Source organism: Pseudomonas canadensis, assembly GCF_030980095.1.
Taxonomy (GTDB): domain Bacteria; phylum Pseudomonadota; class Gammaproteobacteria; order Pseudomonadales; family Pseudomonadaceae; genus Aquipseudomonas; species Aquipseudomonas canadensis.
In genome coordinates, this window is sequence record NZ_CP133299.1 from 1 (window position 1) to 54,114 (window position 54,114).

At 51.7% G+C, this 54,114-nt stretch carries 70 protein-coding genes; 14 read left to right on the top strand and 56 right to left on the bottom strand.

The genetic code is table 11. From position 1 onward, the window contains the following. Positions 1–1,097 precede the first annotated feature (1,097 nt). Both RB216_RS29390 and RB216_RS29395 read left to right on the top strand, forming a co-directional pair. Complete coding sequence (locus RB216_RS29390; RefSeq protein ID WP_308908923.1) at positions 1,098–1,268, top strand: hypothetical protein; 171 nt, start codon at positions 1,098–1,100, stop codon at positions 1,266–1,268. A gap of 325 nt (positions 1,269–1,593) precedes the next feature. Further along, complete coding sequence (locus tag RB216_RS29395; protein WP_308908924.1) at positions 1,594–1,881, top strand: hypothetical protein; 288 nt, start codon at positions 1,594–1,596, stop codon at positions 1,879–1,881. Positions 1,882–2,406: 525 nt separating this feature from the next. On the opposite strand, the gene RB216_RS29400 is transcribed toward RB216_RS29395, so the two are convergent. The 18 genes from RB216_RS29400 to RB216_RS29485 form a co-directional block, all read right to left on the bottom strand. Next, a complete protein-coding gene (locus RB216_RS29400) occupies positions 2,407–2,673 on the bottom strand; it encodes a hypothetical protein (protein ID WP_308908925.1) in 267 nt (88 codons plus the stop codon). 1 nt (position 2,674) lies between these two features. Beyond that, the gene (locus RB216_RS29405) at positions 2,675–3,094 is read right to left on the bottom strand and encodes a hypothetical protein (RefSeq protein WP_308908926.1); all 420 of its coding nucleotides are present in this window, start codon (positions 3,092–3,094) and stop codon (positions 2,675–2,677) included. Positions 3,095–3,102: 8 nt separating this feature from the next. Beyond that, entirely contained in the window at positions 3,103–3,501 is a 399-nt protein-coding gene (locus tag RB216_RS29410; RefSeq protein WP_308908927.1) for a hypothetical protein, read from the bottom strand. Next, the gene (locus tag RB216_RS29415) at positions 3,498–4,139 is read right to left on the bottom strand and encodes a recombinase family protein (protein ID WP_308908928.1); all 642 of its coding nucleotides are present in this window, start codon (positions 4,137–4,139) and stop codon (positions 3,498–3,500) included. Before RB216_RS29415 ends, RB216_RS29410 begins: the two co-directional genes overlap by 4 nt. Further along, the gene (locus RB216_RS29420; RefSeq protein ID WP_308908929.1) at positions 4,139–4,576 is read right to left on the bottom strand and encodes a hypothetical protein; all 438 of its coding nucleotides are present in this window, start codon (positions 4,574–4,576) and stop codon (positions 4,139–4,141) included. Before RB216_RS29420 ends, RB216_RS29415 begins: the two co-directional genes overlap by 1 nt. A 164-nt stretch (positions 4,577–4,740) precedes the next feature. Then, positions 4,741–4,953 carry a hypothetical protein gene (locus RB216_RS29425; protein WP_308908930.1) on the bottom strand — a complete coding sequence of 71 codons (213 nt, stop codon included), beginning with the start codon at positions 4,951–4,953 and terminating at the stop codon, positions 4,741–4,743. 14 nt (positions 4,954–4,967) lie between these two features. After that, complete coding sequence (locus RB216_RS29430; RefSeq protein WP_308908931.1) at positions 4,968–5,174, bottom strand: hypothetical protein; 207 nt, start codon at positions 5,172–5,174, stop codon at positions 4,968–4,970. Between the two features lie 418 nt (positions 5,175–5,592). After that, the gene (locus RB216_RS29435; RefSeq protein ID WP_308908932.1) at positions 5,593–5,904 is read right to left on the bottom strand and encodes a hypothetical protein; all 312 of its coding nucleotides are present in this window, start codon (positions 5,902–5,904) and stop codon (positions 5,593–5,595) included. Between the two features lie 84 nt (positions 5,905–5,988). Continuing rightward, on the bottom strand, positions 5,989–6,354 hold the full coding sequence (locus RB216_RS29440; protein WP_308908933.1) for a hypothetical protein: 366 nt from the start codon (positions 6,352–6,354) through the stop codon (positions 5,989–5,991). Positions 6,355–6,356: 2 nt separating this feature from the next. Further along, positions 6,357–6,704 carry a hypothetical protein gene (locus RB216_RS29445; RefSeq protein ID WP_308908934.1) on the bottom strand — a complete coding sequence of 116 codons (348 nt, stop codon included), beginning with the start codon at positions 6,702–6,704 and terminating at the stop codon, positions 6,357–6,359. Positions 6,705–6,726: 22 nt separating this feature from the next. Continuing rightward, positions 6,727–7,179, bottom strand: a complete 453-nt coding sequence (locus RB216_RS29450; protein ID WP_308908935.1) for a hypothetical protein — start codon at positions 7,177–7,179, stop codon at positions 6,727–6,729. Then, on the bottom strand, positions 7,176–7,391 hold the full coding sequence (locus tag RB216_RS29455; protein WP_308908936.1) for a hypothetical protein: 216 nt from the start codon (positions 7,389–7,391) through the stop codon (positions 7,176–7,178). The genes RB216_RS29450 and RB216_RS29455 overlap by 4 nt, the downstream gene beginning before the upstream one ends. Before the next feature lie 21 nt (positions 7,392–7,412). Beyond that, a complete protein-coding gene (locus RB216_RS29460; protein ID WP_170059040.1) occupies positions 7,413–7,832 on the bottom strand; it encodes a hypothetical protein in 420 nt (139 codons plus the stop codon). Positions 7,833–7,842: 10 nt separating this feature from the next. Beyond that, positions 7,843–8,370 carry a hypothetical protein gene (locus tag RB216_RS29465; protein WP_308908937.1) on the bottom strand — a complete coding sequence of 176 codons (528 nt, stop codon included), beginning with the start codon at positions 8,368–8,370 and terminating at the stop codon, positions 7,843–7,845. Between the two features lie 66 nt (positions 8,371–8,436). Further along, positions 8,437–8,724 carry a hypothetical protein gene (locus RB216_RS29470; protein ID WP_308908938.1) on the bottom strand — a complete coding sequence of 96 codons (288 nt, stop codon included), beginning with the start codon at positions 8,722–8,724 and terminating at the stop codon, positions 8,437–8,439. A 296-nt stretch (positions 8,725–9,020) separates the two neighbouring features. Next, positions 9,021–9,305, bottom strand: coding sequence for a hypothetical protein (locus tag RB216_RS29475; RefSeq protein WP_170059038.1), 285 nt, complete (start codon positions 9,303–9,305; stop codon positions 9,021–9,023). A 142-nt stretch (positions 9,306–9,447) separates the two neighbouring features. Then, positions 9,448–10,419 (bottom strand): DNA-binding protein, encoded by a 972-nt coding sequence (locus tag RB216_RS29480; RefSeq protein ID WP_308908939.1) that lies wholly within the window; start codon positions 10,417–10,419, stop codon positions 9,448–9,450. 826 nt (positions 10,420–11,245) lie between these two features. Beyond that, entirely contained in the window at positions 11,246–12,001 is a 756-nt protein-coding gene (locus tag RB216_RS29485) for a hypothetical protein (protein ID WP_308908940.1), read from the bottom strand. A 1,197-nt stretch (positions 12,002–13,198) separates the two neighbouring features. Here RB216_RS29485 and RB216_RS29490 point away from each other — a divergent pair. Further along, positions 13,199–13,903 (top strand): replication initiation protein, encoded by a 705-nt coding sequence (locus RB216_RS29490; RefSeq protein WP_308908941.1) that lies wholly within the window; start codon positions 13,199–13,201, stop codon positions 13,901–13,903. 85 nt (positions 13,904–13,988) lie between these two features. Here RB216_RS29490 and RB216_RS29495 read toward each other — a convergent pair whose 3' ends face one another. The 14 genes from RB216_RS29495 to RB216_RS29565 form a co-directional block, all read right to left on the bottom strand. Next, complete coding sequence (locus RB216_RS29495) at positions 13,989–14,237, bottom strand: hypothetical protein (protein ID WP_170059035.1); 249 nt, start codon at positions 14,235–14,237, stop codon at positions 13,989–13,991. 293 nt (positions 14,238–14,530) lie between these two features. Further along, positions 14,531–14,806 (bottom strand): plasmid replication protein RepB, encoded by a 276-nt coding sequence (locus RB216_RS29500; RefSeq protein WP_170059034.1) that lies wholly within the window; start codon positions 14,804–14,806, stop codon positions 14,531–14,533. 516 nt (positions 14,807–15,322) lie between these two features. Beyond that, positions 15,323–15,616, bottom strand: a complete 294-nt coding sequence (locus tag RB216_RS29510; RefSeq protein ID WP_170059033.1) for a hypothetical protein — start codon at positions 15,614–15,616, stop codon at positions 15,323–15,325. 107 nt (positions 15,617–15,723) lie between these two features. Further along, positions 15,724–16,038, bottom strand: coding sequence for a hypothetical protein (locus RB216_RS29515; RefSeq protein ID WP_170059032.1), 315 nt, complete (start codon positions 16,036–16,038; stop codon positions 15,724–15,726). Continuing rightward, positions 16,038–16,787 (bottom strand): lytic transglycosylase domain-containing protein, encoded by a 750-nt coding sequence (locus RB216_RS29520; RefSeq protein WP_308908942.1) that lies wholly within the window; start codon positions 16,785–16,787, stop codon positions 16,038–16,040. The genes RB216_RS29515 and RB216_RS29520 overlap by 1 nt, the downstream gene beginning before the upstream one ends. Positions 16,788–16,949: 162 nt before the next feature. Continuing rightward, positions 16,950–17,318, bottom strand: a complete 369-nt coding sequence (locus RB216_RS29525; protein WP_308908943.1) for a hypothetical protein — start codon at positions 17,316–17,318, stop codon at positions 16,950–16,952. Further along, positions 17,299–18,726, bottom strand: coding sequence for a TrbI/VirB10 family protein (locus tag RB216_RS29530; protein ID WP_308908944.1), 1,428 nt, complete (start codon positions 18,724–18,726; stop codon positions 17,299–17,301). The genes RB216_RS29525 and RB216_RS29530 overlap by 20 nt, the downstream gene beginning before the upstream one ends. Positions 18,727–18,735: 9 nt before the next feature. Continuing rightward, entirely contained in the window at positions 18,736–19,578 is an 843-nt protein-coding gene (locus RB216_RS29535; RefSeq protein ID WP_170059029.1) for a TrbG/VirB9 family P-type conjugative transfer protein, read from the bottom strand. Positions 19,579–19,580: 2 nt separating this feature from the next. Beyond that, positions 19,581–20,360 carry a hypothetical protein gene (locus RB216_RS29540; protein WP_308908945.1) on the bottom strand — a complete coding sequence of 260 codons (780 nt, stop codon included), beginning with the start codon at positions 20,358–20,360 and terminating at the stop codon, positions 19,581–19,583. A gap of 13 nt (positions 20,361–20,373) precedes the next feature. Then, on the bottom strand, positions 20,374–21,567 hold the full coding sequence (locus tag RB216_RS29545; RefSeq protein WP_308908946.1) for a type IV secretion system protein: 1,194 nt from the start codon (positions 21,565–21,567) through the stop codon (positions 20,374–20,376). Then, positions 21,567–22,055: a hypothetical protein gene (locus RB216_RS29550; protein WP_308908947.1), complete on the bottom strand. Its 489-nt coding sequence runs from the start codon at positions 22,053–22,055 to the stop codon at positions 21,567–21,569. Before RB216_RS29550 ends, RB216_RS29545 begins: the two co-directional genes overlap by 1 nt. Before the next feature lie 10 nt (positions 22,056–22,065). After that, positions 22,066–22,929: a hypothetical protein gene (locus RB216_RS29555; protein WP_170059025.1), complete on the bottom strand. Its 864-nt coding sequence runs from the start codon at positions 22,927–22,929 to the stop codon at positions 22,066–22,068. Positions 22,930–22,933: 4 nt separating this feature from the next. Continuing rightward, positions 22,934–25,537 carry a VirB4 family type IV secretion system protein gene (locus tag RB216_RS29560; RefSeq protein ID WP_308908948.1) on the bottom strand — a complete coding sequence of 868 codons (2,604 nt, stop codon included), beginning with the start codon at positions 25,535–25,537 and terminating at the stop codon, positions 22,934–22,936. 2 nt (positions 25,538–25,539) lie between these two features. Next, positions 25,540–25,857, bottom strand: a complete 318-nt coding sequence (locus tag RB216_RS29565; protein WP_170059023.1) for a hypothetical protein — start codon at positions 25,855–25,857, stop codon at positions 25,540–25,542. 466 nt (positions 25,858–26,323) lie between these two features. Here RB216_RS29565 and RB216_RS29570 point away from each other — a divergent pair, with 466 nt between their 5' ends. Next, positions 26,324–26,578: a hypothetical protein gene (locus tag RB216_RS29570; protein ID WP_170059021.1), complete on the top strand. Its 255-nt coding sequence runs from the start codon at positions 26,324–26,326 to the stop codon at positions 26,576–26,578. 657 nt (positions 26,579–27,235) lie between these two features. Here the strand turns inward: RB216_RS29570 and RB216_RS29575 are convergent. The 5 genes from RB216_RS29575 to RB216_RS29595 all read right to left on the bottom strand — a co-directional run bounded on the left by RB216_RS29575 (position 27,236) and on the right by RB216_RS29595 (position 30,939). Continuing rightward, on the bottom strand, positions 27,236–27,499 hold the full coding sequence (locus RB216_RS29575; RefSeq protein WP_308908913.1) for a hypothetical protein: 264 nt from the start codon (positions 27,497–27,499) through the stop codon (positions 27,236–27,238). Between the two features lie 75 nt (positions 27,500–27,574). Continuing rightward, positions 27,575–27,985 carry an antirestriction protein gene (locus RB216_RS29580; RefSeq protein ID WP_308908914.1) on the bottom strand — a complete coding sequence of 137 codons (411 nt, stop codon included), beginning with the start codon at positions 27,983–27,985 and terminating at the stop codon, positions 27,575–27,577. A gap of 493 nt (positions 27,986–28,478) precedes the next feature. After that, the gene (locus RB216_RS29585; RefSeq protein WP_308908915.1) at positions 28,479–28,928 is read right to left on the bottom strand and encodes a type II toxin-antitoxin system PemK/MazF family toxin; all 450 of its coding nucleotides are present in this window, start codon (positions 28,926–28,928) and stop codon (positions 28,479–28,481) included. 305 nt (positions 28,929–29,233) lie between these two features. Further along, on the bottom strand, positions 29,234–30,262 hold the full coding sequence (locus RB216_RS29590; RefSeq protein ID WP_308908916.1) for an ATPase, T2SS/T4P/T4SS family: 1,029 nt from the start codon (positions 30,260–30,262) through the stop codon (positions 29,234–29,236). Beyond that, complete coding sequence (locus RB216_RS29595; RefSeq protein WP_308908917.1) at positions 30,259–30,939, bottom strand: hypothetical protein; 681 nt, start codon at positions 30,937–30,939, stop codon at positions 30,259–30,261. The genes RB216_RS29590 and RB216_RS29595 overlap by 4 nt, the downstream gene beginning before the upstream one ends. Before the next feature lie 1,600 nt (positions 30,940–32,539). Here RB216_RS29595 and RB216_RS29600 point away from each other — a divergent pair. The 9 genes from RB216_RS29600 to RB216_RS29640 all read left to right on the top strand — a co-directional run bounded on the left by RB216_RS29600 (position 32,540) and on the right by RB216_RS29640 (position 41,439). Then, the gene (locus tag RB216_RS29600; protein ID WP_308908918.1) at positions 32,540–34,693 is read left to right on the top strand and encodes a TraM recognition domain-containing protein; all 2,154 of its coding nucleotides are present in this window, start codon (positions 32,540–32,542) and stop codon (positions 34,691–34,693) included. 2 nt (positions 34,694–34,695) lie between these two features. Continuing rightward, the gene (locus tag RB216_RS29605) at positions 34,696–35,517 is read left to right on the top strand and encodes a ParA family protein (RefSeq protein WP_308908919.1); all 822 of its coding nucleotides are present in this window, start codon (positions 34,696–34,698) and stop codon (positions 35,515–35,517) included. After that, positions 35,517–36,479 (top strand): ParB/RepB/Spo0J family partition protein, encoded by a 963-nt coding sequence (locus RB216_RS29610; protein ID WP_308908920.1) that lies wholly within the window; start codon positions 35,517–35,519, stop codon positions 36,477–36,479. The genes RB216_RS29605 and RB216_RS29610 overlap by 1 nt, the downstream gene beginning before the upstream one ends. Continuing rightward, the gene (locus RB216_RS29615; protein ID WP_170059060.1) at positions 36,479–36,922 is read left to right on the top strand and encodes a hypothetical protein; all 444 of its coding nucleotides are present in this window, start codon (positions 36,479–36,481) and stop codon (positions 36,920–36,922) included. Before RB216_RS29610 ends, RB216_RS29615 begins: the two co-directional genes overlap by 1 nt. Then, positions 36,919–37,503: a hypothetical protein gene (locus tag RB216_RS29620; protein ID WP_170059061.1), complete on the top strand. Its 585-nt coding sequence runs from the start codon at positions 36,919–36,921 to the stop codon at positions 37,501–37,503. Before RB216_RS29615 ends, RB216_RS29620 begins: the two co-directional genes overlap by 4 nt. Before the next feature lie 95 nt (positions 37,504–37,598). Further along, positions 37,599–39,638, top strand: coding sequence for a type I DNA topoisomerase (topA, locus tag RB216_RS29625; RefSeq protein ID WP_308908921.1), 2,040 nt, complete (start codon positions 37,599–37,601; stop codon positions 39,636–39,638). 175 nt (positions 39,639–39,813) lie between these two features. Continuing rightward, entirely contained in the window at positions 39,814–40,173 is a 360-nt protein-coding gene (locus tag RB216_RS29630) for a hypothetical protein (RefSeq protein WP_308908922.1), read from the top strand. Positions 40,174–40,655: 482 nt separating this feature from the next. Beyond that, positions 40,656–40,826, top strand: coding sequence for a hypothetical protein (locus RB216_RS29635; protein ID WP_308908923.1), 171 nt, complete (start codon positions 40,656–40,658; stop codon positions 40,824–40,826). Between the two features lie 325 nt (positions 40,827–41,151). Continuing rightward, the gene (locus RB216_RS29640) at positions 41,152–41,439 is read left to right on the top strand and encodes a hypothetical protein (protein ID WP_308908924.1); all 288 of its coding nucleotides are present in this window, start codon (positions 41,152–41,154) and stop codon (positions 41,437–41,439) included. A gap of 523 nt (positions 41,440–41,962) precedes the next feature. Here the strand turns inward: RB216_RS29640 and RB216_RS29645 are convergent. The 18 genes from RB216_RS29645 to RB216_RS29730 form a co-directional block, all read right to left on the bottom strand. Then, the gene (locus tag RB216_RS29645; RefSeq protein WP_308908925.1) at positions 41,963–42,229 is read right to left on the bottom strand and encodes a hypothetical protein; all 267 of its coding nucleotides are present in this window, start codon (positions 42,227–42,229) and stop codon (positions 41,963–41,965) included. A 1-nt stretch (position 42,230) separates the two neighbouring features. Further along, complete coding sequence (locus tag RB216_RS29650) at positions 42,231–42,650, bottom strand: hypothetical protein (RefSeq protein WP_308908926.1); 420 nt, start codon at positions 42,648–42,650, stop codon at positions 42,231–42,233. Positions 42,651–42,658: 8 nt separating this feature from the next. Beyond that, positions 42,659–43,057, bottom strand: coding sequence for a hypothetical protein (locus RB216_RS29655; protein ID WP_308908927.1), 399 nt, complete (start codon positions 43,055–43,057; stop codon positions 42,659–42,661). Continuing rightward, positions 43,054–43,695 carry a recombinase family protein gene (locus tag RB216_RS29660; protein ID WP_308908928.1) on the bottom strand — a complete coding sequence of 214 codons (642 nt, stop codon included), beginning with the start codon at positions 43,693–43,695 and terminating at the stop codon, positions 43,054–43,056. Before RB216_RS29660 ends, RB216_RS29655 begins: the two co-directional genes overlap by 4 nt. Beyond that, the gene (locus tag RB216_RS29665) at positions 43,695–44,132 is read right to left on the bottom strand and encodes a hypothetical protein (protein WP_308908929.1); all 438 of its coding nucleotides are present in this window, start codon (positions 44,130–44,132) and stop codon (positions 43,695–43,697) included. Before RB216_RS29665 ends, RB216_RS29660 begins: the two co-directional genes overlap by 1 nt. Before the next feature lie 164 nt (positions 44,133–44,296). Then, on the bottom strand, positions 44,297–44,509 hold the full coding sequence (locus RB216_RS29670; protein WP_308908930.1) for a hypothetical protein: 213 nt from the start codon (positions 44,507–44,509) through the stop codon (positions 44,297–44,299). Positions 44,510–44,523: 14 nt separating this feature from the next. Then, on the bottom strand, positions 44,524–44,730 hold the full coding sequence (locus RB216_RS29675) for a hypothetical protein (protein ID WP_308908931.1): 207 nt from the start codon (positions 44,728–44,730) through the stop codon (positions 44,524–44,526). Positions 44,731–45,148: 418 nt separating this feature from the next. Beyond that, a complete protein-coding gene (locus tag RB216_RS29680) occupies positions 45,149–45,460 on the bottom strand; it encodes a hypothetical protein (RefSeq protein ID WP_308908932.1) in 312 nt (103 codons plus the stop codon). 84 nt (positions 45,461–45,544) lie between these two features. Continuing rightward, positions 45,545–45,910 (bottom strand): hypothetical protein, encoded by a 366-nt coding sequence (locus RB216_RS29685; protein WP_308908933.1) that lies wholly within the window; start codon positions 45,908–45,910, stop codon positions 45,545–45,547. Positions 45,911–45,912: 2 nt separating this feature from the next. Then, positions 45,913–46,260, bottom strand: coding sequence for a hypothetical protein (locus tag RB216_RS29690; RefSeq protein WP_308908934.1), 348 nt, complete (start codon positions 46,258–46,260; stop codon positions 45,913–45,915). A gap of 22 nt (positions 46,261–46,282) precedes the next feature. Continuing rightward, complete coding sequence (locus RB216_RS29695; RefSeq protein ID WP_308908935.1) at positions 46,283–46,735, bottom strand: hypothetical protein; 453 nt, start codon at positions 46,733–46,735, stop codon at positions 46,283–46,285. Further along, positions 46,732–46,947 carry a hypothetical protein gene (locus RB216_RS29700; RefSeq protein WP_308908936.1) on the bottom strand — a complete coding sequence of 72 codons (216 nt, stop codon included), beginning with the start codon at positions 46,945–46,947 and terminating at the stop codon, positions 46,732–46,734. The genes RB216_RS29695 and RB216_RS29700 overlap by 4 nt, the downstream gene beginning before the upstream one ends. 21 nt (positions 46,948–46,968) lie before the next feature. After that, entirely contained in the window at positions 46,969–47,388 is a 420-nt protein-coding gene (locus tag RB216_RS29705) for a hypothetical protein (RefSeq protein WP_170059040.1), read from the bottom strand. Positions 47,389–47,398: 10 nt separating this feature from the next. Beyond that, a complete protein-coding gene (locus tag RB216_RS29710; protein WP_308908937.1) occupies positions 47,399–47,926 on the bottom strand; it encodes a hypothetical protein in 528 nt (175 codons plus the stop codon). A 66-nt stretch (positions 47,927–47,992) separates the two neighbouring features. Next, positions 47,993–48,280, bottom strand: coding sequence for a hypothetical protein (locus RB216_RS29715; protein ID WP_308908938.1), 288 nt, complete (start codon positions 48,278–48,280; stop codon positions 47,993–47,995). A gap of 296 nt (positions 48,281–48,576) precedes the next feature. After that, positions 48,577–48,861, bottom strand: coding sequence for a hypothetical protein (locus RB216_RS29720; RefSeq protein ID WP_170059038.1), 285 nt, complete (start codon positions 48,859–48,861; stop codon positions 48,577–48,579). A gap of 142 nt (positions 48,862–49,003) precedes the next feature. Further along, positions 49,004–49,975 (bottom strand): DNA-binding protein, encoded by a 972-nt coding sequence (locus RB216_RS29725; protein WP_308908939.1) that lies wholly within the window; start codon positions 49,973–49,975, stop codon positions 49,004–49,006. Positions 49,976–50,800: 825 nt separating this feature from the next. Then, positions 50,801–51,556: a hypothetical protein gene (locus RB216_RS29730; protein WP_308908940.1), complete on the bottom strand. Its 756-nt coding sequence runs from the start codon at positions 51,554–51,556 to the stop codon at positions 50,801–50,803. 1,198 nt (positions 51,557–52,754) lie between these two features. Between RB216_RS29730 and RB216_RS29735 the strand changes: the two genes are divergently transcribed. Continuing rightward, on the top strand, positions 52,755–53,459 hold the full coding sequence (locus RB216_RS29735; RefSeq protein ID WP_308908941.1) for a replication initiation protein: 705 nt from the start codon (positions 52,755–52,757) through the stop codon (positions 53,457–53,459). A gap of 84 nt (positions 53,460–53,543) precedes the next feature. On the opposite strand, the gene RB216_RS29740 is transcribed toward RB216_RS29735, so the two are convergent. Continuing rightward, positions 53,544–53,792 carry a hypothetical protein gene (locus RB216_RS29740; RefSeq protein WP_170059035.1) on the bottom strand — a complete coding sequence of 83 codons (249 nt, stop codon included), beginning with the start codon at positions 53,790–53,792 and terminating at the stop codon, positions 53,544–53,546. Between the last annotated feature and the right edge of the window lie 322 nt (positions 53,793–54,114).

Genomic DNA, 54,114 nt, shown 5'->3' on the forward strand with positions numbered 1-54,114 from the left:
GGGGAGGTCATTTTTCGGCTGCTCCGGCCACAAAGAAGCTGCATACTGACCTTCCCTGACAAGACGGCGAACCCGATCTAACGTCGCCAGGAAGACCAAGGCTAAAACAGAAGCGATAGCGATACATAGGTCTAGGTGATCTTGCACCCCCTACTCCAGGCTTTTTTTGTGCCCTTACATTTTGTGGTTAGGCTCTCTTGCATATATGCCATTTTGAGATAGGATGTCCCGTCTACTTTAAGACGCATGTTGACTGAAACGCTCTCCTACTAAACTTTACAAGGATATAATACCATGTCTGGTATTGAACTCGATTTTCCAAGCTGTTCCACCTCTCTGTGGATTTTTGCTCCTGACGTTCTTGCAGACTACGCGATGTGCCAAATCTGCTTACGCCTCGGCTTACAAGGATTACCTTAAAGCTCACGCGTGAGGCAATGTTCATGTTCCACTCAAAGTATGTTTGCTGCTAATCCCTGTTGCATCCGAAAAAAAAGTCCTCGCTTCGTATGATAAGCAATATCTTTATGTCATTCGCACTCTTGACGATGGACTCTAAAGTATTCCGATTCTATGCTCCGACGCTGAACTGCGTTTTGTAGACGCTGTTAAAATTGTCGAAACAGCATCAACAAATGTCGACTCTAGATCTTCAAGATCATTATTGATCTGATTTAGCGTTGATAACGACGAGATAGCTTTTGCTATCTCGTTTTTTTTTGCCTAAAAATTTTAGCTTTTTAAACTATACTAATGATGCAGCATTAAGGGCCATAGGCTGCTAAGCCTAAAACCAAACCTTTTACCCCCCCCACCCCCAAAACAAAAGCAGGTGTGGTGGGGGGTGGGGGGGGTGGGGGTTTGGGTTCCACCCAACCCACAAGGTGGGGGGGGGGACTCATATGCCAACTAATATACTGTTGCTAAACGAAGATCTACCTGAAGATTGCTATGTACATTGAATGCTCCTGTGTGTGGCAAACCTGCCAGACAATCAGATTGGGAAAACTAACACTCTATGGTGCAATCAATGCACACTGGTCCATCAACTGGCGGTCACTGTGGCTTCAATGATGGATCATGCGACGATGACAGTTATGGAAATTCAAGTAGTTCAATTTGAATCTGCTGGCACTTACCATCAGGCAAATGAATATAACGAAGCATGGTCTTTAATGGACGAAGAAAACTACCGTCGCGAAATTTGCGAACGGCTGGATTTGAACTTCGATGCATTGGAGATTGATTCAGACGGCATTCCCTTCTGATCCAACTAACCATTAAGGTATTCTATGTTTATTAGAATAATGCTTTTGCTGAATCTAATCATGCTTGCTATTGCACTAAACCTGCATGACGCAGTTTGGATTGGCATATCAGCATTTGGCCTTATTGCTTCGATTGTAGGAATTGTACTGGAGTCGAAGCCTCAAAAATTGTTAGTAGTTAACGACTAGTTAACTCAACACCAACGAAAGGAACCCTCGGGTTCCTTTCTTTTTGCCTGTTGTTTTTATCTGAGCTAAGATTGCTGTGCAGCGTTAAGGGCGCACGGCTGCTTAAACGCCCTACATCAACCACTAAGGAGTTTTCATGAGTCAACATATCTTTGAGCAAAAAAGCACCATCGACGGGGATACATATCGCGTACAGATGGGGTGGGACAAACCGTTACAACGGTTTTACTGCGTAATGTGGGTTTTGCCTGAAGTGGATGAAGCTATCTATTCGAACGTATACGACAGTACACCTAACCAGACGCTGTGGTATCTCGAAAAGCAGGTATTGGAGTATGGCTTGACCATACCTGATGGCATGCTGCTCGAAATCATCCAGGATGAGCGGGATAATGTCGTAAACAAAACCAAGCACTGGGGCTAATAGCCTGAGTGTCAGCGAGGGGCCTATATGGCCCCTCGTTTTTTTTGTGCCGCTGGCAGCCAGGGGTGCCCCCTGGACGGCAGACCAAAGCCACACCAAGGGCGCGGCCCTTGTCAACGCGCTGGGGTCGCCCAGACCTCGGGTGCGCGGGGTGGTGAAGCTACCCCACACACCCAGGCCAAGACTGGGGGTCACTGCGCACCGTCAAGCAGAATGCGCCTGCGGCGGTCCTGCGGACGCGGAACCCACCTTCGGCGGGGCCCCCGCCATTCAACTTGACCGCGCTTCGTTAAACGGCCTACAGCACGTCGAGCTGGGACAGGGTAGGGTGACTGGTCGCCCAGGCCGGGGCCAGCCAGCAAGCCAGCGGCGCGCTAGGCACCTGATAGCATTTTTCGGTGGCCAGCTGCGGCACCAGGTTGCGTATTGATAGCAAAACACGACCTGGGCGCAGATCCAGGACAGTGAAAGTGATAGCAAAAACCCCGGCCGGCGCCGGCGCTCGATCGGCATTTTGATAGCATTCTAGAAATCAAATAATTCCAGCTCTATGCCTCGCGTAGCCACGATCTGGAGGAACTGTGCCTCGGGCAACCAACAGTCTTCCTCATCCCGCTTACGGGTTGATCCTTCAAATAACCAGCTATCGGAATGCGCGTTATAAGTTGGATGTTTCCCGTAGATATCAAGCCTGTCATCCGGGCCCAGCTCCGCTAGAACATAACGATCACCGTCCAGGGGCTCTGCACTTGTGAGGAATTCAGGAATCATGTGGATCGTTGTTATATCCATGTCAATACCTGTCACGGCGAAGGTACAAGGTGCCGTAGCCAATCAAAAGAATTGCGAAAGACACGCCATAATGTGTAGACGTTCTTCCCCACCACCGGATATCGAAGCACATATCAATCGGGCCAATGCAGCCGATTTGATTTAATGCAGGACTAAAGGACATTACGAACGTCGAGAGGGCTAAGGGCAAGACATTGGTAACGGTAAGAGGCCAATTACCGGACACTTGCGACCAAAGTCCTAAACCAAGCAAAAAGACAGTTAAGGTAAGTCCGACCACCAACGTAAGTGCCGCCGTTACATCTACACCGAGGGAATCACCTAAGCCTCTAAGCGCGGCGTAAGTCATAAGTGCCGCCAGAACGGCCACGACGATCATGAAACGCACGTCAGGCCCTTTGCTCCCATCATAGTTTCCCATGAATCACCTCACTCAATGTTTGATTCGAGAATTGTGCCATCTGGCCTTACCGCGACCATGCCCCTGCCATCCAGACGCTTGAATGTCCAACGCTCATCAAATGATTTACCTGACACCGGAACAATGAACACTTTGTGCGAGCCAGCAGTAACCTTAATAGATCCACACGGCTGTTTCTCGTTCGGCTGGCAATCATAGCCGTAGGCTTTGGCACGTTGGCCGTTCGCTAGTGTTAAACCCATTCCTGGGGGAATATATGTAGCGCTATTTCTTGAACTAGAGTTACTAGGAAGGACTTTCTTAACCTGACCTACGGCATTCGTAATATCACTTAAACTAAAGTCAGCGTTTGCGTTGAACGCCGGTAGCAGCAAACAACCGAACAGCGCAATTGATTTGATGTTCATTCAGAGTTCCTTTCATTTCGATCTTTTATTGATTTCTTGACTCGATACACCGTCGCCACACCACAAGATGCCAGCTTGGCGATTTCATCTACTGACGCGGTAGGCAGTTTAATAAGCAAACGCTCTACTGACTGCCAAAGCTGGACGTTCTTCTGTTTACCTGGAGGCGTCCAAGCGGGATCTTGAGCCCGCTTGTTTGCCATCCCCTGACGTATACGCTCAACACGCTTTTCTTGATCGAGGCGTGCCATGGTGGATGTGAGGTCAATCAACATATCGTTGATAACGGTCATGATTTGGCCGGTGACACTGGTGTCGGCCTGTAGGTGAGTTGTGGGGAGGTCGACCACAATCAACCGGAGCTGTTTTTCTGCCAGGATCTGCTTGAGGCGCGACCAGTCGCTCTGGCTGAGCCTTGAGAGGCGGTCAATGGATTCTACCAGCAGGATGTCCCCAGGATCCGCCACGGCTAGTAGCCCCATCAGCTGCGGTCGCTGGAGCTTTGTTCCCGATATGTTCTCGCTGTAAACACCGGCCACCTGGAAACCGCTATTACTAGCAAACTCCAATACCTGTGCCTTAGCCCTATCGGCGTCTTGGTCTTTGGTCGAAGCTCTCAAGTAGATGTGCGCTTTCATCATTCTGTTCTGACGCTACACAAAGCCTTCACGCTGAGATAACCCGTCACGATGACCGGAATCACCCAAACAGCCCCACGTACTGCAACCGCCTGCAATTGCGCAAAGAAATCTGCAAGCTTCGATTCAAAAGGTGCCGGGTCCATGTTTGAGAATCCGGCAAAGAAAATCAAAGCTAGGCCAAATGCATACAGCGACATTGACATTGCAGCAGCCATTCTGTTTGACCGGGCCGTCTTGGATGCAAGTAAGATTCCTACCGAAATAGCGCAACCGACGAAGTAGTATGTCAATGCGAAACTAGTGACACCTGCGATATTTAGACCGAACTGGAAGATGCTCACCAGTCCCGATGATGCCTGCACAACGCCGAAACAAAAGAGGCCGAGTAAGACCACCAGTGGCAGGTACGAGGTTGATTTTGCGGATGCGGGCATGGGCTGGTCCGTCCTGTGCGTGTATGCCTATCAGATAGGTCTGTTAGAGGTAGAGCTAGGATAATCTATCTTTTACCTATGCGTCACTGACAAACTGATAGAACCATGTACCGTTTATCAGTGCAATCGTATAGCTATAGGTAACTGATAGGACCTACATTCGCTCACACGCCGAAGTTGAATTCCGCCTCGGTCATGTACCCGAGGTAGGTGCAGGCCAGCAGCGTAGCGGTGGGTGAAACCTTCGCAGCCTGCTTGGCTTCAAGAATGTCTCTATGCGCCACACGCTCGGCCTTCAAACCGCAGTAAGCAGATGAATATGTGGCTCGATTGTCGCGAACGTCGAAGAATGAAAAGCAGTAGTAATGTAGCGACATGGGTTCGTCTCCCGTCATTGAGTGGGTTGTTTTTGGGCAAGCCAAAGCGTAGCCATTTCTTCGCGAATTCGACGCAGATCCCGTGCCGCCCAATCTTTCGACAGTTGGGGATCACTCAGTATGTCAAAACAACCAGTCTTGGTTTCCATTCGTACATACCAATGCTCGACCCCTTCAATTTCTCTCGATGCCAGGTGCGGTACAAATGCAACATGCGCCATCGGTTTGCCCTCCTGGTACTACACTGCCAATCGCAACTCAGCGACTAGACTTCAGCGAATCAATGGAGATATACCCCCCCAAGATACATGACACAATTCCAGCTATACCCCTGAAAAAAACTTGCTCTATATCCAAACCGCTATTGAACAAAACAGCCGACCCCAAAAGCCCTACACCAATCAATAAGAAAAACAGTCCGATAATTTTCATTTAGCCACCTGGGGGAGTGGAAGCACAGGGCACGTTACTTCGTACTTCTTATAGCGCTCCTGGGCATCCTCCGCGCCTTTGAGGGTGGTAAGCACCCCTAACCACGTTCCGGCCGCCATACCGACACCAAAAGCTAATACAGCCACCATGGGCCAAGGCATTCCCAACAACCCGTTTTGAGATTTCATTGGAATCACTCCTTGATGTTTACTTCTTCAAAATGATCGAGCCGAGTTCGTCACATACAATCCAGACAAAACGAACTAAGTGGTACAACAGGTACGCTGCGACCAGTCCGATTGCCCCCCACAGCCAAAAGCCGCCGAGACTATCCGGCCCTACATAAGTCTTCATCCCGCAGCCGTCTACGAGACTGCAATCGTTCCAGCTGAAGGGAAGGACTTGCAAGAAACTTGCAACAGCACTGAGCAGCCATCCCAAGCCGCCGACAGCAATTAATACCAGTACAACCGCACTCAGCCCGAGAGCGGAGCGGAAGAAAAATGCATTGGCTTTCATAATAGTTTCCGTCCTACTAACGTCGATCATTGGGAGCTACCTGAAGCCTTAATATAGGATCATTGATCCTATATGTAAAGCAATTTACTGCACGATCCATCGCAAAGGGGCAGGGATGCTTAGTGTTGCGTCAACCTTAGCTGTAGCGTCGTTAAGAGCGCTTATCAGGGCAGGGGAACCAACTTCAGCGGCGCAACCTTCAAATGTTTTGGGCCTGGATGATTGCCCTGCTGCACTATCTTTAATCAGCCCCCCTTGGCACGCATCGCGATAACGCTTGACGATAGCAGCACTGTCCGGTGTTTTTGAGGCCCATTGTTGGATCGCCGCTTCACGCGCTTTCCCGTAATTGGAACTAATCATATACAGTTGCACAGCCATTACGGCTGGAACTATGAAAACCAACCCCAGCACCACTAGAAATATCCGCTTAAAAGTAAACTTTTGCATAATCATGTCTCATGGTTATTGGTGAGAAAGCGGACGTAGAGTTCTTCTAGCGTAAGTTCTTTATTTTTAACTATAAATTTCATTGCGCAATCAACAAACTCGCCGTCAATAATTACAGGTTCAGTTCTCAGAAAACCGCCTGTTATATGGCTGGTATTTGATGCCTTACCATTGGCGCAATGGATACCGAGTTTAGGTGTCTCAACCTGTTGCACCGTGGAATCGTCGGCTTTTACGGATGCACGGTAAGTGACGATAATCACCAACTGTACAACTACTACCACCAACAGCAGACCCACCGCTAGCAGAAGTAATTTCCCATCTATTTTCTTTTTTATATTAACCGCCATAAAGCCTCCTTTCGATAGCAGCCTATTTAGGCTCACACACTGTCGCGCCTACCATCCACCCGTTCGGGGCCGGGGCTCCAGGGGGAGCTGGAACCATGCTGAACACACACGAATGCCCGCCAGGGGCAGTCGCAGTGACATTGGCTGACGCTGAGGTTTCATGATGCACCTTCACTGCTACAGAGTCTGGCTTGACCTCGTAGAACTGCGACATAAGGCTGATAGCGACAGCCTCCGGCCCTGGCCTATCCAGCTCTCCACTGGCCTGCACCTTGGCGCAAGTTGCAGCAACATCCAGCGCGCCGGTGTCTCGCAGTTCATTGAAAACCTTCACCGCTTCAGGATCTTTTTTGAAATATCCTTTACAGAGTTTTACCGCGTCGATAGTACGGATAGGTGCTGTCGATAACTCAAAAGATGATGCAATAGCTTGCGACGACGCCAGTAGTAATGCAGCAACAATTAGCTTTTTCATTTGGAGAGATTCCTTTCAGCAACAATGCGACGTTCACAGATAATATCTGCCAATTTATCCTGGGCGCGTTCTGCGACAAGTTCCCAATCTGAGCCAGTAGCGAAGGTGTCGCCACCCATTAGCAACTCAATAACCCGCAACTCTCTAAGACTCAACATCACAGGCACTTCTAAATCAAGATCCGCTTCTTTGTATTCAGAATATCCGGCCATTTCCAACCCCTCTTACCCGGCTTAGCGCAGGATTCCCAGTACAGGAATAATATCTTGTGGTACTCGCCCAGTTAGAACAAGAAAACGTCTCCAGACGCCGTATGGCGTCTTCTTGCTGCCATCTTTGAACGCACGAATTCGGCGGTCATTTCCGCTCCCATGGATGCCAAGGAGAACTGCCAACTTTGCATCTGTGCCGTACTCAGTGAACAGGTTTTGAAAATGTCGAAAGTACGCTTTCACAATTTCAGGTGCCGGGGCCTCCCAGCCTTCATTTTCACGCAACAAATGATCACGCGGGAAAAGGCTTTCATCTACTAAGTCCTGAGAGGGATAGCGCGTAGCTGTGAGGTTATTTTTCAACTGGGCAATAGCATCAGCTATGGCCTGTTGGAAAATAACGTCTTGCTGATCCTTTATACTGGGCAAGTCGATTTTCATTCGTTCTCCTTTAGCCTTCTTTGACGAACGCTTTATAATGGTTATGGCTGTCACCAGTTCCGCCGTGTTCCAAGGGAACAAGTACATTCAACATAGTCACGGTTCCATCAGGGCAAGCCCGACGATTCATAGTGGCGACTCCATCCTGTTCAACTTTCCCATGGTAGATACATTGTTCGCCCTGAAGCTCTTTGAATGACAGTCTGTCACCTGGGCGCGGACTGTCGTTCTTGTTTAGCATCACCACGTCAATGCTCTTGATTGCCGCCAAGTAATTTGGAAAATCTGAAACAGCATTTGCGGAAACTGCCGATAGCGTCGGCTGTTCTTTAAACATTTGCCAATTTAACCACCCGGCCCCAGCGAGATAGATAGCGAAGATCCCAAATGTAAATTTTGCACGCGCCTTAGGGAAAGTTTTAAAAATCCAAACCATGACTAACGCGATTAGTACCAGCATTAAAACTGTTACAGCGGTCGATATCGGATTTTCTTTTGCATGGCTGGTTACGCCGACAATATCTACTACTGGAATCATTTTTGAAGCTCCATCCATTGATTTGATTTAGCCGGTAGAGCCTGGGGGGCCTTATGGCCCCCTTGCTCACCGTGGCGACAGCTCGATACGTCGAACGTCTGAAACACGGATATTGACTAAACTTAACGTCCCGTTTGCCATCCTTTCCCAGTAGCCTTGCTGGTGAATATGCACCAGCGCGTAGAAAAGGTAGTCCGGCAAAAGGATATCAGTGCGGTGTACCTGGATCCCGATGTTCTCGGGGTTGAACTTTCGTTCTGGTTCACCGCATCGACTCGCTGAGCCCCGCCTAACAAGCCAGAAATGCGCCTCTGGAAAGTGTGTGCGGATAGTCGCAACCTCTGAAAGTCTCATCCCGTTCTCCGTGATGGCAACGACTAGCCTTCTCAGAAACGAGTGGCTCTCTGCGTGCCACCAACAAGAGACATTATAGGATCATTGATCCTGTTTGCATAGCATTATTTAGGATCAAAAGTCCTAATTTTTTCGGATGAATGCTATCAAAGGAGGGACCGCGGCCGGAGCTGGCCAACGGAAAATGCTATCGAATTCGAAAAGGGTAGGGGAGCTGTGCCCCCCAGGTGACGCAAGAATGACAGCAATTCAGGCGAGTCAGGATCCGTCCTGCAGGACGAATTGCTATCATTTACTTACTCGAAAAGGTCTTTTTGGCCTGCCACTTCGGCCACCTGGATACAGAGCGGGGCCAACTGCTGTAACAGTGATTGCGACCGGCGCAGATTCTCCCGCAAGCGCCTGTTTTCCTCGCGCTCATCTGCAAGCTGATCGGTCAATTTATCCAGCTGGACGATGCCTGCCAGAAAAGCCTTGTTCGCCGTGGCTTCGCCGGTGATGCGCTTGGCAATATGAATCAGCGCGTAAGGCGTGCTGCGAAGGGTAAGGGTAGTGGTGCTATCTGGATCTGCGTCTTTCATAAGCTCACCTTTGCTATCATTAACAACCTCGATCACACTGACCGGATGCAGTTATGATAGCAAAACCACCAAGAGAATGCTATCAATTTGTGACCTGGCATTGCACCTGGTCACAGTATTTTGATAGCAATTAAGCCAGCCCCTATGGCTTTACTTCCTTTGCGCCGGGTTTCGCCCTGGGTGTTTTGGCCGGTGGTTTTTCCGCCGCTGGCTTCGCTGCTGCGGCCTCAAGCGCTTTTATTCTCGCCAATGCCGCCTGCTCGCGGCCATTCGCCGTAGCCTCCGCTGCATTCGCCAACTTCAGTTCGCCGCGTACCGTCTTCAGCTCTTGCTTGATCTGCTCCAGTTCATCGCCACGACTTTTGCTCACAGCCTCTGACTGTGAGAACGATGCGGATAGAGCGCGTAACTCGGTGCGCAAGTCCTGGCACACGGCGGCATCTTCCAAGTGTTGCTTTTCCATCTGAGCGACAGCGCCGGTCGCCTGGGCTTCCCGCTCACGCGCCATCTGTTCTAACCGACGCTGTTCCTCTAGCTGCCCCTGGAGCAACTTCACCTGGGCCACGGCGTTAGCTGCTGCCTCTTTAGCCGACTTCTCAACAGATGCCAGTCGCTCGCGCAGCTGAGCCAGCTCCACGGCCTGTTCCTGCTTAGAAGCCTGGATCTGTCCGAGTTGTTGTTTCAGCGAGTCGCAAGCTTCCTGGGCGCTATCTAGCTGTTGCTCCAGGTCGTCAACCGTCTCCGTGGCGTCCGCAAGCTCACGCTCGGCCTGCTCCCGCTGTTCACCAGCGGCGCGCACCACGTCAGCAACGCGGCGTTCGCTCGCCTTAACGGCACGATCATTGATATCCACGGCCATTGCACCCAGGCGAGCTACAAGCGCCTCTGTGGCGCGGGAAAGCTCCTGCGCCACCTCGACCGGCAGTTCGGCCATTGGCTCCGCTTCTGCAATTGTTTGGCTCGATAGATGCTCGTCCCAAACCTGCTTCAGCCGGTTAGCGTTCCCGCCCCCAACCTTTTGACGCAGCGCGAACCCGGTAATGGATCGACCAGCGCTCTGAAGCGCCTGACCGGCCTCGATGATCTGTTCTGGAGTGAAATCGACAGGACGCATGGCAAACCTCCGCAAATGAGGCCAAATTATAGCGCATCCGAAACAAACAAACAAACAAACAAACAAAGAAACTAACAAACAAACTATAAGATGTATTGATAGCAATAATTCGCCCTGGATCTGCTGCAGGACGCCGGATTTAGGGACGATTGATAGCATTCGCAAGGAATCCCGCTCTATTTGCCTACGGCCTCGGGGGTTCGGTGGCTTGTAGCTCTTTCAGATTGCGGCCATACTACTGTTTCGATGTACAGTATTTGGTGTGTTATGAGTCGCACATTGCCGCCGTTCCGCCCTGTAACCGTTACCGAGCTTCGCCAGATCTGGTCAGAGCATCCCAGCAACGACATACGGCGCCTAACGCTTGAGGTTGAGCATTACCGCCGCCTGTTCGCGGAGGTCGACCAACTGTGCAAAACCGTCCATAAGGCGTGGTTAGAGGAAATGGGCAGTAACCTGGTTGCGCTTCATTTGTTGAAACAGGTCCTGTATTCGGAGCGTGAGCGCGTGCAGTGCTGTAAGAGCGAAGCGCGGTCAAGCTGAATGGCGGGGGCCCCGCCGAAGGTGGGTTCCGCGTCCGCAGGACCGCCGCAGGCGCATTCTGCTTGACGGTGCGCAGTGACCCCCAGTCTTGGCCTGGGTGTGTGGGGTAGCTTCACCACCCCGCGCACCCGAGGTCTGGGCGACCCCAGCGCGTTGACAAGGGCCGCGCCCTTGGTGTGGCTTTGGTCTGCCGTCCAGGGGGCACCCCTGGCTGCCAGCGGCACAAAACAGCACGCGCTACGTTGAAATCTGGAGGATCGGCGGCCACCAACGGTGGCAGATTTCAATCCAGACGCTGACCCGCTTGAACTTGACGGCTAAATTCAGTGGCCCGACTTGCTGAAACGCCGGCAAGTTTTGCCAGCAAGGCACTGGAAATGAGCCCCGCCAAATGCTGGTACCGGGCCAGTTTTGAAACCCGTTGGTACGGTACTGCACCCAAAAACTTTTGCCGTTGCTCAACTATGGCAAAGGGCACACCTACTGCACGGCTGATCTTCGCAGCTGACATTGTGCCGAACAGTGATTCGTAGCCGAGCCACGGACCTACATAGTTTTTGATCCGCTGTTGTGCTGGTTCTTTTGGCAATGCTTCCGCAGGCTCACGGCCTAAAGCTTCACGCCAATTTCTAACCGTTGTGCGCGAAACCCCAGCGAGGTTTGCAACCTCGTCGTCATGCACAAGCCCAAGGAGGGTTTTATATGGCCGCAACGGATGGTTTGCCGGAAACCTCCTGGGCTTGGGTGCCGCTTCAGGTCCTGGCTTGGCCTTGACCCCTAAACGCTTTCGATATTGTCCAACGCTATATGCCGATACACCGCATAGCCGCGCTACCGTCCTGGTTGACTCGATCCCCAGCAAATGCCGGTACGGCTCGATAGCCTTATCAACGCTCCAGGCGGGATAGCCGAAAAGCTGACGCCGGTAGCGGATCCTGCTTTTGGTTGTGCCCACAAGTTGAGCCAAATCCTCATCTTTCATGCTTCCCAATTTGCAGTCGAACCACCTGGGGATGCCTATATTTTTCCAATCAGCCATACAATCCTGAACCTAAAAGGGGAAAGATTCCGGCTATTTCAACAACCTCAAGTTCACCAGCGAAAATTGCCGTGAAACCCCCGTATTCATTGGGGATTGTCGGTGTTTTTTCGAACTGAAAACCGCTGAAAAGGGGAAAGATTCCGGCACTCTCGATACGTTATTTTCTTGCTGCTGTGACCCCCTAAAGGGGGAGGGATTCCGGCTATGGTCGCACACGGCCACGGTTTTTCCCCGCGCTTCGCCTGAGAAACCCGCTCGCTAGACGCCTTGCACGCAAGGAGCGTCTAGCCCTGCCCGACGCCTGGGATTTATCCCTAAAGCCGCTGTGCGCTGCGCTGAGAGCCTTACAGGCAGCATGCGATGCCTTTGCGGACCCTCTCCACTGATAACCCGCTTCTGATATTCGCTTCACCTGGTTACGAAAGCCCCGCGCGCACACGCGCCCGGTATCGCGGTCGGCCAGCTTCATCGGCCGAGCGTGATGAATCCGGGTCTTGGCGCCCCGTAGGGGTCGAGGCGCTTGCGCCGAGAGGGCGGCCGGAACGGCCGGGCCGCTTAGACGGGGTGTTAGTTACATCGAGAGAGCGCATCCCAGGTAAAGAGTCTCCCGAAGGGGCATACCTGCTTTTGCTTTGCTGTTGATTTGCTGTTTCCGATTCTGTGGGTGTACGTGGTTTCCCAGGCGACACACAAAGGTAGAGAGAGGCCGGAACGGCCAGCATCTTCAAGATGGGCATGGATGCCCATCGACAGGCCGCCGAAGGCGGGGCGAGCCATGGATGGCGAGGGTAGGCGGACGCACTGCCGAAATTTTGTCCTGCGCCGATTTTTTGCGCGCTGCGCGTGTTTTAGATCTTGTTTTAAAGAAGGTTTTTTCTTTTCTTTTATTTACTTGTTTTACCCCTGTGGATTGATTGCGTAACTATATGATTTACAAGGGTTTTATTTGATTATTTTTCCACATTTGGGGAGGGATTCCGGCAATCCGGGGAGGGATTCCGGCTGCTATCAGGGAAGGATTCCGGCTATTGAAAGGGAGGGATTCCGGCAAGACAGGGAAGGATTCCGGCTATTATCCCTTACTTATCAACGGGTTACGCACAGCTTTTCCACATTCCTGCAAGGGGGAAAGGGGTGTTGACGCTCTCCCCTTTCCCCCTTATGGTGTCTGCGAATGCATACAGGAGTGGCGACGTGGCTAATGTGCCTGAAGTTGATAGGAACCGGGTCTACCAGTCGAACAAGCTAATCGAGTCGTCTTACACGCTGACGCTTCAAGAAAAGCGTTTGGTGCTGCTTGCGGCATCGCTTATTGACTCGAAAAAGGAAGCCCCAAAAGACGGCCTTGTGCGGGTGACAGCAGACGCTTTTGCATCGGTCTTTGGTGTAGAGGTTCGTCACGCTTATGGCATTCTTGCCGAAGCCGTAGAGCGCTTGTGGGCCCGAGAAATCAAACGCTACGAGCGCAGCAAAGAAGTGGAGGCCATGCGCTGGATCTACAAAAAAGAGTACCTGGAAGGCGAAGGGTGCGTTGAGATTGGATTCTCTCCGACTGTCCTGCCGCACCTGACTCTGTTGAACCGCGAGTTCACCGGCTACACGCTGAGACACATCAGCCAGTTGAATACCTTCTACGCCTTCCGGCTCTACGAGCTGACAGCGCAACACAAAAAGTTTGGGGAACGCGAGTTTGAACTACCTCGTCTGCGCGAGCTGCTACAGCTCGAAAAGAAGTACCCAAACGTCAAAGACCTACGCAAATACGTCCTCGATCCGTGCATAAGCGAGATCAACCAGCATACGGACCTGAATCTGTCCCTGGAGCCTAAGCGCAAGGGACGTAGCATCGCGGGGTTCAAGATCTACATCGAGCAAAGTGCCCAGCTTCCGTTGATCTGAACCACTGCGCGACAACAAGCCTCGCCCTGGATCAGAGCGGGGCTTTTTTTGGGCGCACGGAAAGGATAAAAGGGAAGGATTCCGGCTAACCGGCCATGCCGCTGCCAAAACAGGTCGGGCACCGTGCAACCGGCGTTTCTCCGTCGAAGTCGTCAGGATCCTCACCGGGATGAATACCGTTACCCTCGCACACGGCACAGACGCCACTGAGCGCACACAACTCGATGCCCAAGCTCTCAAGCGTTCCGTCAAGCTCGCGGTCATCCACACTCTCGGCCAGTAGCCGACCGATTGCAGCGATTCGAATCAATCGTTCTTTCAAGGCATGATCCATGCTGGCTTTTCCTGCTTTAAAGGGGAAGGATTCCGGCTATCACAGCTCGTCGAAACGCCATGCAGGAGAACACCGATGCATAGCGGACACTCCCTAAAGAGGGAAGGATTCCGGCTATAAACTTGGCGTGGAGCGCCAAAGGGGGAAGGATTCCGGCTAAGCATTGATAGCAAAAGCGGCCTCGATCGCCGGCGCGGCCGGGGGCTTTTGATAGCAAACATCAAAAGCCAACACCATAAAATGCAATCATTTTCAACCTGGCCAACCTGGTCCCGGGCCGGGTTTTGATAGCATTATGCGCGGCTGCGCTGAGTGTCCTCATGCTCGAAATTCTCCGGCAAACTGAGCTGGACATTGCGAAACCCAAGGCGGTGAGCATCCATAATGGCGGCATTCAACCGGATGTAGACCTTTACTTCAGTTTTGGCGGCAACGGTAACGGTGACAGACTCGCCGTTGACCTTATGGATTATGAGCGTCCATGACCCCTGTTCAGGGCAATACTGCTCGATGGTCGCACCGCTTAATACACCGGCACTGAAAAGCTCTTTCAACATCTTCAGACGCACGTTCTGTCCTTATTCTTTACCGCTACTGTGCGGGTTGCTACGGGCTAGCCTACGGCTCGCTTCGGGGAGTACCAGAGCCACACCAAGGGCGCGGCCCTTGTCAACGCGCTGGGGTCGCCCAGACCTCGGGTGCGCGGGGTGGTGAAGCTACCCCACACACCCAGGCCAAGACTGGGGGTCACTTCGCGCCGTCAAGGGGCCGAGTCCTCGCCCTTCGGGCTGCGGGCCGCACCAACCCCTTGACCGCTCTACGTGACGCACACGGCATTACTCGGCGGCGGGCTTGGGTTCGTACACCCGAAGGACAAGACGGCCACTGACAGCGAGGTTAGGCGTCAACTCGACGTTGATCCCCTTCCCGTCTGCTGTAGGGAATGCGGCCCCTACCTTTGTCCAGGACGTTCTTTTTTCTTCGCCCTGCATGTACTCATGCGCGATCAGAGCGTCATAACGAACTTTCTTAGTATCACTAGCCATTTTTACACCTCATTTATCAGTTATTAGATGTAGCGGTAATTATTCGCCTATGAACCGCTCGTCAACAGCGGCACAGAAAGCGGTCTTATCTTCAGCGTCGTGAAGTCGGGCTAATACCGAATTCAGAACCTGAACATCTGTAGCGTCTGGATTATCCAGCTTTTCAATTTCATCGAACTTACGCTCAATAAGATCAAGCAATGTCGCAAGCTCGATCACGTTGCCCAGCCGCATCGAATTGCCCAGCTTTGCAGAGCTACCCAATTGCAATGGCGTACCTAGCCAAATTGGGCTGCTTTGTTTGAGCCATAGGGCTTCTTCATCTGTCAGCATGTAAGCTCCTGATCGCTCTAAAATAGGTGCCGGATGCCCCGGCCAGCTCACCACTAAGCAGGTGACGCAACTGCTAGGCATAATCTGCGAGCAGTCCATTGCAAAATTCACTCGCCGTACATCTCTTTGGCTCGTTTTGAACCTTCGTCCAACGCACGGTTTTTATCGTCTTCGTTTGAAGTGAAGTTCGGAGCGTCAACACAATACGTTTTCATCTTGTGTTTCTTGCGGTAAATCATCGGAGGTTGCCAGCACTTCTGATAGACCTTCGGACAATCGCCCTGCGTGAAACCCGTTGTTGCACACATTGTGTAAGCGCCGCGCATATCGTTCTTGTCGTTCCAGTTAAAGTCAAACTCACTGGAGTTTGCCGATACAGAAACACATGACAGTAGCAGGCCAAAAACTGCGATCAGTTTCATTAGTTCTTAGCCTCCAACTGTGCAACGCCTGCCATGATTTTGCTGACGTAGTTTTCTGTTTCCGCGAATGGCGGGATGCCGTTGTACTTATCAACCGCACCTGGGCCAGCGTTGTACGCCGCAAGGGCATAATCGACACGTCCGTACTTTTCTAGCAGCATTGCAAAGTATTGAGTGCCGCCTTTAATGTTTTCTTCCGGGTCGAATGGGTCAACATTCAATTCAGCCGCGGTGGCAGGCATTAACTGCATAAGCCCGCTCGCGCCTTTCTTGCTGACAATATTCGGGTCAAACTTTGATTCAGCCTTAATGATTTGCTGAACCAGCAGCGGGCTCAAGTTTTGTTTCTTGGAGTAAATATCAATCAGGTCTGCATACGGCTGACCGTCTAACTTTACGGGTGCGTATGTAGCCGTACCGCTTACCTCCGGCGAAGTAAGCAACTTCGGCGGCTGCTCGGTGGGGGGTTTCGCCTTAAAGGCGTCCAACATGGCCTGCTTCTGATCGGCTGACCACGCCTGAGGCCGTTCCTTTCCCCATGCAGACTGCATAGCCGGTGCCGATTGCGTCCCGCCTGTCTCCACTGGCTGGACCTGGGCACGCGATTTCCCGGCCTCGGGAAACAGGTACTCGTAGAGTTCCTGTTCCTCAGGGGCAGTTGGCTCAGCCGCTTGGGCCTGGGCGAATAAGCCCAGGGCCATTGCAGCCACCGCCAGACCTTTACTTAGTCGGGGCTGGAAGTACGGCATAGTTTTTCTGCTCCGGCTCGTTATCGGCGCTTACAGGGCGTGTCAAATCGCGATAGACCACATTGCGACTGCTCAGACTGAAAAACTCACCCGATCCAGAAACTTGCGTCGTGTTGCAACCACTAACGACCGCAACGACCGCACAAAGCAATAGGAAACGCTTCATGATTTCTTCTCCGAAAAACTAATCAACTTATGATTGCGATCAACGACAATCCAATTGTCGTTACCAATCAAAATTTGGATTGCGTCCATTACAGGCATTGTCCGGTGGACTCGGGCAATAGCAGGTACACGACTATTTACAATGCTAATTGCATCGCTTGGTGCCGGGTACGCCACTACTACGTTATAGCCGGTAGGCTCTAACAGATAACGAATTGCCTCACCCACGGTTTGCACGTCTTCGGGGTAAACCGTTCGAACCCATACCGCCAATGGGTCAAGGGGGATTGGCTTTTCATCTTTTGCGAAAGCTAGAGCGGGCAACATCACCGCAATCAGCAGCGCTTTAATCAACGTATTTAGCATAAAGATCCTTATACGGTTCGATGTACATTTCTTGTTCTGTGACAATTTGAAAGCTTTGTCCAGGACGGATAGTTTGAGTTGGAACAATGTTCAGGTACTTTTCGGCCAACGGAGCGAACTGGCTACGCGAGTTCTCGCCTACGTCGCCTGCAAAGCTACTTTCATCATCACCAGTACCTGTACGGCTGGATCTGGAACCAATCAAGGCGTAGGCCGCTACACCCAGGAATTGAGGAATTAAGTGGTAGTCGGTCTGATCTTCGATTGCTCCAACGCCTTCACGATCCCCAACCGATGCTGTAGAAAAATCAATCGAGTTGCCGTTAGGCAAAACACCCTCTTTTACAAGGAACCCTACGCGGTTAGATATTGCCTCGTTGACGTTGCGAGTTCTCACCATCTTGATATTGAATTCCATGCCTTTAGGGAATATCACGTACTGGCGGGTAGTGTCGTAAACATCACGATTGGCTATCGCTTTAAGCGAAGTACCGGTGTAATCGGAAATGCCCTTTTTCATCAGCGTTGTCAGAATTTCAGTTCCAGGCGGAACCTTAATTTTGCCTTCACTATCGGCGTCGTATTTGTTCTTCCTCGGGTAGCCGACAACATTAGCCGGGGCCTTGCTCTGCTGTGGAGCTGCTGGCATGTTCAATGTAGGCATGGGCGACGCAGAATTAGCCATTGGCCGTCCTGCGGCCTCCGGCAAGCCTGCTGCACCGTTCTGCTGAAGGGACAGGCGCAGCTTCTGCGCTTCGGCTATCCGGCGTTTCACTTCGGCGCGACGATCTTCCAGGCTGGCATTCTCATCCAGGGGACGGTTCATATGCGCTATCTGGTCCTGGATGTTTGCAGGGGTGCCCTGAGCGGCAACCATGGGCGCTGGAGCGCCTGGAACACCCATACCCCCCCCTTGCCCCCCCTTCCCTACCGTGGGCAGCTTCCAGGGCTTATTGGCGGCTCCCAAGGCCCTAAGTTCTTCTTTGGCCTTCCACTGTCGAACAGCCTTAGATTCGGGCGATTCATCTGGATCGGAATCACTGGAAGCACGACGCTCATCCGCTCCCCGGCGTCCGTTGCGCTCAGGCGGCACGCCATTGCCGATCTTGTTGAACTGCTCGTTGATGTCCCCTGCCCCGCTCTCAGAGGGCAAAACCCGGCCCGTGCGGTTTTTCGCCAGTTCGTTGAACTGTGCTTGGCGATCAGCGGCGGCTGGTGGCTCGGTAGTCGTTACCTCGTCGACCTTCGGCGGCGCTTTGCGCTCCTGCATTTTGTTCCAGACGTTCAGAACGACCATGCCCAGGAGAATGAAAAACACAACACCAATTGCCATCCCCAAATAAGCTTGCATCTTCTTCTTGTGGGTCGAAGGTTCTTCGATGATTCGCGGAGCGGATTCCTGTGTCATAGCCCCTCCTTAAAACTCGCCAAGAGTTTTACTGTCTTTACGCTCGATGCTCATTTCCGATTCATCCATTTTCAAATTGAAACTTGGATAAATCCCCGAAATAACATACATGCCGTAAGCATCATCGTATTTAGTAGGAACAACGGCGGTTTTACCACCTACCACTGTTTCAACAGACATAAGACCGCGATTTGGCTTATCCAGGCGGATATAAGTAAAGCGCCCATCGTCATAAACATCTGTTACAAGGCCCTTGGCTTCAAAGCCTTTGCCCTGGTTCCAGGTGTAGCCGGTGTAAACGTGATAGCGGAAACGGCGCAAAGCTTCGTAAACCGCTTTTTGGGTTTGAGCTTTGGACTCTTGTTGTTGACGCACAAGTTGCTGTTGCAGCATCTGCACCTGCTGACCAGACGCCGCAGCACCACGCGCAATATTGGATGACTGGCTATTGAGCGCATCACGGGCTCCAGGGGTGAAGAACATCCCATCAGCGACGATCTTTACGCACACATCGTTTTGCGCACCTGACGCACGATTTGCCACAACATCGTAAGAACTGCCATCCGTAGTCCAAATACGAATAATGCCGGACTTACCTTGTTCCGTATCGCTGTTAGGCTTAATCATCACTTGATTAGCCGCCCCTTCCGCGTTCCACAACTCGGAACTGGAGACTGGCGGAATCAGATTATCGGCGGGCAGCTCAACCCGCGTACCTAAGTACAGTGCGCTATTGATCTGAAGTACAGAGTCAGGTTTCCAGTGAATGACGCGGCAACTTGCAGCTTGCGCAGACACACCCGCAGTAACGAGCAAGACACCAACCGCCGCTTTAGTAAAAATATTGTTCATGTTCAATTAGCCTCTTCGCGCTCGTTACCGGCTGGATCGTCGATTACATCCGCCTTAATGATTTCAATCCCTACTGGGTTAGCCCGGAGCCACTCCTTGGATTTCTTGCTCAACTCTTTTTTGGTGAGGAAGTGCCACTCACCCCGCCAAATTTTCTGTTTCATGCCATCTTTAACGAGAATGCCGCTAGGGCTTTTCGTGATTTCGGTAAAGTAGACGTTGGATTTAAACATTTCACCCGGCACTTTATCTTTGCCGAAAACAGCGGGCAAACTGTCGTAGTGATTAGGGAAACCCCATTTGATTTCAACGCGGTTTACGCTATTACCATTCGCCTGAATATCTGCCGCTTTCTGTACAGCGTTGAAGCCGCCTTTCTGCGTACTTAGGAAGTCGTTATACATAGGCTGCGACATGAACACGCCAGCGACACCATAATCTTTCTTAATCGTTTCTGGCTGGACACCGTAACGCGAAGAAAGATAGCGCTCCAACGCACTATCTACAGACGCTTTATAGAAAGTTGGTTGATCCCCAGGCGCGAAATTCTCGACAGTGGAATTTCCATCTGCACCCATTTTGATCCAGATAAGCTCCTTCGTGTTCATTGCCGCATCGAAGGCTCTTTTGTTGCTCCACCCCTGATACACATCAACCAGCAATAAGCAGAGAGCAAAGAGCCACAGTTTATTGTTAACAACTAGCCACGCGGCTTTCTCGGCGGGCACCTTGCTATTTTTATCGGCTTGTTTCTGTTCAGTCTCATCTAAAACGACGCTCATGCTCGTTCGCTCCTTACTTCATGAATTTTCTAACAGCCATGCTCGCCGCTGTACCTAAGCCACCGCTGAGATTGCCAAGTCCGCCCGCGAGCGCTGAAGCGAACGCGAAGGACGACAGAACGAAAAGGATTGCAACAAGCAGCATGGCGGATGCATCCACCAGCAAATACATCTGGTCAACGCCGATATTTACTGCTGTTGGCTCACCGGCGAAACCTCCGCCAGTGTACTTAACGCCAAGCGAGCCAATAATTGATTTAACCGCAATTGCAGCAACAACCATTGTGGCTTTTAGGACGATGAGTAGAAAACCAAATCCAGTAAAAAATTTGAACCAGCCATCAAATAGGCTTCTCGTCGCCGGAAGCAGCAGACAGGGAATAAACACAAACCCGACAACTTTCCCCACCGCATAACCAAAGTCAGCCCACATAGCCGCCAGATAAGCTACAGAATCCAACAAGATGCCAGCAGCGGTCCAGGAACCAACATACATTACAAGTTTGAAAGAGTCCCATATACTTAAATCTTCAACTACAACCGCTGCGAAAACTTTATGCATCCACTGCGACAGAAAGAAGTTATCAGTATTGCCAACGAGCTGTTCCTGGTAGCCATTAGAGATACCGACCGCAATCCCCCAAATACCCTCAGTAAACCCGTCATACGATCCCATAATCATAAAGGTTATGAAAAACATACAAACAGCAATCAAATGTGATTCGGTTTGATTACCCTGCCAGATGAATTTACAAACCTCAATCACACCTAGAATAAATGCGAATGCCGCGAATATCATCCAGGCAAAACGCGAAACAGGATTATCAGCGCCATTCATGATCCCGGAAACAAACTCTTTTAAGTCTCCGGCGAATATTCCGCGCATTGAACCCGATAGTGCTGCATCTGCTGTTTGCATGAACATCAACGGGGCCAAAAATACGGCCAGCATGCATAAAGCCATCGCGATGACTTGGCGCTTCTGGCGGCTCATAAGGCCCACTTGGTAGACGTGAGCAATAGGCTTTGCGTCGACCAATGAATAGAGGTTCGTGGCTGGGTTATAGGTGTACTGGGCCGCTGGAGCATCCTGGAGCGCCTGGACCTGTAAGCGTCGTTGTTTGCGGTGCATGCGCAGCACCACAAGCCCGCTCAGTGAGAACACTGTGCCCAGGGCCATCAGCGCAGTTATCAGCATGGGAGACATTACTTGGCCCCGCCTTTGCCCAGCGGGCAGCGACGAACGTAGTTCAAGGTTTTAGCGCCGTCCTTGCACTCAATGAACCATGGATCGCCTTGCGTTTGGCGTGCGCCCAGGATGTTAGTTTGCAACCACCATCCTTCATTGAGAATGCTCACGCGGTCAACCGCACCGGCCTTTTTGCTCGCCTGGAAGTACGTGCCTTTCGGGGCCTTGTCGTATTCTTTTTTCAACGACAACAACTTTCCTTCAGCCTGGGCCTTACTGAAGCCTTTGTAATTTTTCTCTGCATACAAAGTGCCACGGGACGGGGTATCGCTGTTGATCTTCACATAAGCCGCGTGTACACAATCTTCCTGCTCGCCTACCGTTTTAAAGCCCTTTGCTTTGCAAGCTTTTGTAGCCGCTTGTAGCTCCTGAAGACGGGCAGCATCCGGCGCAGCGTAAACAACGCCAGAAAGAAGGGCCAATGCAAGAACGATAACAGTCTTCATAATTTACTCCTTAGTAATCGGAAAGCGGGGAGTTATCAACTTCTATCTCGGTGCCGAGTCGAGCTTTGGTTTCCTCCAATGTTGCTTGGCGCGCCAAGTTCTGCCGTGCAAAGAAGTGATTCGGTAATTGGTTCGAATACTGAAGCTGTGCGTTCGCAATTGCGTTAGCTTGTTGATCCGATTCAATGCTCAATTCGTTTTGCTCGGCTAGCAGTTGCAATGTAGCCAAATGATCTTCCGGGCCTAGTGACCGGCGCTTAGTCGCAACTTCACCAGCCCGCTCAACATTAGTAAGCAACTCGTCATTCATGGTTTCCGAGAACAGGCTTTGCCCCACCGCCATCTGATCCATGGTGAACGCCTGGGCCGCTGCGGTTTCCTGACGTTCCTGGGACTTGGCATCGAACGGGATCGCCCGGATAGCGTCCTCCAGGTCACGGGCATCAGAAACACGGTCATACATACGCGACAGCTCTTTACCCTTCGCAATCCACTCCTTGCTCTTGAAGTCCGGCGCATTGCCTGGGTACATATCAATAACATTGGAAAACCGCTTCATGATCGCCATGTAATCGCGTCTGTCGATCAACCGGGACAAGCCCTGCATCTGCGAAAGCATATGGTAGTAACTGGTCATGGTCTGCTCATAAGTTGCGATGAGCTGGGCCAATTGGCTCTGTTCCAAAATGGTCTGTTGCATCTGCTCTGTGTACTGCAACAGTTGGTTTGAGTAGTCCGCTACTGCCTGGGCCACCGACGCGATATCAACTACAGGAAAGCCACTAGCGGGGGCCATAGCTGGTTGAGTTGCTGTAATCGCCATAATGATAGCGACGGCAAGTTTCTTCATACGCACTTTTAATGTTTGTTTCATTTCCTTAGCCTCCATTCTTTTTGAAGATACGTTTAACCATTTCGGCAGTTGCTTCGTCGATGTCGTCATACTTTTTAAGCATCTGACGCACAATGAGCGATTCATTCGGGCGACTGGTTGCAAGCACGTATTCTTCAGGCGCTACGAATAGATTCACAACTTTTGAAATACCTACTTCCCGTTGAATTATGTAGAACTGTTGACGCGGCTTAAGCCGCGCAATAGCTTCACATTCGCCATCGGTTAGGTCCGGGAAGACGCGCTGATATGAAGTTTTATTCATGGCCTGATCTGCCATGAATATCCAGGTCGAGGCAGACGAGCGCAGCGTGTTCCATCCCTCAATCTCGCCGTAGTGGTCTACGTCCTGGGTCCAGAACTCCATGCCGCCATTATGTTTAAACCAAGTCCGCGATTTGGCTACAGAAAGCTCTACAGCTCCAGGAATGCTGAAGAAATATTTAGCCTCGTCGATGGACAATGTTTTGGGGACGGAGCGGTACGCGGGATCTTCAAATCGCCGGGATACACGAAAGAAAATTTCGTTTGTTACGAGCTGCGCAAGAGCGGGTCGGTCCTTCACCCCGGATAAGTTGTACGCTGCGATTCTTTTGTTCAGGTTGCCGATACCGTCTTCCACGTTATCGAACAAGTTTTGATACATGCCATTTGTTTTTCGCACCCAGCGCTGAAGTTTCAGCTTCAGGGTTGCTCCCACCATGTCATACAACGTGGACATGGTTTTCAGGTGCTTAGGCAATGTATCGGCCATTACCGACGCAATTGCATCGTCCAACTGCTTCTGCTCCGCTGGCTCAAGCTCTTGCAGCTCCTTGCTGTCATTCAAGCTGAGCATGATTCGGATTTGCGACAGCGCGTGGTGCGCAAAGGCGCTGTCGTCCTCACCCTGGCAGCTACAAAACAGGCTAAAGCCTCGATCTGTTGCAGGATCTTCAATGCGGAATATGCCGCCCTCGTCGCCAAAGAATTCGGCTACACCTTCAGTACCGGCGTCCACGTCCACTGAGTGGTACAGCGAGCCCAGCGCGGCGGCTTCAAGGCCCGCTTTAACCGCGTGAGGATCTGCCGCAAGCTGGGACCCGAACTTGAGGAAGTGTCCGGCCATGACGTTCTTGGCAAATGACTTACCAGACCGGGTTGGACCGACACCCAGGGTCAAAGCCCTGTCACCGATAAACGGGCTGAAATAGAAGGGGCTCCCGTCTTCGTTTTCCAGGATATATACGGCTTCCTCCCGATGATCTTCATCACCCCATTCCGGTATGCCGTTGTGTGCGCGGTAACCCAACGAACATGCACCGACTTGGGAGGATGTGAACTCCACGCTTCGGAAACACCGCTTCGGATAGGCAGGCAGCAGCATGGGGAATAAGTCGGCCATTCCGACCGATTCCCACACTACGTTGAAGTGGCTCTGTGTGAGAGCCGTGCCCATATCGCGGCAAGCAGCTTTTAGCTTCAGGGGGTTACGGTCGAAAACCACAACATGCGAATGGTAGTAGTACGAGCGATCCGGGGAGTTAGCGGCTTCTTCAAGCTCCAGCATTTTCTTTTTCAGAATCGGGCTATCGTTGATTCTCTTTTCAACGTCGCCGGTTACATCCTCACCCTTCAACAACTGAGTGATTTTGATCTGGCTGCGTGCTAACTCGTCTGACTTACCCTTCAGCATCATGCCCTTGTCCAGGGTGGACATAGGGCGCGCCTTGGCTACGACAAGATAGTTGCCCTTCTGCATGATAGGCGTAGCCTCACCAGCCCCCCACATGCCGTATGGCGTCTGCGCGGAGCCATAGCCGATAACGGAAGCAATGCGCGCATAAACGGGCTCTGGCCCTTCGATTTTGAGAAGATCCAGGCCGTCAATGTTGATTTCTGTAATGTCACCGTCAGTTAACAGCCGGTCCCAATCATCGCTGGGCACAGCCTCTTTTTGTGCTTGGTCCAGGTACTCGGGCCGAAGGTTTACGGTAGCTCGGCACAATGCCCACAACTGAGCCGCAGACTGCTTGGTGTTGTGAGGGGAAAGGATCTGCAACCGGACGTCCAAGTCGTCTAGCGCGCTATCCAGTAGATCAACCTGACGTCGCAATTCGCTACGCTCGACAATCCAAGACCCCCAGTGGTTAAACCGAGCCTTGAGGGCTTGGCGGGCCTTACGCTCAAATGGTGCTGTGAACACCATCTTGAGGGATGCCGCTGACATGAGCTTGTTTAGATTGGCTTCAGTAGGTACGTCCAACATCCAATACAGACGACTTGTGCAAAGATTCCGGGTTTCGTTGAGGAATTTTTCCCGGCGCTCAGAAAGCATACGGCTACGCTTGTTGGAGCGTTCCTTGAGCTTCACCTTTGCACCCTCGTAGTGCCAGTAATACTGGGTTACGGAGGTATCGGGGTGCTGTGACTGGATGAGGTTACGCATTACGGTGGTTGCGCTGGCAAGGTCTGCTTGGTTGTAGCCCTGTGGATCGACACCAGAGAGCTCTAACGCACCAATCAGCGAACCTGCATGGGACAAGATGTAGTCGTCCCATAGGCCCGCTGGATACAGCGCTTTGTTGATAGGACTTCCCTGGCTCGCCATGTTTAGAAACCCTTGTACCAAGTGATAACAAGCGCGATGTTCAGGATGATGATTGCGCCGATACAGACTCGGGCAAACCAAGCGACCGCCTTGGAAGCCTCTTTCGGAACCATCATCCAGAGGCAAACAGCCGCCACGGCTGAAATGAACACCACGAACGTAACGGCGGGGCCACCGCCGAAGTCGACGACTTGTTGCAACAGGTCGCCAACAAGGGCGAACGGTCCGTCGCCTTCAGAGCCAATATCGACGTTGTTGTCTGCCGCTTTGGCCGTGGCTGCTCCGAACAGCGCCATAAATGGCAAAAACCGAGTTTTCATCGGGTAGTTCCTTTTGAGGTGGATTGAACGATCAACTCGCCCCCAGGGCCGGGAGCAAGTACAAGGATGGGACGACGGTGACTGATTAGCGTTGTGAGTCGCGGGTGAGCGAACAAGCTTCTGATCCAGAGGACGTATGCATCCGGGTCCGTCTTGTGAGCGAGGTAGGCCGGAATGTAGATCACAAGGACCAGAATGATGCTTAGGGGGATGCCAATGAACTTGGGCAGGTAGACCCAGCTCACGAACGCGGCAAAGCCAGCAATCACCAGCAGAGCGACGAATACGCGGGTAGGAAGACCGAATTTGAAGGACCGCGATGTAAATACCGCTTTATTTTCGAGTTCGGGGTTTCTATGCTCGCCCATTTATCTACAACTCCCTGGTTAGAAATGCACAACAATATGCGCATATATATACACATATCGAATGCAGAGGCAATGCCTTTGCCTGTCGAGGCGACGGAATGAGCAAGGCCATTAAGTCGACGCCGACGAACATCACGCTTCCAGGTAACGTCCTGGAAAGCACGGACAGCAGATTTGTGGTGCCCCTTCAGGCCGAAGAATTTTTCGGCAGACCTTCACGCTCGATGGTCATAAGGGCGTTGCTTGAAATCGCACTTGAGAACAGCGCCAAATTTCGCCCTGAAAATGCCCGTGAGTACGAGAGTTTCAAGGAGGAAATGCGCCGGATCCTGAAGGATCGCACGGAGGTTTAATGTGATACCGCTAGTCGGTATCTATCAGAAAGCAGACGGGCAAATTACCCGCTTAAACGGTTCAGGGCCACTATTTTTGCATCAAAAAAGCTACCAAGTCACACATTCAGGGCTTTACGACAACAAACATCCATGTTCCTAAATACGAATATGCATATCCGTAGTCCAGATGAACGGGATGTGTGACCAGCTAGTTCTGGATCCGTTCCCAAATATGTAACAAAAACTGAACACATTGGCGAAAAAAACCAAAAACTAATGGCTATCTGATATTAAATCGCGACTTTTTTGAATGGCTCGCTATACCACGACAACACTAATACGCGGAAAAACCCCACCCCACACGCCTACACAACAGCACCCAGGCAGCGAAAGGAATCGCCTCTTGGCTCATGGTCCACCGGTTCACTGTTTTGCGTGACACACGCAAAAAAACTGCCACGTCTCGCGGCTCCAATTCGCCCGAGCGCATGAGAAACCGCACCTCATCCCCCGATGGCTCAAGCCAATCAGGCGCACTACTCAGGCATTGTTCGCGGACTGACCCGCCCTGCCCCTCAAGCTCATCCATACGACCTCCAGGACGCGATTTCTGACCCACCCTATTGCGCCCTGCAGAACGCCCAGCCATTTAGGCTGGACGCTCCCTTAACGCTGCTATTTTTGCTGAGGCGTGCGATAGCCTGTTGCCTCCAGCTTCTCTAACACTTCTTCGGCAATGCCTTTCCAGACTCCCGGTGGAATCAATCCGTTGGATACCTCATCCTCGGTTCCGGCCGCTACAGCAGCGCTGTAGCTCTCCAGTGCCACCATCACGAATGCCTGGGAAAGCGCACCGTATCGCGAAAAGTCCATGATATCAGTGACTATGCTGAGGTTGGTTTTAGGTTTGCGGATAGCTGCGGCGGTGGTGTTTGACATGCGGAATTCTCCGGGTAACGCCTGAGCATTCGCCCAGGCTGGCTAGCCTCTGGTCAAACCAGAGGCTTAATGGGGTTAGTCCAGGGCTGCGCGAATCAACGGCCATTCAGCGTGTTCACGGGCATAGTCGATCAGGCTTTCGTAGCGCAACCCCATCAGGTCAATCTCATAACGGCCCCAGGCCGTCATAATCGCTGCGAGCGTAACCATGATCCCCACGGCTTCCGCTGAAAGCTCCCCTTCAAAGTAGTTGGTGCGCGACACCTGGTAGGTGTCAGCTCCCGTAGGAACCATGTAGAAACCAGCGTTCGAAAGCTCGTAATAGTCCCACAACCCGCCGCTGTAAGCCGCGCACGACTCACGCATAACGTCTTGAGCGTACTGCTCGATGGTCACGGAATAACGGCCAAAGGAACGGAATACGCAGCTCATGCGGCGATGTTCAGGGACTTGTCGGCTAGTGGGGATGTGGCTTGAGGTGGTCATTGTCGGAATTCTCCGGCTGTGAGCTGAGCAATTCGCCCGGCTTTCGCAAACATTATAGGATCAATGATCCTATATGTACAGATATTTTGCTATCAAAATGCCGATCGAGCGCCGGCGCCGGCCGGGGTTTTTGCTATCACTTTCACTGTCCTGGATCTGCGCCCAGGTCGTGTTTTGCTATCAATACGCAACCTGGTGCCGCAGCTGGCCACCGAAAAATGCTATCAGGTGCCTAGCGCGCCGCTGGCTTGCTGGCTGGCCCCGGCCTGGGCGACCAGTCACCCTACCCTGTCCCAGCTCGACAGAATCGGAAAGTGCATGCGGATAGGTGAGGGATTGAGCAATAAGGCGGGAGAGGGAGCAAAACACAAATCCCAGAAAGGCAAAAGCCCGGTCATTAACCGGGCTTTGCAGGTCCCTCTAGGGGGATAAAACTCAAGTGCCTCAAGGGCTACGTGGCAAATTCTATGGCCGGTTGACACGCATGTCAATCTTATTTGAGCAATGCACCAGCGTTTACGGACCTAATCACCGCCGTTTGAATAAGGGCTACAACCTCCCGAGATAGCACCTGTTCAAGATGCCCACGCAACGCCCTGGGCTTGAACAGACGTTGCTTGCTGACCTGCTCCACCAAATCAGCTTTCGCCCATCGGGTTTGTTGCTTGAAGTACGGCAACTCGTCTATCAGATCGCTCCCCAGCTCGACGTGCAAGCCACGACTAAGCTTGCCCATATCCTTTGTTGTCGATAGCGGCACGACTATGCAGGCGTTTGGGTCGATTCGCGCATTCAACACCACCACCAAACGGTTCTTAATCATTTCCGGCTTCAGGCGGTAGTCGTAGTTTTTGAACACGATTGCGCCGCCTTCATCGTACTGATAGTCCCCGTAATTGCACTCCAGGACCTGCCCTATCTTGGGTTCAAAATTAATAGCCATCAATCGTCCTTAAATTAGGGGTAGCGCCAGGGAGTAAATGCTACAGGCTCTAGTCTTTGAAACGAAGCGCGGTCAAGCTGAATGGCGGGGGCCCCGCCGAAGGTGGGTTCCGCGTCCGCAGGACCGCCGCAGGCGCATTCTGCTTGACGGTGCGCAGTGACCCCCAGTCTTGGCCTGGGTGTGTGGGGTAGCTTCACCACCCCGCGCACCCGAGGTCTGGGCGACCCCAGCGCGTTGACAAGGGCCGCGCCCTTGGTGTGGCTTTGGTCTGCCGTCCAGGGGGCACCCCTGGCTGCCAGCGGCGCTTAACCCACACGTCGATGCTTACCGCTTTCTATGTCATAAACGAAAACCGGATGAATCACCCCGTTTTTCACAATCGCAATGTCCGTCACTTTCCTACCGAATCGAGGGTCGCGGTGGCAATGAATCATGAGGTTCAAAACCGCGAGAATCATTCTCCCGGCGAGGTCGTACTCGATAAGCCCCGCTGCGGCCATCAGATATTGCAATCGTGGCACAGTGTCTTCAGGGCCATTCGAGTGCAGCGAAGCAGCGGAGCCACGGTGACCGGTGTAGATGAATTGAAAGAAAGCATCACAGGCGGCAGCGTCACGAATTTCACCCACCCAGCCGCGGTCGGGTCTGTAACGCAAAAATTTGCGAATACATGATGCTAGCGTCACTTCTCGCCTACCCTCTCTTGGCTCACGATACGGAGCCTCAAAAGCGACCACGTTAGGGAGAATGGAGCGCATGCCTAACTCAAGAGTGTCTTCAGCAGTACATAGGCGTTCGGTTTTCGGTATGAAATGACCACAGGCCCGTAGTAACGCGGTTTTACCTGCACCTGTGTTGCCGGTGAGGAGCATCGTCGCGCCGCCCACCACTTGTTCTTCAATAAAATCGGCCATTTCCTCGGTTAACGCCCCCAGGCTAACCAGCTCCGGCATTGTGTATGCCTTTGCGGGTTTGCATCGAAGGCTGAACGTAGCACCTGAAGGCGTCATTGCGGAATGAGTACAACTGATACGCGCTCCATTTGGAAACCGAGCGTCAAGCTCTGGCCGATCCTGGTCAAACGGCTGATCAAGAACAATGCCCAGCTGACGAATGAACTCAACAAGCCTTTCTTCTGAGGCAAAGACGCTATCCACTCGCGTCAGCACGTTGTTGATTTCGACATACATTTCGTCAAAGCGGTTTACACAAATCTCAGTCACAAGTGGATTTTTGTAGTGCGGAATCACCGGAGCAAGGAAGTGCTCCAAAAGCTCCCAGCTTCCAACCGCCTTGAGTGGGACTTGCCCGAAAATAGTTTCTGCGTAACTCATAATGAATACATGACCTCCACCTGGAACAGCATGAGATTGCTTTCGTGAACTGGACTCGCGGTGAAGCTACGGTCCTTGTCCTGAGCCAAGCGGGTAGTCCCAGGGAGCGGCCGATAAATCGGCCAGATAGGCTGGTCGTATTTCTCCTGGTACAAAGCGCATAGGCCCTGATTTGGGAAAAGGTACAGAACCTTGTCGTAGTGCCCGCCTCGTATATTTTTGAGGTGCGAAAGAAAAATGTTGTACACGCGAGGGCTAGACTTGTGATTAAGCTCGACCTCCAGCGCAACAGTCGTACCGTTCTTCAGCAGCAAAATGGCATCGGGCAAGCGAACAGTCCGAAGATGCTTTAACGTCTTTTCTGGCTTGAACGAGGCGATATCATCCATGCGAGTGATGATTGCCGCCTGCACTGAAAAGCTGTGAATCATCGTCACCCAGGAAGGCAACCGACGACGACGCTTGAGGTTCAGTTCTGGCACAAGCATCAACGCATACTCAAACCCCGCCTCGCCCAAGCTATAAACCTTTCGGTCAATTCCGGGAGCGCGCTCAACGAGCAGAAACCCCGAATCCTCCAAACGCTTAAAAAAGGCTCGCTGGCCGTCCGCTTCCACACCGAGCATGGCAGCAATAGTTGACCTATCGGAGTAGTCGAACCACGCAAGCCATTTCACCACGGACTCCAGTTTTTCCCGGCTCCGACTTATCGCGGCTGAGCGGCCCCAGCCGCTCACAGCGTTAGTGGTTTTCCCTTCGTCCAAAATCACTCTCCACCAATTACATTGCATAAAATTCCCCGCCATACGACGCGGGAATTTTGTTTTTGATTTGCGCCCGGGAAGGGCAGCGAGCCCCCCCGAAAGGGTGGGCAAAGGTGGCCTTCCCGGAAAGCAAATCAAGCCGTAGCAGAATCATGCCAGCGGGCCCACCGAAGGTAGGGCAATGCTAGGCATGAGGATGCTACGGCTTTCGAGCGCATACCGAGCCCTTTCCTAAATGCAGGCGAGGCCAGCCCACCGAAGGTAGGGCGAGGCCAATGCCTGCATTTAGGAAAGAGGCGTATATACGACGCGAAGCCCTTAGCCCCGTTGCAGGGGCTAGGCGTTGCAAACGCCGCCAACGGCCAAAAGCCGCTGGCAGCTTTTAGGCAAACGACCAAAAGTCGTTGCTTGCCTTTGCCTCCCAGTAGGGAGGCACCACCAGCCTCAAGCTGGTGGCCGCTTTTAGCAAAGACCGGCGAAGCCGCCCATAGGGGCAGGGCGTGGACGGCTTTATCGTCCAGGGGCTGCGTCGTCGCAGGGTGTGGGGCTCTGGCAATCGGCCTTAGCCGATTGTTGCTTGAGGCAATCGGCCCTAGCCGATTGATGCTTCTGCCGACCCGAAGGGAGGCGCCAACAGCGAACAGCTGCTGGCTGCTTTTGATCGCAGCGACCGTTAGGGCGCGTCCAGCATCACGAAGAGCGAAGCGATGAAGGATGCGTAATACAGCGAAAAGGACAGACGCCCCCCGAGCCCACGAGGGGGGTGAGGAAAAATGGCCCCCAGGCCAAATTTTTCCGGTCTGCCCTGGTGTAGCCCGTTCAGGGCGGAGACAGGGTGCGCAGCATCCGCTAGCGAAAGCGGCGCGGGCGTCCGGTGAAACCGGACCAACCGCCATGCGGCATGAAGCAGCTGAGGAAGGGACGAAGGACCGCACCGAAGCGTCGCGCAATGCCAGGATGGCGGTTGGTCCGGTTTCACCGGACGCCCGCGCGGGTGAATTTTGCCGATTAGCCCGTCCAGGGCGTATGAGGCAAAAGAGGGTGGAGGCTCGCGCAGCGAGTCGGAACCCTAAAAGACTGACGGGGCGCTCCCCCGGCGGTCTATGGTTGCCCGCCAGGGCGACCACGACACCCAGCGGGTGGCGGCATTTGAGGCTTTTGATTTGTAGAAAAAGCATGCTTTTTCTATGCTCCGTTCTATTGGCTTTTCTATTGCTTAGACTATTGCTAATGCAATAGAAAAGCAATAGGATAATGCGCATAGATATGTGCATATCTAAAAGGCTGTTTTCTGCGATATATCGTAGAAAATAGCTGCTCTAGGATTTTCCGATTCGGAAAGTCTGTAGAATCTTTCCGATTCGGAAAGTCTGTAGAATCTTTCCGATTCGGAAAGAGTGTAGGAACTTTCCGAATCGGAAAGAATGCTATGAATGGACGGAACTTTCCGAATCGGAAAGTTCAGATTGAGAGCATTGAAGCTAGTGACACTGACAGAGGTAGAGGACGGCGAATGGAAATTTTACGCTTTATATTGCTGAACACGGACCCAGGCTTAACAACCGTATTTTGCCTCATGATCGGTGTTTTGCTTGTGCTTGCCGTGACCGGGGCGGTCAAGCAATCAGACGATGCAACGGCGATGGATGTTGCATTTTTGTATGCTCGTCGCTGCATTATGATCCTGCTGTGCGCTGCTGGCCCACTACTGGTAATCGGGCTGTATGCATACGCATATGCCATCTACGGCTTCGATGGTGAGCGCGCTACATCCTTTATGAAACTGTGGTACGGAGAGTTTCGGAAGTCGATTGCCGACCTGTGGTGGTGCTTCCTGGTGGTGCTGTCTGCGCCTATGTTTTTGCGCATGATAATGCTGCGCTGGGTTCGACCAAAAATAAGCGGCTGGCTTCGCAAGTTCCGGGTTCAGGCAAGTGGTGACGCGCTGAGCGATATCCGCATAGACATGGATAACCTCAAAGCCAAAGACTTTAACCCCCTGGACTACTATCTAAAAGGTCAGATGTTTTTGGGTTTGGATGATAAAGGCGAGGCCATCTATATGGCCGACGAACTTTTCAGGAAGAACCACGCCAAGGTGATTGGGCCGTCCCAAACAGGTAAAGGCGTGATGCTCGGCGTTCTATTGGACCAAGCCATTATGAAGGGATGGGGGGCCTGGTTTGTTGACCAAAAACCTGACGATTTTATCTACGATATTATGCGTGAAAGCTGTGAGCGTCACGGACGCCCTGCCCCGCTTGTTCTTGATTTAAATGGCGTCGGCCCCGGCTCATATGGACCGTTCATTGGTGGCACACGCAGAGAACGCCGCGAGCGCGTTGTAAAGACATTTGGCATGGCCGATAACGGCACAAATGCGGACTTCTTCAAACGAGAGGAACGCAAGGTTCTCGACTATCTCATGCCTCTTTGGGACGGTACATTAGGTCAGCTGGCAAAACTACTGAAGGGCAAACATCCCGAAATAAACGAGCAAATGGCGAATTGGGTCAGGGAGAAAAACGGCAGCATTGAATCTAACGTAAGTGAGTTCATGCAGCTCGATACCCTGCGCGCAACAGTAGAAGAAAGCTTTGACGTTGCGGCGGCTCTCAATTCCGGCGCGGTCGTATACGTGCGCTCAAATATCAATGACACCATTGTTAGAAAGGCATGCATTGCTTTACTTGATGAGGTTGTACAAATCGTTCTTAAAAAACGGCTTGAACATCCTACATATCTGTCATTGGACGAAGTGCGGTTTATCGTCTCTCAAAACTTGGCAGATGCGCTGGCTACCATTCTTTCGAAAAACGTGTTTGCGTCGATTGCATATCAAGCGCTAACCGACCTGCTAAACCTTCCAGATAAAACGCTGAATGCGGAATCTATCAAAGGTGGCATTGATATCAACACCCAAATCACACTCACCTATCGTGCAAACGATTATGAGACAGCACTGTGGCTTGCGAACATGACTGGCATAGCACAGAAGACAGTCACCAAGATGGAAAAGGTTGAAGTCAACAAAGGTGGAGCTGAGGTTTGGGGCGACGAACGATCTGTCGGGCAAGTCGAAGAAACCACTGTCACTACTAACCAGTTGCTGGCCTTGCCTGCGCGAGTAAGCGCCCTGATTCGCCCAAACCATTTGGCAGTCATTATCTATACCTGCTGGATCACCGTTAAGGAGGCTAAGGGGCTACCGCCGCGCAACCCAGTCCAACCCCCTGCCCTACCGGCTAAACCACCAGCAGCAACAACACCGGCACCTACAACAGCATCAACCTCTACAGAGGAAGATCCTTTCGATTCCAACGCTGCGAACTCAGATGACCCATTTGCAAGCCTAAACGAAAATCCTGGCGATGATCCGTTTGCAGCGCTCGCCTCGGCTACAGATGATCCGTTTTCCAGCATTGACAGCGATGAAATTAATGGGCCTTCTGAAGATCCATTTGCAGGAACAACCGGCGATGATGAGGCTCGATTTATACCGGAACCAGATGCACCCAAAAAGCCAGCAGGTAAAGCGAAACTGAGCGCTGATCAGTTGGCAGCAATTGAGGCGGCAGGACTAGCGATTACTAGTCCGGGATCGCCTAAACCAAAACCCGCTGCTAAAGCGGATCTGTCCTCCCTGGACGACATTGAAGGAATTTAACGATGACTATTGAAGCCCCATTTCCAAAGGTAATCGGCGTTAGCACGCCAAAAGGCGGCGTCGGCAAAACAACGACTATTACTGGTCTTGGCATCTACCTCAGTCTCCAGGGCAAGAAGGTACTGTTTATTGACCTGGACAACATCGCAAGCTTGACCAACAACCTACAGGGCGCGGGTGTGCGTCATGCTCACCTGAGCAATGTCACACATTTGTTCAAAGATCCTGAAGAAGCAAAGCCAATCACCGTAAGCGTGATTTCAGACACTATTCACCTGATACAAGGTGATGAAAGTATCAGTGAGATTAACCGCGTAAGCGATCTGACTGTGGTAACTGCCTTAAAAGACAATCTCCAGATGAATGTAGCGGACATAGAAAGCTATGACTACATCCTGATTGATACACCTGCGGGCAACGGCAACACACTTCTTGCGACCCTGATCTGTGCAGACATGATCTATTCGCCTATTGACCTGGATCACAACGCTATCGGCTCACTGAAGGAGTTGACGAAAGTCCTCAAGCCGGTGAAACGCCGATTGAACGCCAAGCTCCAATGGGGCGGTTTCGTAATCAACCGGGTCAAAACCCTAGTAAGCGTTCTTGGGAAAAAGGTTCCTCATTCCCTGGGCGATAGATCCATTTACGAAGGGCTCGTAACCGCCTATGGCGACATTGCGCTACTGGGCGTTATCGGTTTGCGCGATCCCATTAAAACTGCAATTAGCAAAGGCAAGTGGATAAGCGGCAAAGACGATTCAGCGCAAGATGCAACTTTTGAATTTGAAAACTTCTGTAAAAAACTGATGGAGAAAATCTAATGGTCGACAGTATCCAAGAACTACTAAACAGCGGCGATACAGACCCAATCACTGGTGAAGCAATTATGCTGATCCATCGGTCAAAAATCATTCCAGATGCTGACCAAGATCGAGACGATTGGAATAGCCCTGAAACCCTAGCGAACATCGCGTCCATCCGTAAGTCCTCCCGCATCAAGCTGGATGACGGCCGTTATTTCGGGATTCGCTACCCGCTGTTTGTAGGAACTCCAGACGAAAATGGTAACGTCCCGATCATTGACGGCGAGTGCCGGTGGCGTTCGACTGAAGACGGGCCAGAAGAACTACAGATGATCCCTTGCATCGTCCGCACTGGCGGCAAGAAAGAACGCCGGTTAGATCACACATCCTCTAACGGAGCGCGCAAAGGCTTAACCCTGTATCAGACTGCTATGTCAATTCAAAAAGACGAAAAAGAATTTGGGCTTTCAGCCGAAGAAATCTGCGCTGTACATGGCCTCCCGAATGCTTCGGCACTGAGCAAGTACAAGGCCATTCATAAGCTTAACGACCGTCAAAAAGAAATCGTTCGCTCGGGATCTTTCCAGGACGTGAACCTTGTTTATGAACTCAAAAAGCTGGATGACGATTCGCTGACCAAGCTTGAAAAGCGAATCAATAAAGGGGAGTCAATCCAGCAAGCAATTAAAGCACTGATCCCGAAAGAACCGAAGCCAGCAAAAGAAGGTGGAAAACCCACCGGTAAAACGCCTCCGGCTGAAGACGGGGATAACAACCCCGACAACAACAGCAACGACGAAGGGAGCGGGAAACTTTCCGAATCGGAAACTTTTGTAAGCTTGACAATTGGCCTGGAAGCCGCTAAGGCGCTGGCAAGCCTGCTTGACGTGCCCGCCGATCTTGATGCGAAGGCGCTACAAGCCGCTCTGAGTGAAGCTATTAAGAACATGGCCCCAGCATCCACTGAGGGAGCTGAGTAATGGCCCTGGTGCGTCTGGCGAACCTCAATGACTACGAGTCAGTAGAAGTGCTGGGACGCACCATGTTCAAAATAACGTGGTGCCCCACTCTTTGCCCTGGCAGCCCTACTGATAACCCCGCTGAAGGGCTAGACCTATTCAACGAATATCAATGTTCTGTAGCCGCAGGGCTTGAGCATAGAGCGGAGCCAGCTGAAAAGCTGGCTGTGATTGTTGAGTGGTGTCTAACAACCCACTGCGAAAACCGCGTGACCTTGGCTAAGGAACTGGTTAGAGCAAACCGCGATGGTGTCCGTATTGGGCTTGACTTCAACACTAATGAATACATAGAGCCAGCCGTAGGCTATCGGTACGAGCTGGCTTTTTTAAATGAACAGATTCAGTTGCTCCCCGCAGCCCAGGTGATGCAATTACAGAATCTAGTGCAGGTAGCTCAATTATGACTGACAAGGATCAAGTGCCGTTTGACGTTCGTATAAAGGTCCACGACCTCTATTTGATCATTCTGTGGGATACAAACTACTTTCCCGGCCATGAAGACAACAAAAGAATCTGTGGCGTGCGCGTGGCAGATAGCTTGTTCTCAATCGAGGCTTTTGCGAGCAATTCCAAACCTGAATATGCCATTGCCCAGGCACTGGCTGAAAAGGTAAGGCCGGTACTTAGCGATAACTTAAAGGCAGTTGAGGACGACTTAAAAGTCAGCCTTCAAACGCTCACCGAGGAACTTAACGATCCAGTCATAAAGGCTATGGACGTTGTTGTTCCGACTCCAACTGAATATCTACTGACTATTAAAGAAGGCAAGGGAACTCCCCTGGTTAACGCATTTGTACGGTTATTTGTAATTGCCGATCTGATAGTCGCAAGTTTGAAGGACCTACATTTCAAGGGAGCTATAAGCAAAAAAGAATGGAAAAAACGTGAGGATCGTTACGTTAAACCGTTACGCAAGCTCATGCACGATATGAACCAGACTATCAAGCTCTATCACGAACAGCGCAAAGCGCTGACTCCCAAGTAACTAACCGTGGCTTTTCGGAGCCACGTAATTACTTCGCAACCCAATACCTACAGAACTCTAATAGGTATTGGCTTGCCTGAATAAAGGCTAACGCAATGACTACTTTAATAATTGTAGAGTCTCCATCCAAGGGCAAGATCATTGAAGAATATCTTGGCAGTGGCTATCGCGTTGCAGCCAGTGTCGGTCATATCAGAGATTTGCCCGAAGCTGGAATGGGCGTACATGCGCCCGATTTCAAACCCGAGTACGTATATACCGATAAAGGCAAAGAGGTTGTAGCCAGGCTAAAACGCCTCCAGGCTGAATGTACAGATGGGGTCATTCTTGCGACCGACCTGGATAGGGAAGGGGAGGCAATTGCTTGGCATCTAAAACAAGTTTTAGGACTCAAAGACGAGCGTCGGATTACTTACAACGAAGTAACTCCGGAAGCCTTGAAAAAGGCCCTTGCGAACCCTCGCGCAATTGATCTAAAGGCCGTAGCAGCCCAGGAAGCGCGTCGGGTAGCTGATCGCCTCATAGGTTATATGGTGAGCCCTGTTATTGCAGAGGCTATGGGTGACAAAACCGCCTCTACTGGCCGCGTCCAGAGCGTAGCAGTAAGGCTTGTAGATGACCGGGAAAAGGAAATTGCAGGCCACTCCAGCTTAAAGCACTACAGCGCAGAACTGACGTTTGGAAACTGGAAAGCGTCTTGGGACACTAAGCCACTCCTGGAAGGCCAGAAACATTGGACGAATAAGGAATTTGCTGAACTGGTCGCGGCGGTGCGCAGCGTCAAGGTTATGAGCTGCGATGACAGCGAAACAACTAGCTCCCCACCAGCACCGTTTGACACAACTACTCTCCAACAGGCCGGTAGCAATACCCTGGGGTTTGACCCACAGCAAACTATGGCAATTGCGCAAAAACTGTATGAGCAAGGCGCAATCACATACATGCGTACCGACACTACGGTGCTGTCGGATAACGCGCTGGAGGAAATATTTGCCTACGGCAAAGAAAACGGCTTGCCTATTGTTGCGAAGGCCCGCACTTGGAAACAAGCGGATGACGCCCAGGCCGCGCATGAGGCAGTTAGGCCGTCACATATAGCGGTCACGACTGCTGGTGAAAACGAAAACGAGCGCAAACTTTACAATCTCATATGGATGCGTACGGTCGGCTGTCAATTGCAAGACGCACGCTTTGCAGTTCGTGTCGCTCGGCTAGAAGCGACAAGCGCGGTCGATGGTAAAACAGTTGAATTTGAAGGTCGCGGCAAAAAGCTTATTTACAAGGGCTGGAAAGAGTTAACGCCTTTTGACAGCTCCGAGGATCCCGAGGATGAAGCAAGTCTTGAAGGTCAAGACTCAGACAATCCTGTCCCGAAATTGACCACCGGAGACTTTCTAGATGCTGACACGGGCAGCGTAGTTGAAACTAAAACGAAGGCTCAACCGCGTTATACAGAAGCCAGCCTAATCAAAGACATGAAGCGCCTCGGAATAGGTCGCCCAGCGACCTACGGCGCGGTGATGAAAACTATCGTAGATGACCGTAACTATGTTGAGCGCTTCGGCAAAAAGAAACAGCTAAAAATGGCGTTTCGCGGCATTCGGCTAATGAATGTACTTCGCGATAACTTCCAGTTTCTTAACTACGACTTTACGAAGATCCTGGAAGAACAACTTGAGGGCATCGCCACGGGTAAAGCTAATTACAAAACCTTGTTAGGTGCTGTCCATAAGAGATTGCAGACTGAGCTTACTGCGTTCCAGGTAAAGGTTCCTGTAGAGTTCCCGTGCCCTAAATGCGCTCGCGGCCTAATCCTCAATCCTGCGAAGAATAAAAAATCTTCGCCCTGGTGGGGATGCAGTGGCTACAACCCAGACGAAAGCGGCTGTGATTACATGGCCGAAGATGCGGACGGTAAGCCGGGTAAACCAAGTGGCCCAGTGCTGACAGAGTTTGCGTGTACGGGTTGCGGCAAACCGCTGATCCACCGTGTTAAAGAAGGGGAGGGGGGATGGTCATTTTTCGGCTGCTCCGGCCACAAAGAAGGCTGCCTACTGAGCTTCCCTGACAAGAGCGGCGAACCCGATCTAACGTCGCCCAGGAAGCCCAAGGCTAAGACAGAAGCCGATAGCTGATACATAGGTCTAGTTGATCATTGCAGCCCCCTACCCAGGGGGCTTTTTTTTGCCCTACGATTTGTGTTAGGCGTCTTGGCATATATGCCAATTTGAGATAGGATGGTCCCGTCAACTTTAAGAGCGCATGGTTGACTGAAACGCTCTCCTACTAAACTTTACAAGGATATATACCATGTCTGGTATTGAACTCGATTTCCAAGCTGTTCCAACTCTCTTTGATTTTGCTCCTGACGTTCTTGCAGACTACGCGATGTGCAAATCTGCTTACGCCTCGGCTTACATGGACTACCTTAAAGCTCACGCTTTTGGCAATGTTCATGTTCACTCAAAGTATGTTGCTGCTAATCTTTTGAAATCCGAAAAAATCTCGGCTTTCTATGATAAGCAATATCTTTATGTCATTCGCACTCTTGACGATGACTCTAAAGTATTCCGATTCTATGCTCCGACTGAACTGCGTTTTGTAGACGCTGTTAAAATTGTCGAAAAGCATCAACAAATGTCGACTCTAGATCTTCAAGATCATTATTGATCTGATTTAGCGTTGATACGACGAGATAGCTTTTGCTATCTCGTTTTTTTTTGCCTAAATTTTAGCTTTTTAAACTATACTAATGATGCAGCATTAAGGGCCATAGGCTGCTAAGCCCTAAACCAAACATTAAGAGACTCATATGCCAACTTATACTGTTGCAAACGAAGATCTACCTGAAGATGCTATGTACATTGAATGCCCTGTGTGTGGCAAACCTGCCATACAATCAGATTGGGAAACTAACCACTCTGGTGCAATCAATGCACACTGGTCCATCAACTGCGGTCACTGTGGCTTCAAAGATGGATCATGCGACGATGACAGTGAGGAATGACCTGTAAACCAATAAAGGAACCCGCAAGGTTCCTTTTTAGTTAGACGCTTGACTAATCCCTGCAAGTTGGGGATTATTGCTGTGCGACGTTAGAGCCCAATGGTCGCTGAAAGGCTCACAACTAACCGATATCGGAGTTCCAATTATGGAAATTCAAGTAGTTCAATTTGAATCTGCTGGCACTTACCATCAGGCAAATGAATATAACGAAGCATGGTCTTTAATGGACGAAGAAAACTACCGTCGCGAAATTTGCGAACGGCTGGATTTGAACTTCGATGCATTGGAGATTGATTCAGACGGCATTCCCTTCTGATCCAACTAACCATTAAGGTATTCTATGTTTATTAGAATAATGCTTTTGCTGAATCTAATCATGCTTGCTATTGCACTAAACCTGCATGACGCAGTTTGGATTGGCATATCAGCATTTGGCCTTATTGCTTCGATTGTAGGAATTGTACTGGAGTCGAAGCCTCAAAAATTGTTAGTAGTTAACGACTAGTTAACTCAACACCAACGAAAGGAACCCTCGGGTTCCTTTCTTTTTGCCTGTTGTTTTTATCTGAGCTAAGATTGCTGTGCAGCGTTAAGGGCGCACGGCTGCTTAAACGCCCTACATCAACCACTAAGGAGTTTTCATGAGTCAACATATCTTTGAGCAAAAAAGCACCATCGACGGGGATACATATCGCGTACAGATGGGGTGGGACAAACCGTTACAACGGTTTTACTGCGTAATGTGGGTTTTGCCTGAAGTGGATGAAGCTATCTATTCGAACGTATACGACAGTACACCTAACCAGACGCTGTGGTATCTCGAAAAGCAGGTATTGGAGTATGGCTTGACCATACCTGATGGCATGCTGCTCGAAATCATCCAGGATGAGCGGGATAATGTCGTAAACAAAACCAAGCACTGGGGCTAATAGCCGAGTGTCAGCGAGGGGCCTATATGGCCCCTCGTTTTTTTTGTGCCGCTGGCAGCCAGGGGTGCCCCCTGGACGGCAGACCAAAGCCACACCAAGGGCGCGGCCCTTGTCAACGCGCTGGGGTCGCCCAGACCTCGGGTGCGCGGGGTGGTGAAGCTACCCCACACACCCAGGCCAAGACTGGGGGTCACTGCGCACCGTCAAGCAGAATGCGCCTGCGGCGGTCCTGCGGACGCGGAACCCACCTTCGGCGGGGCCCCCGCCATTCAACTTGACCGCGCTTCGTTAAACGGCCTACAGCACGTCGAGCTGGGACAGGGTAGGGTGACTGGTCGCCCAGGCCGGGGCCAGCCAGCAAGCCAGCGGCGCGCTAGGCACCTGATAGCATTTTTCGGTGGCCAGCTGCGGCACCAGGTTGCGTATTGATAGCAAAACACGACCTGGGCGCAGATCCAGGACAGTGAAAGTGATAGCAAAACCCCCCGCCGCGCCGGCGCTCGATCGGCATTTTGATAGCATTCTAGAAATCAAATAATTCCAGCTCTATGCCTCGCGTAGCCACGATCTGGAGGAACTGTGCCTCGGGCAACCAACAGTCTTCCTCATCCCGCTTACGGGTTGATCCTTCAAATAACCAGCTATCGGAATGCGCGTTATAAGTTGGATGTTTCCCGTAGATATCAAGCCTGTCATCCGGGCCCAGCTCCGCTAGAACATAACGATCACCGTCCAGGGGCTCTGCACTTGTGAGGAATTCAGGAATCATGTGGATCGTTGTTATATCCATGTCAATACCTGTCACGGCGAAGGTACAAGGTGCCGTAGCCAATCAAAAGAATTGCGAAAGACACGCCATAATGTGTAGACGTTCTTCCCCACCACCGGATATCGAAGCACATATCAATCGGGCCAATGCAGCCGATTTGATTTAATGCAGGACTAAAGGACATTACGAACGTCGAGAGGGCTAAGGGCAAGACATTGGTAACGGTAAGAGGCCAATTACCGGACACTTGCGACCAAAGTCCTAAACCAAGCAAAAAGACAGTTAAGGTAAGTCCGACCACCAACGTAAGTGCCGCCGTTACATCTACACCGAGGGAATCACCTAAGCCTCTAAGCGCGGCGTAAGTCATAAGTGCCGCCAGAACGGCCACGACGATCATGAAACGCACGTCAGGCCCTTTGCTCCCATCATAGTTTCCCATGAATCACCTCACTCAATGTTTGATTCGAGAATTGTGCCATCTGGCCTTACCGCGACCATGCCCCTGCCATCCAGACGCTTGAATGTCCAACGCTCATCAAATGATTTACCTGACACCGGAACAATGAACACTTTGTGCGAGCCAGCAGTAACCTTAATAGATCCACACGGCTGTTTCTCGTTCGGCTGGCAATCATAGCCGTAGGCTTTGGCACGTTGGCCGTTCGCTAGTGTTAAACCCATTCCTGGGGGAATATATGTAGCGCTATTTCTTGAACTAGAGTTACTAGGAAGGACTTTCTTAACCTGACCTACGGCATTCGTAATATCACTTAAACTAAAGTCAGCGTTTGCGTTGAACGCCGGTAGCAGCAAACAACCGAACAGCGCAATTGATTTGATGTTCATTCAGAGTTCCTTTCATTTCGATCTTTTATTGATTTCTTGACTCGATACACCGTCGCCACACCACAAGATGCCAGCTTGGCGATTTCATCTACTGACGCGGTAGGCAGTTTAATAAGCAAACGCTCTACTGACTGCCAAAGCTGGACGTTCTTCTGTTTACCTGGAGGCGTCCAAGCGGGATCTTGAGCCCGCTTGTTTGCCATCCCCTGACGTATACGCTCAACACGCTTTTCTTGATCGAGGCGTGCCATGGTGGATGTGAGGTCAATCAACATATCGTTGATAACGGTCATGATTTGGCCGGTGACACTGGTGTCGGCCTGTAGGTGAGTTGTGGGGAGGTCGACCACAATCAACCGGAGCTGTTTTTCTGCCAGGATCTGCTTGAGGCGCGACCAGTCGCTCTGGCTGAGCCTTGAGAGGCGGTCAATGGATTCTACCAGCAGGATGTCCCCAGGATCCGCCACGGCTAGTAGCCCCATCAGCTGCGGTCGCTGGAGCTTTGTTCCCGATATGTTCTCGCTGTAAACACCGGCCACCTGGAAACCGCTATTACTAGCAAACTCCAATACCTGTGCCTTAGCCCTATCGGCGTCTTGGTCTTTGGTCGAAGCTCTCAAGTAGATGTGCGCTTTCATCATTCTGTTCTGACGCTACACAAAGCCTTCACGCTGAGATAACCCGTCACGATGACCGGAATCACCCAAACAGCCCCACGTACTGCAACCGCCTGCAATTGCGCAAAGAAATCTGCAAGCTTCGATTCAAAAGGTGCCGGGTCCATGTTTGAGAATCCGGCAAAGAAAATCAAAGCTAGGCCAAATGCATACAGCGACATTGACATTGCAGCAGCCATTCTGTTTGACCGGGCCGTCTTGGATGCAAGTAAGATTCCTACCGAAATAGCGCAACCGACGAAGTAGTATGTCAATGCGAAACTAGTGACACCTGCGATATTTAGACCGAACTGGAAGATGCTCACCAGTCCCGATGATGCCTGCACAACGCCGAAACAAAAGAGGCCGAGTAAGACCACCAGTGGCAGGTACGAGGTTGATTTTGCGGATGCGGGCATGGGCTGGTCCGTCCTGTGCGTGTATGCCTATCAGATAGGTCTGTTAGAGGTAGAGCTAGGATAATCTATCTTTTACCTATGCGTCACTGACAAACTGATAGAACCATGTACCGTTTATCAGTGCAATCGTATAGCTATAGGTAACTGATAGGACCTACATTCGCTCACACGCCGAAGTTGAATTCCGCCTCGGTCATGTACCCGAGGTAGGTGCAGGCCAGCAGCGTAGCGGTGGGTGAAACCTTCGCAGCCTGCTTGGCTTCAAGAATGTCTCTATGCGCCACACGCTCGGCCTTCAAACCGCAGTAAGCAGATGAATATGTGGCTCGATTGTCGCGAACGTCGAAGAATGAAAAGCAGTAGTAATGTAGCGACATGGGTTCGTCTCCCGTCATTGAGTGGGTTGTTTTTGGGCAAGCCAAAGCGTAGCCATTTCTTCGCGAATTCGACGCAGATCCCGTGCCGCCCAATCTTTCGACAGTTGGGGATCACTCAGTATGTCAAAACAACCAGTCTTGGTTTCCATTCGTACATACCAATGCTCGACCCCTTCAATTTCTCTCGATGCCAGGTGCGGTACAAATGCAACATGCGCCATCGGTTTGCCCTCCTGGTACTACACTGCCAATCGCAACTCAGCGACTAGACTTCAGCGAATCAATGGAGATATACCCCCCCAAGATACATGACACAATTCCAGCTATACCCCTGAAAAAAACTTGCTCTATATCCAAACCGCTATTGAACAAAACAGCCGACCCCAAAAGCCCTACACCAATCAATAAGAAAAACAGTCCGATAATTTTCATTTAGCCACCTGGGGGAGTGGAAGCACAGGGCACGTTACTTCGTACTTCTTATAGCGCTCCTGGGCATCCTCCGCGCCTTTGAGGGTGGTAAGCACCCCTAACCACGTTCCGGCCGCCATACCGACACCAAAAGCTAATACAGCCACCATGGGCCAAGGCATTCCCAACAACCCGTTTTGAGATTTCATTGGAATCACTCCTTGATGTTTACTTCTTCAAAATGATCGAGCCGAGTTCGTCACATACAATCCAGACAAAACGAACTAAGTGGTACAACAGGTACGCTGCGACCAGTCCGATTGCCCCCCACAGCCAAAAGCCGCCGAGACTATCCGGCCCTACATAAGTCTTCATCCCGCAGCCGTCTACGAGACTGCAATCGTTCCAGCTGAAGGGAAGGACTTGCAAGAAACTTGCAACAGCACTGAGCAGCCATCCCAAGCCGCCGACAGCAATTAATACCAGTACAACCGCACTCAGCCCGAGAGCGGAGCGGAAGAAAAATGCATTGGCTTTCATAATAGTTTCCGTCCTACTAACGTCGATCATTGGGAGCTACCTGAAGCCTTAATATAGGATCATTGATCCTATATGTAAAGCAATTTACTGCACGATCCATCGCAAAGGGGCAGGGATGCTTAGTGTTGCGTCAACCTTAGCTGTAGCGTCGTTAAGAGCGCTTATCAGGGCAGGGGAACCAACTTCAGCGGCGCAACCTTCAAATGTTTTGGGCCTGGATGATTGCCCTGCTGCACTATCTTTAATCAGCCCCCCTTGGCACGCATCGCGATAACGCTTGACGATAGCAGCACTGTCCGGTGTTTTTGAGGCCCATTGTTGGATCGCCGCTTCACGCGCTTTCCCGTAATTGGAACTAATCATATACAGTTGCACAGCCATTACGGCTGGAACTATGAAAACCAACCCCAGCACCACTAGAAATATCCGCTTAAAAGTAAACTTTTGCATAATCATGTCTCATGGTTATTGGTGAGAAAGCGGACGTAGAGTTCTTCTAGCGTAAGTTCTTTATTTTTAACTATAAATTTCATTGCGCAATCAACAAACTCGCCGTCAATAATTACAGGTTCAGTTCTCAGAAAACCGCCTGTTATATGGCTGGTATTTGATGCCTTACCATTGGCGCAATGGATACCGAGTTTAGGTGTCTCAACCTGTTGCACCGTGGAATCGTCGGCTTTTACGGATGCACGGTAAGTGACGATAATCACCAACTGTACAACTACTACCACCAACAGCAGACCCACCGCTAGCAGAAGTAATTTCCCATCTATTTTCTTTTTTATATTAACCGCCATAAAGCCTCCTTTCGATAGCAGCCTATTTAGGCTCACACACTGTCGCGCCTACCATCCACCCGTTCGGGGCCGGGGCTCCAGGGGGAGCTGGAACCATGCTGAACACACACGAATGCCCGCCAGGGGCAGTCGCAGTGACATTGGCTGACGCTGAGGTTTCATGATGCACCTTCACTGCTACAGAGTCTGGCTTGACCTCGTAGAACTGCGACATAAGGCTGATAGCGACAGCCTCCGGCCCTGGCCTATCCAGCTCTCCACTGGCCTGCACCTTGGCGCAAGTTGCAGCAACATCCAGCGCGCCGGTGTCTCGCAGTTCATTGAAAACCTTCACCGCTTCAGGATCTTTTTTGAAATATCCTTTACAGAGTTTTACCGCGTCGATAGTACGGATAGGTGCTGTCGATAACTCAAAAGATGATGCAATAGCTTGCGACGACGCCAGTAGTAATGCAGCAACAATTAGCTTTTTCATTTGGAGAGATTCCTTTCAGCAACAATGCGACGTTCACAGATAATATCTGCCAATTTATCCTGGGCGCGTTCTGCGACAAGTTCCCAATCTGAGCCAGTAGCGAAGGTGTCGCCACCCATTAGCAACTCAATAACCCGCAACTCTCTAAGACTCAACATCACAGGCACTTCTAAATCAAGATCCGCTTCTTTGTATTCAGAATATCCGGCCATTTCCAACCCCTCTTACCCGGCTTAGCGCAGGATTCCCAGTACAGGAATAATATCTTGTGGTACTCGCCCAGTTAGAACAAGAAAACGTCTCCAGACGCCGTATGGCGTCTTCTTGCTGCCATCTTTGAACGCACGAATTCGGCGGTCATTTCCGCTCCCATGGATGCCAAGGAGAACTGCCAACTTTGCATCTGTGCCGTACTCAGTGAACAGGTTTTGAAAATGTCGAAAGTACGCTTTCACAATTTCAGGTGCCGGGGCCTCCCAGCCTTCATTTTCACGCAACAAATGATCACGCGGGAAAAGGCTTTCATCTACTAAGTCCTGAGAGGGATAGCGCGTAGCTGTGAGGTTATTTTTCAACTGGGCAATAGCATCAGCTATGGCCTGTTGGAAAATAACGTCTTGCTGATCCTTTATACTGGGCAAGTCGATTTTCATTCGTTCTCCTTTAGCCTTCTTTGACGAACGCTTTATAATGGTTATGGCTGTCACCAGTTCCGCCGTGTTCCAAGGGAACAAGTACATTCAACATAGTCACGGTTCCATCAGGGCAAGCCCGACGATTCATAGTGGCGACTCCATCCTGTTCAACTTTCCCATGGTAGATACATTGTTCGCCCTGAAGCTCTTTGAATGACAGTCTGTCACCTGGGCGCGGACTGTCGTTCTTGTTTAGCATCACCACGTCAATGCTCTTGATTGCCGCCAAGTAATTTGGAAAATCTGAAACAGCATTTGCGGAAACTGCCGATAGCGTCGGCTGTTCTTTAAACATTTGCCAATTTAACCACCCGGCCCCAGCGAGATAGATAGCGAAGATCCCAAATGTAAATTTTGCACGCGCCTTAGGGAAAGTTTTAAAAATCCAAACCATGACTAACGCGATTAGTACCAGCATTAAAACTGTTACAGCGGTCGATATCGGATTTTCTTTTGCATGGCTGGTTACGCCGACAATATCTACTACTGGAATCATTTTTGAAGCTCCATCCATTGATTTGATTTAGCCGGTAGAGCCTGGGGGGCCTTATGGCCCCCTTGCTCACCGTGGCGACAGCTCGATACGTCGAACGTCTGAAACACGGATATTGACTAAACTTAACGTCCCGTTTGCCATCCTTTCCCAGTAGCCTTGCTGGTGAATATGCACCAGCGCGTAGAAAAGGTAGTCCGGCAAAAGGATATCAGTGCGGTGTACCTGGATCCCGATGTTCTCGGGGTTGAACTTTCGTTCTGGTTCACCGCATCGACTCGCTGAGCCCCGCCTAACAAGCCAGAAATGCGCCTCTGGAAAGTGTGTGCGGATAGTCGCAACCTCTGAAAGTCTCATCCCGTTCTCCGTGATGGCAACGACTAGCCTTCTCAGAAACGAGTGGCTCTCTGCGTGCCACCAACAAGAGACATTATAGGATCATTGATCCTGTTTGCATAGCATTATTTAGGATCAAAAGTCCTAATTTTTTCGGATGAATGCTATCAAAGGAGGGACCGCGGCCGGAGCTGGCCAACGGAAAATGCTATCGAATTCGAAAAGGGTAGGGGAGCTGTGCCCCCCAGGTGACGCAAGAATGACAGCAATTCAGGCGAGTCAGGATCCGTCCTGCAGGACGAATTGCTATCATTTACTTACTCGAAAAGGTCTTTTTGGCCTGCCACTTCGGCCACCTGGATACAGAGCGGGGCCAACTGCTGTAACAGTGATTGCGACCGGCGCAGATTCTCCCGCAAGCGCCTGTTTTCCTCGCGCTCATCTGCAAGCTGATCGGTCAATTTATCCAGCTGGACGATGCCTGCCAGAAAAGCCTTGTTCGCCGTGGCTTCGCCGGTGATGCGCTTGGCAATATGAATCAGCGCGTAAGGCGTGCTGCGAAGGGTAAGGGTAGTGGTGCTATCTGGATCTGCGTCTTTCATAAGCTCACCTTTGCTATCATTAACAACCTCGATCACACTGACCGGATGCAGTTATGATAGCAAAACCACCAAGAGAATGCTATCAATTTGTGACCTGGCATTGCACCTGGTCACAGTATTTTGATAGCAATTAAGCCAGCCCCTATGGCTTTACTTCCTTTGCGCCGGGTTTCGCCCTGGGTGTTTTGGCCGGTGGTTTTTCCGCCGCTGGCTTCGCTGCTGCGGCCTCAAGCGCTTTTATTCTCGCCAATGCCGCCTGCTCGCGGCCATTCGCCGTAGCCTCCGCTGCATTCGCCAACTTCAGTTCGCCGCGTACCGTCTTCAGCTCTTGCTTGATCTGCTCCAGTTCATCGCCACGACTTTTGCTCACAGCCTCTGACTGTGAGAACGATGCGGATAGAGCGCGTAACTCGGTGCGCAAGTCCTGGCACACGGCGGCATCTTCCAAGTGTTGCTTTTCCATCTGAGCGACAGCGCCGGTCGCCTGGGCTTCCCGCTCACGCGCCATCTGTTCTAACCGACGCTGTTCCTCTAGCTGCCCCTGGAGCAACTTCACCTGGGCCACGGCGTTAGCTGCTGCCTCTTTAGCCGACTTCTCAACAGATGCCAGTCGCTCGCGCAGCTGAGCCAGCTCCACGGCCTGTTCCTGCTTAGAAGCCTGGATCTGTCCGAGTTGTTGTTTCAGCGAGTCGCAAGCTTCCTGGGCGCTATCTAGCTGTTGCTCCAGGTCGTCAACCGTCTCCGTGGCGTCCGCAAGCTCACGCTCGGCCTGCTCCCGCTGTTCACCAGCGGCGCGCACCACGTCAGCAACGCGGCGTTCGCTCGCCTTAACGGCACGATCATTGATATCCACGGCCATTGCACCCAGGCGAGCTACAAGCGCCTCTGTGGCGCGGGAAAGCTCCTGCGCCACCTCGACCGGCAGTTCGGCCATTGGCTCCGCTTCTGCAATTGTTTGGCTCGATAGATGCTCGTCCCAAACCTGCTTCAGCCGGTTAGCGTTCCCGCCCCCAACCTTTTGACGCAGCGCGAACCCGGTAATGGATCGACCAGCGCTCTGAAGCGCCTGACCGGCCTCGATGATCTGTTCTGGAGTGAAATCGACAGGACGCATGGCAAACCTCCGCAAATGAGGCCAAATTATAGCGCATCCGAAACAAACAAACAAACAAACAAACAAAGAAACTAACAAACAAACTATAAGATGTATTGATAGCAATAATTCGCCCTGGATCTGCTGCAGGACGCCGGATTTAGGGACGATTGATAGCATTCGCAAGGAATCCCGCTCTATTTGCCTACGGCCTCGGGGGTTCGGTGGCTTGTAGCTCTTTCAGATTGCGGCCATACTACTGTTTCGATGTACAGTATTTGGTGTGTTATGAGTCGCACATTGCCGCCGTTCCGCCCTGTAACCGTTACCGAGCTTCGCCAGATCTGGTCAGAGCATCCCAGCAACGACATACGGCGCCTAACGCTTGAGGTTGAGCATTACCGCCGCCTGTTCGCGGAGGTCGACCAACTGTGCAAAACCGTCCATAAGGCGTGGTTAGAGGAAATGGGCAGTAACCTGGTTGCGCTTCATTTGTTGAAACAGGTCCTGTATTCGGAGCGTGAGCGCGTGCAGTGCTGTAAGAGCGAAGCGCGGTCAAGCTGAATGGCGGGGGCCCCGCCGAAGGTGGGTTCCGCGTCCGCAGGACCGCCGCAGGCGCATTCTGCTTGACGGTGCGCAGTGACCCCCAGTCTTGGCCTGGGTGTGTGGGGTAGCTTCACCACCCCGCGCACCCGAGGTCTGGGCGACCCCAGCGCGTTGACAAGGGCCGCGCCCTTGGTGTGGCTTTGGTCTGCCGTCCAGGGGCACCCCTGGCTGCCAGCGGCACAAAACAGCACGCGCTACGTTGAAATCTGGAGGATCGGCGGCCACCAACGGTGGCAGATTTCAATCCAGACGCTGACCCGCTTGAACTTGACGGCTAAATTCAGTGGCCCGACTTGCTGAAACGCCGGCAAGTTTTGCCAGCAAGGCACTGGAAATGAGCCCCGCCAAATGCTGGTACCGGGCCAGTTTTGAAACCCGTTGGTACGGTACTGCACCCAAAAACTTTTGCCGTTGCTCAACTATGGCAAAGGGCACACCTACTGCACGGCTGATCTTCGCAGCTGACATTGTGCCGAACAGTGATTCGTAGCCGAGCCACGGACCTACATAGTTTTTGATCCGCTGTTGTGCTGGTTCTTTTGGCAATGCTTCCGCAGGCTCACGGCCTAAAGCTTCACGCCAATTTCTAACCGTTGTGCGCGAAACCCCAGCGAGGTTTGCAACCTCGTCGTCATGCACAAGCCCAAGGAGGGTTTTATATGGCCGCAACGGATGGTTTGCCGGAAACCTCCTGGGCTTGGGTGCCGCTTCAGGTCCTGGCTTGGCCTTGACCCCTAAACGCTTTCGATATTGTCCAACGCTATATGCCGATACACCGCATAGCCGCGCTACCGTCCTGGTTGACTCGATCCCCAGCAAATGCCGGTACGGCTCGATAGCCTTATCAACGCTCCAGGCGGGATAGCCGAAAAGCTGACGCCGGTAGCGGATCCTGCTTTTGGTTGTGCCCACAAGTTGAGCCAAATCCTCATCTTTCATGCTTCCCAATTTGCAGTCGAACCACCTGGGGATGCCTATATTTTTCCAATCAGCCATACAATCCTGAACCTAAAAGGGGAAAGATTCCGGCTATTTCAACAACCTCAAGTTCACCAGCGAAAATTGCCGTGAAACCCCCGTATTCATTGGGGATTGTCGGTGTTTTTTTCGAACTGAAAACCGCTGAAAAGGGGAAAGATTCCGGCACTCTCGATACGTTATTTTCTTGCTGCTGTGACCCCCTAAAGGGGGAGGGATTCCGGCTATGGTCGCACACGGCCACGGTTTTTCCCCGCGCTTCGCCTGAGAAACCCGCTCGCTAGACGCCTTGCACGCAAGGAGCGTCTAGCCCTGCCCGACGCCTGGGATTTATCCCTAAAGCCGCTGTGCGCTGCGCTGAGAGCCTTACAGGCAGCATGCGATGCCTTTGCGGACCCTCTCCACTGATAACCCGCTTCTGATATTCGCTTCACCTGGTTACGAAAGCCCCGCGCGCACACGCGCCCGGTATCGCGGTCGGCCAGCTTCATCGGCCGAGCGTGATGAATCCGGGTCTTGGCGCCCCGTAGGGGTCGAGGCGCTTGCGCCGAGAGGGCGGCCGGAACGGCCGGGCCGCTTAGACGGGGTGTTAGTTACATCGAGAGAGCGCATCCCAGGTAAAGAGTCTCCCGAAGGGGCATACCTGCTTTTGCTTTGCTGTTGATTTGCTGTTTCCGATTCTGTGGGTGTACGTGGTTTCCCAGGCGACACACAAAGGTAGAGAGAGGCCGGAACGGCCAGCATCTTCAAGATGGGCATGGATGCCCATCGACAGGCCGCCGAAGGCGGGGCGAGCCATGGATGGCGAGGGTAGGCGGACGCACTGCCGAAATTTTGTCCTGCGCCGATTTTTTGCGCGCTGCGCGTGTTTTAGATCTTGTTTTAAAGAAGGTTTTTTCTTTTCTTTTATTTACTTGTTTTACCCCTGTGGATTGATTGCGTAACTATATGATTTACAAGGGTTTTATTTGATTATTTTTCCACATTTGGGGAGGGATTCCGGCAATCCGGGGAGGGATTCCGGCTGCTATCAGGGAAGGATTCCGGCTATTGAAAGGGAGGGATTCCGGCAAGACAGGGAAGGATTCCGGCTATTATCCCTTACTTATCAACGGGTTACGCACAGCTTTTCCACATTCCTGCAAGGGGGAAAGGGGTGTTGACGCTCTCCCCTTTCCCCCTTATGGTGTCTGCGAATGCATACAGGAGTGGCGACGTGGCTAATGTGCCTGAAGTTGATAGGAACCGGGTCTACCAGTCGAACAAGCTAATCGAGTCGTCTTACACGCTGACGCTTCAAGAAAAGCGTTTGGTGCTGCTTGCGGCATCGCTTATTGACTCGAAAAAGGAAGCCCCAAAAGACGGCCTTGTGCGGGTGACAGCAGACGCTTTTGCATCGGTCTTTGGTGTAGAGGTTCGTCACGCTTATGGCATTCTTGCCGAAGCCGTAGAGCGCTTGTGGGCCCGAGAAATCAAACGCTACGAGCGCAGCAAAGAAGTGGAGGCCATGCGCTGGATCTACAAAAAAGAGTACCTGGAAGGCGAAGGGTGCGTTGAGATTGGATTCTCTCCGACTGTCCTGCCGCACCTGACTCTGTTGAACCGCGAGTTCACCGGCTACACGCTGAGACACATCAGCCAGTTGAATACCTTCTACGCCTTCCGGCTCTACGAGCTGACAGCGCAACACAAAAAGTTTGGGGAACGCGAGTTTGAACTACCTCGTCTGCGCGAGCTGCTACAGCTCGAAAAGAAGTACCCAAACGTCAAAGACCTACGCAAATACGTCCTCGATCCGTGCATAAGCGAGATCAACCAGCATACGGACCTGAATCTGTCCCTGGAGCCTAAGCGCAAGGGACGTAGCATCGCGGGGTTCAAGATCTACATCGAGCAAAGTGCCCAGCTTCCGTTGATCTGAACCACTGCGCGACAACAAGCCTCGCCCTGGATCAGAGCGGGCTTTTTTTGGGCGCACGGAAAGGATAAAAGGGAAGGATTCCGGCTAACCGGCCATGCCGCTGCCAAAACAGGTCGGGCACCGTGCAACCGGCGTTTCTCCGTCGAAGTCGTCAGGATCCTCACCGGGATGAATACCGTTACCCTCGCACACGGCACAGACGCCACTGAGCGCACACAACTCGATGCCCAAGCTCTCAAGCGTTCCGTCAAGCTCGCGGTCATCCACACTCTCGGCCAGTAGCCGACCGATTGCAGCGATTCGAATCAATCGTTCTTTCAAGGCATGATCCATGCTGGCTTTTCCTGCTTTAAAGGGGAAGGATTCCGGCTATCACAGCTCGTCGAAACGCCATGCAGGAGAACACCGATGCATAGCGGACACTCCCTAAAGAGGGAAGGATTCCGGCTATAAACTTGGCGTGGAGCGCCAAAGGGGGAAGGATTCCGGCTAAGCATTGATAGCAAAAGCGGCCTCGATCGCCGGCGCGGCCGGGGGCTTTTGATAGCAAACATCAAAAGCCAACACCATAAAATGCAATCATTTTCAACCTGGCCAACCTGGTCCCGGGCCGGGTTTTGATAGCATTATGCGCGGCTGCGCTGAGTGTCCTCAT

Bases quoted from the DNA above. Each gene is read 5' to 3' on its own strand.
- RB216_RS29585 (WP_308908915.1), bottom strand. From the start codon at position 28,928: ATGGCTATTAATTTTGAACCCAAGATAGGGCAGGTCCTGGAGTGCAAT.
- RB216_RS29455 (WP_308908936.1), bottom strand. From the start codon at position 7,391: ATGGCCGGATATTCTGAATACAAAGAAGCGGATCTTGATTTAGAAGTG.
- RB216_RS29515 (WP_170059032.1), bottom strand. From the start codon at position 16,038: ATGAAACTGATCGCAGTTTTTGGCCTGCTACTGTCATGTGTTTCTGTA.
- RB216_RS29495 (WP_170059035.1), bottom strand. From the start codon at position 14,237: ATGGATCATGCCTTGAAAGAACGATTGATTCGAATCGCTGCAATCGGT.
- RB216_RS29600 (WP_308908918.1), top strand. From the start codon at position 32,540: ATGGAAATTTTACGCTTTATATTGCTGAACACGGACCCAGGCTTAACA.
- RB216_RS29435 (WP_308908932.1), bottom strand. From the start codon at position 5,904: ATGAAAGCCAATGCATTTTTCTTCCGCTCCGCTCTCGGGCTGAGTGCG.
- RB216_RS29630 (WP_308908922.1), top strand. From the start codon at position 39,814: ATGTCTGGTATTGAACTCGATTTCCAAGCTGTTCCAACTCTCTTTGAT.
- RB216_RS29615 (WP_170059060.1), top strand. From the start codon at position 36,479: ATGGCCCTGGTGCGTCTGGCGAACCTCAATGACTACGAGTCAGTAGAA.
- RB216_RS29460 (WP_170059040.1), bottom strand. From the start codon at position 7,832: ATGAAAATCGACTTGCCCAGTATAAAGGATCAGCAAGACGTTATTTTC.
- RB216_RS29550 (WP_308908947.1), bottom strand. From the start codon at position 22,055: ATGAAGACTGTTATCGTTCTTGCATTGGCCCTTCTTTCTGGCGTTGTT.
- RB216_RS29395 (WP_308908924.1), top strand. From the start codon at position 1,594: ATGAGTCAACATATCTTTGAGCAAAAAAGCACCATCGACGGGGATACA.
- RB216_RS29740 (WP_170059035.1), bottom strand. From the start codon at position 53,792: ATGGATCATGCCTTGAAAGAACGATTGATTCGAATCGCTGCAATCGGT.
- RB216_RS29725 (WP_308908939.1), bottom strand. From the start codon at position 49,975: ATGCGTCCTGTCGATTTCACTCCAGAACAGATCATCGAGGCCGGTCAG.
- RB216_RS29620 (WP_170059061.1), top strand. From the start codon at position 36,919: ATGACTGACAAGGATCAAGTGCCGTTTGACGTTCGTATAAAGGTCCAC.
- RB216_RS29690 (WP_308908934.1), bottom strand. From the start codon at position 46,260: ATGGCGGTTAATATAAAAAAGAAAATAGATGGGAAATTACTTCTGCTA.
- RB216_RS29445 (WP_308908934.1), bottom strand. From the start codon at position 6,704: ATGGCGGTTAATATAAAAAAGAAAATAGATGGGAAATTACTTCTGCTA.
- RB216_RS29730 (WP_308908940.1), bottom strand. From the start codon at position 51,556: ATGGCTGATTGGAAAAATATAGGCATCCCCAGGTGGTTCGACTGCAAA.
- RB216_RS29570 (WP_170059021.1), top strand. From the start codon at position 26,324: ATGAGCAAGGCCATTAAGTCGACGCCGACGAACATCACGCTTCCAGGT.
- RB216_RS29465 (WP_308908937.1), bottom strand. From the start codon at position 8,370: ATGATTCCAGTAGTAGATATTGTCGGCGTAACCAGCCATGCAAAAGAA.
- RB216_RS29645 (WP_308908925.1), bottom strand. From the start codon at position 42,229: ATGGATATAACAACGATCCACATGATTCCTGAATTCCTCACAAGTGCA.
- RB216_RS29480 (WP_308908939.1), bottom strand. From the start codon at position 10,419: ATGCGTCCTGTCGATTTCACTCCAGAACAGATCATCGAGGCCGGTCAG.
- RB216_RS29590 (WP_308908916.1), bottom strand. From the start codon at position 30,262: ATGAGTTACGCAGAAACTATTTTCGGGCAAGTCCCACTCAAGGCGGTT.
- RB216_RS29610 (WP_308908920.1), top strand. From the start codon at position 35,517: ATGGTCGACAGTATCCAAGAACTACTAAACAGCGGCGATACAGACCCA.
- RB216_RS29510 (WP_170059033.1), bottom strand. From the start codon at position 15,616: ATGCTGACAGATGAAGAAGCCCTATGGCTCAAACAAAGCAGCCCAATT.
- RB216_RS29695 (WP_308908935.1), bottom strand. From the start codon at position 46,735: ATGAAAAAGCTAATTGTTGCTGCATTACTACTGGCGTCGTCGCAAGCT.
- RB216_RS29565 (WP_170059023.1), bottom strand. From the start codon at position 25,857: ATGAAAACTCGGTTTTTGCCATTTATGGCGCTGTTCGGAGCAGCCACG.
- RB216_RS29415 (WP_308908928.1), bottom strand. From the start codon at position 4,139: ATGAAAGCGCACATCTACTTGAGAGCTTCGACCAAAGACCAAGACGCC.
- RB216_RS29440 (WP_308908933.1), bottom strand. From the start codon at position 6,354: ATGCAAAAGTTTACTTTTAAGCGGATATTTCTAGTGGTGCTGGGGTTG.
- RB216_RS29655 (WP_308908927.1), bottom strand. From the start codon at position 43,057: ATGAACATCAAATCAATTGCGCTGTTCGGTTGTTTGCTGCTACCGGCG.
- RB216_RS29390 (WP_308908923.1), top strand. From the start codon at position 1,098: ATGGAAATTCAAGTAGTTCAATTTGAATCTGCTGGCACTTACCATCAG.
- topA (WP_308908921.1), top strand. From the start codon at position 37,599: ATGACTACTTTAATAATTGTAGAGTCTCCATCCAAGGGCAAGATCATT.
- RB216_RS29650 (WP_308908926.1), bottom strand. From the start codon at position 42,650: ATGGGAAACTATGATGGGAGCAAAGGGCCTGACGTGCGTTTCATGATC.
- RB216_RS29405 (WP_308908926.1), bottom strand. From the start codon at position 3,094: ATGGGAAACTATGATGGGAGCAAAGGGCCTGACGTGCGTTTCATGATC.
- RB216_RS29470 (WP_308908938.1), bottom strand. From the start codon at position 8,724: ATGAGACTTTCAGAGGTTGCGACTATCCGCACACACTTTCCAGAGGCG.
- RB216_RS29580 (WP_308908914.1), bottom strand. From the start codon at position 27,985: ATGACCACCTCAAGCCACATCCCCACTAGCCGACAAGTCCCTGAACAT.
- RB216_RS29660 (WP_308908928.1), bottom strand. From the start codon at position 43,695: ATGAAAGCGCACATCTACTTGAGAGCTTCGACCAAAGACCAAGACGCC.
- RB216_RS29520 (WP_308908942.1), bottom strand. From the start codon at position 16,787: ATGCCGTACTTCCAGCCCCGACTAAGTAAAGGTCTGGCGGTGGCTGCA.
- RB216_RS29540 (WP_308908945.1), bottom strand. From the start codon at position 20,360: ATGAGCGTCGTTTTAGATGAGACTGAACAGAAACAAGCCGATAAAAAT.
- RB216_RS29640 (WP_308908924.1), top strand. From the start codon at position 41,152: ATGAGTCAACATATCTTTGAGCAAAAAAGCACCATCGACGGGGATACA.
- RB216_RS29710 (WP_308908937.1), bottom strand. From the start codon at position 47,926: ATGATTCCAGTAGTAGATATTGTCGGCGTAACCAGCCATGCAAAAGAA.
- RB216_RS29475 (WP_170059038.1), bottom strand. From the start codon at position 9,305: ATGAAAGACGCAGATCCAGATAGCACCACTACCCTTACCCTTCGCAGC.
- RB216_RS29705 (WP_170059040.1), bottom strand. From the start codon at position 47,388: ATGAAAATCGACTTGCCCAGTATAAAGGATCAGCAAGACGTTATTTTC.
- RB216_RS29410 (WP_308908927.1), bottom strand. From the start codon at position 3,501: ATGAACATCAAATCAATTGCGCTGTTCGGTTGTTTGCTGCTACCGGCG.
- RB216_RS29680 (WP_308908932.1), bottom strand. From the start codon at position 45,460: ATGAAAGCCAATGCATTTTTCTTCCGCTCCGCTCTCGGGCTGAGTGCG.
- RB216_RS29450 (WP_308908935.1), bottom strand. From the start codon at position 7,179: ATGAAAAAGCTAATTGTTGCTGCATTACTACTGGCGTCGTCGCAAGCT.
- RB216_RS29665 (WP_308908929.1), bottom strand. From the start codon at position 44,132: ATGCCCGCATCCGCAAAATCAACCTCGTACCTGCCACTGGTGGTCTTA.
- RB216_RS29555 (WP_170059025.1), bottom strand. From the start codon at position 22,929: ATGAAACAAACATTAAAAGTGCGTATGAAGAAACTTGCCGTCGCTATC.
- RB216_RS29425 (WP_308908930.1), bottom strand. From the start codon at position 4,953: ATGTCGCTACATTACTACTGCTTTTCATTCTTCGACGTTCGCGACAAT.
- RB216_RS29530 (WP_308908944.1), bottom strand. From the start codon at position 18,726: ATGACACAGGAATCCGCTCCGCGAATCATCGAAGAACCTTCGACCCAC.
- RB216_RS29430 (WP_308908931.1), bottom strand. From the start codon at position 5,174: ATGGCGCATGTTGCATTTGTACCGCACCTGGCATCGAGAGAAATTGAA.
- RB216_RS29605 (WP_308908919.1), top strand. From the start codon at position 34,696: ATGACTATTGAAGCCCCATTTCCAAAGGTAATCGGCGTTAGCACGCCA.
- RB216_RS29670 (WP_308908930.1), bottom strand. From the start codon at position 44,509: ATGTCGCTACATTACTACTGCTTTTCATTCTTCGACGTTCGCGACAAT.
- RB216_RS29635 (WP_308908923.1), top strand. From the start codon at position 40,656: ATGGAAATTCAAGTAGTTCAATTTGAATCTGCTGGCACTTACCATCAG.
- RB216_RS29700 (WP_308908936.1), bottom strand. From the start codon at position 46,947: ATGGCCGGATATTCTGAATACAAAGAAGCGGATCTTGATTTAGAAGTG.
- RB216_RS29675 (WP_308908931.1), bottom strand. From the start codon at position 44,730: ATGGCGCATGTTGCATTTGTACCGCACCTGGCATCGAGAGAAATTGAA.
- RB216_RS29525 (WP_308908943.1), bottom strand. From the start codon at position 17,318: ATGCTAAATACGTTGATTAAAGCGCTGCTGATTGCGGTGATGTTGCCC.
- RB216_RS29535 (WP_170059029.1), bottom strand. From the start codon at position 19,578: ATGAACAATATTTTTACTAAAGCGGCGGTTGGTGTCTTGCTCGTTACT.
- RB216_RS29420 (WP_308908929.1), bottom strand. From the start codon at position 4,576: ATGCCCGCATCCGCAAAATCAACCTCGTACCTGCCACTGGTGGTCTTA.
- RB216_RS29715 (WP_308908938.1), bottom strand. From the start codon at position 48,280: ATGAGACTTTCAGAGGTTGCGACTATCCGCACACACTTTCCAGAGGCG.
- RB216_RS29485 (WP_308908940.1), bottom strand. From the start codon at position 12,001: ATGGCTGATTGGAAAAATATAGGCATCCCCAGGTGGTTCGACTGCAAA.
- RB216_RS29720 (WP_170059038.1), bottom strand. From the start codon at position 48,861: ATGAAAGACGCAGATCCAGATAGCACCACTACCCTTACCCTTCGCAGC.
- RB216_RS29545 (WP_308908946.1), bottom strand. From the start codon at position 21,567: ATGTCTCCCATGCTGATAACTGCGCTGATGGCCCTGGGCACAGTGTTC.
- RB216_RS29685 (WP_308908933.1), bottom strand. From the start codon at position 45,910: ATGCAAAAGTTTACTTTTAAGCGGATATTTCTAGTGGTGCTGGGGTTG.
- RB216_RS29575 (WP_308908913.1), bottom strand. From the start codon at position 27,499: ATGTCAAACACCACCGCCGCAGCTATCCGCAAACCTAAAACCAACCTC.
- RB216_RS29400 (WP_308908925.1), bottom strand. From the start codon at position 2,673: ATGGATATAACAACGATCCACATGATTCCTGAATTCCTCACAAGTGCA.
- RB216_RS29560 (WP_308908948.1), bottom strand. From the start codon at position 25,537: ATGGCGAGCCAGGGAAGTCCTATCAACAAAGCGCTGTATCCAGCGGGC.